This window comes from Streptomyces sp. NPDC002573 (genome assembly GCF_042889625.1).
In the GTDB taxonomy this organism is placed as follows: domain Bacteria; phylum Actinomycetota; class Actinomycetes; order Streptomycetales; family Streptomycetaceae; genus Streptomyces; species Streptomyces gibsoniae.
In genome coordinates this window covers 1-45,273 of sequence record NZ_JBIARC010000061.1, presented here as the reverse complement: position 1 = coordinate 45,273, position 45,273 = coordinate 1, and the positions used below count along the sequence as shown (strand labels likewise).

General features: G+C 69.8%; 43 protein-coding genes and 3 pseudogenes. 24 read left to right on the top strand and 22 right to left on the bottom strand.

Annotated features, from left to right (window positions below):
* Window positions 1–549: pseudogene (locus ACFYX0_RS36915) on the top strand (hypothetical protein); the annotation flags it as partial.
* A 239-nt stretch (window positions 550–788) separates the two neighbouring features.
* Here ACFYX0_RS36915 and ACFYX0_RS36910 read toward each other — a convergent pair.
* Window positions 789–2,216 carry an FtsW/RodA/SpoVE family cell cycle protein gene (locus tag ACFYX0_RS36910; RefSeq protein ID WP_388977425.1) on the bottom strand — a complete coding sequence of 476 codons (1,428 nt, stop codon included), beginning with the start codon at window positions 2,214–2,216 and terminating at the stop codon, window positions 789–791.
* Between the two features lie 126 nt (window positions 2,217–2,342).
* Here ACFYX0_RS36910 and ACFYX0_RS36905 point away from each other — a divergent pair, with 126 nt between their 5' ends.
* Window positions 2,343–3,299: a heavy metal transporter gene (locus tag ACFYX0_RS36905; RefSeq protein WP_388977422.1), complete on the top strand. Its 957-nt coding sequence runs from the start codon at window positions 2,343–2,345 to the stop codon at window positions 3,297–3,299.
* 192 nt (window positions 3,300–3,491) lie between these two features.
* On the opposite strand, the gene ACFYX0_RS36900 is transcribed toward ACFYX0_RS36905, so the two are convergent.
* Window positions 3,492–5,204, bottom strand: coding sequence for an LCP family protein (locus ACFYX0_RS36900; protein ID WP_388977419.1), 1,713 nt, complete (start codon window positions 5,202–5,204; stop codon window positions 3,492–3,494).
* A 447-nt stretch (window positions 5,205–5,651) separates the two neighbouring features.
* Between ACFYX0_RS36900 and ACFYX0_RS36895 the strand changes: the two genes are divergently transcribed.
* On the top strand, window positions 5,652–6,002 hold the full coding sequence (locus ACFYX0_RS36895) for an ArsR/SmtB family transcription factor (RefSeq protein WP_388977416.1): 351 nt from the start codon (window positions 5,652–5,654) through the stop codon (window positions 6,000–6,002).
* A gap of 284 nt (window positions 6,003–6,286) precedes the next feature.
* Here ACFYX0_RS36895 and ACFYX0_RS36890 read toward each other — a convergent pair whose 3' ends face one another.
* Window positions 6,287–7,804 (bottom strand): LCP family protein, encoded by a 1,518-nt coding sequence (locus tag ACFYX0_RS36890; RefSeq protein ID WP_388977413.1) that lies wholly within the window; start codon window positions 7,802–7,804, stop codon window positions 6,287–6,289.
* A 139-nt stretch (window positions 7,805–7,943) separates the two neighbouring features.
* On the opposite strand from ACFYX0_RS36890, the gene ACFYX0_RS36885 reads away from it, so the two are divergent.
* Complete coding sequence (locus tag ACFYX0_RS36885; protein WP_388977410.1) at window positions 7,944–8,234, top strand: twin-arginine translocase TatA/TatE family subunit; 291 nt, start codon at window positions 7,944–7,946, stop codon at window positions 8,232–8,234.
* 170 nt (window positions 8,235–8,404) lie between these two features.
* On the opposite strand, the gene ACFYX0_RS36880 is transcribed toward ACFYX0_RS36885, so the two are convergent.
* Window positions 8,405–8,836, bottom strand: coding sequence for a Sec-independent protein translocase subunit TatB (locus ACFYX0_RS36880; protein ID WP_388977407.1), 432 nt, complete (start codon window positions 8,834–8,836; stop codon window positions 8,405–8,407).
* A 151-nt stretch (window positions 8,837–8,987) separates the two neighbouring features.
* On the opposite strand from ACFYX0_RS36880, the gene ACFYX0_RS36875 reads away from it, so the two are divergent.
* A complete protein-coding gene (locus ACFYX0_RS36875; RefSeq protein ID WP_388977404.1) occupies window positions 8,988–9,563 on the top strand; it encodes a TerD family protein in 576 nt (191 codons plus the stop codon).
* Between the two features lie 355 nt (window positions 9,564–9,918).
* Complete coding sequence (locus tag ACFYX0_RS36870) at window positions 9,919–10,704, top strand: hypothetical protein (protein WP_388977401.1); 786 nt, start codon at window positions 9,919–9,921, stop codon at window positions 10,702–10,704.
* A gap of 30 nt (window positions 10,705–10,734) precedes the next feature.
* Here ACFYX0_RS36870 and ACFYX0_RS36865 read toward each other — a convergent pair.
* The 3 genes and pseudogenes from ACFYX0_RS36865 to ACFYX0_RS36855 form a co-directional block, all read right to left on the bottom strand.
* A pseudogene (locus ACFYX0_RS36865) lies at window positions 10,735–11,082 on the bottom strand (arsenic resistance protein); the annotation flags it as partial.
* A gap of 140 nt (window positions 11,083–11,222) precedes the next feature.
* On the bottom strand, window positions 11,223–11,852 hold the full coding sequence (locus ACFYX0_RS36860; RefSeq protein ID WP_388977399.1) for a recombinase family protein: 630 nt from the start codon (window positions 11,850–11,852) through the stop codon (window positions 11,223–11,225).
* Window positions 11,849–12,202 carry a hypothetical protein gene (locus tag ACFYX0_RS36855; protein ID WP_388977396.1) on the bottom strand — a complete coding sequence of 118 codons (354 nt, stop codon included), beginning with the start codon at window positions 12,200–12,202 and terminating at the stop codon, window positions 11,849–11,851. The genes ACFYX0_RS36860 and ACFYX0_RS36855 overlap by 4 nt, the downstream gene beginning before the upstream one ends.
* Before the next feature lie 80 nt (window positions 12,203–12,282).
* On the opposite strand from ACFYX0_RS36855, the gene ACFYX0_RS36850 reads away from it, so the two are divergent.
* Window positions 12,283–13,152 carry a hypothetical protein gene (locus ACFYX0_RS36850; RefSeq protein ID WP_388977393.1) on the top strand — a complete coding sequence of 290 codons (870 nt, stop codon included), beginning with the start codon at window positions 12,283–12,285 and terminating at the stop codon, window positions 13,150–13,152.
* Window positions 13,153–13,777: 625 nt separating this feature from the next.
* Here the strand turns inward: ACFYX0_RS36850 and ACFYX0_RS36845 are convergent.
* From ACFYX0_RS36845 to arsM, 3 genes are all read right to left on the bottom strand, one after another.
* Window positions 13,778–14,341, bottom strand: coding sequence for a LuxR C-terminal-related transcriptional regulator (locus tag ACFYX0_RS36845; protein ID WP_388977390.1), 564 nt, complete (start codon window positions 14,339–14,341; stop codon window positions 13,778–13,780).
* Between the two features lie 832 nt (window positions 14,342–15,173).
* Window positions 15,174–16,487 (bottom strand): PP2C family protein-serine/threonine phosphatase, encoded by a 1,314-nt coding sequence (locus ACFYX0_RS36840; protein WP_388977387.1) that lies wholly within the window; start codon window positions 16,485–16,487, stop codon window positions 15,174–15,176.
* Between the two features lie 586 nt (window positions 16,488–17,073).
* A complete protein-coding gene (gene arsM, locus ACFYX0_RS36835) occupies window positions 17,074–17,853 on the bottom strand; it encodes an arsenite methyltransferase (RefSeq protein ID WP_388977384.1) in 780 nt (259 codons plus the stop codon).
* Between the two features lie 105 nt (window positions 17,854–17,958).
* On the opposite strand from arsM, the gene ACFYX0_RS36830 reads away from it, so the two are divergent.
* From ACFYX0_RS36830 to ACFYX0_RS36820, 3 genes are read left to right on the top strand one after another with little or no spacing between them, the layout of a single operon-like run.
* Window positions 17,959–18,330 carry an ArsR/SmtB family transcription factor gene (locus ACFYX0_RS36830; protein ID WP_388977381.1) on the top strand — a complete coding sequence of 124 codons (372 nt, stop codon included), beginning with the start codon at window positions 17,959–17,961 and terminating at the stop codon, window positions 18,328–18,330.
* The gene (locus tag ACFYX0_RS36825; protein ID WP_388977378.1) at window positions 18,327–19,064 is read left to right on the top strand and encodes an aquaporin; all 738 of its coding nucleotides are present in this window, start codon (window positions 18,327–18,329) and stop codon (window positions 19,062–19,064) included. Before ACFYX0_RS36830 ends, ACFYX0_RS36825 begins: the two co-directional genes overlap by 4 nt.
* 26 nt (window positions 19,065–19,090) lie before the next feature.
* Complete coding sequence (locus ACFYX0_RS36820; protein WP_355913971.1) at window positions 19,091–19,513, top strand: arsenate reductase ArsC; 423 nt, start codon at window positions 19,091–19,093, stop codon at window positions 19,511–19,513.
* A gap of 110 nt (window positions 19,514–19,623) precedes the next feature.
* Here the strand turns inward: ACFYX0_RS36820 and ACFYX0_RS36815 are convergent, their stop codons facing one another.
* Window positions 19,624–20,298 (bottom strand): DUF2064 domain-containing protein, encoded by a 675-nt coding sequence (locus ACFYX0_RS36815; protein ID WP_388977376.1) that lies wholly within the window; start codon window positions 20,296–20,298, stop codon window positions 19,624–19,626.
* Window positions 20,295–21,017 carry a glycosyltransferase family 2 protein gene (locus ACFYX0_RS36810; protein WP_388977373.1) on the bottom strand — a complete coding sequence of 241 codons (723 nt, stop codon included), beginning with the start codon at window positions 21,015–21,017 and terminating at the stop codon, window positions 20,295–20,297. The genes ACFYX0_RS36815 and ACFYX0_RS36810 overlap by 4 nt, the downstream gene beginning before the upstream one ends.
* Window positions 21,018–21,499: 482 nt before the next feature.
* On the opposite strand from ACFYX0_RS36810, the gene ACFYX0_RS36805 reads away from it, so the two are divergent.
* The gene (locus ACFYX0_RS36805; protein ID WP_388977370.1) at window positions 21,500–22,876 is read left to right on the top strand and encodes a glycosyltransferase 87 family protein; all 1,377 of its coding nucleotides are present in this window, start codon (window positions 21,500–21,502) and stop codon (window positions 22,874–22,876) included.
* Window positions 22,877–22,912: 36 nt separating this feature from the next.
* On the opposite strand, the gene ACFYX0_RS36800 is transcribed toward ACFYX0_RS36805, so the two are convergent.
* A complete protein-coding gene (locus ACFYX0_RS36800) occupies window positions 22,913–23,365 on the bottom strand; it encodes a GtrA family protein (RefSeq protein ID WP_388977367.1) in 453 nt (150 codons plus the stop codon).
* A gap of 373 nt (window positions 23,366–23,738) precedes the next feature.
* On the opposite strand from ACFYX0_RS36800, the gene ACFYX0_RS36795 reads away from it, so the two are divergent.
* The 4 genes from ACFYX0_RS36795 (at window position 23,739) to ACFYX0_RS36780 (ending at window position 28,296) form a co-directional block, all read left to right on the top strand.
* A complete protein-coding gene (locus ACFYX0_RS36795) occupies window positions 23,739–25,013 on the top strand; it encodes a molybdopterin-dependent oxidoreductase (RefSeq protein WP_388977364.1) in 1,275 nt (424 codons plus the stop codon).
* 2 nt (window positions 25,014–25,015) lie between these two features.
* The gene (locus ACFYX0_RS36790) at window positions 25,016–25,519 is read left to right on the top strand and encodes a hypothetical protein (protein ID WP_355913986.1); all 504 of its coding nucleotides are present in this window, start codon (window positions 25,016–25,018) and stop codon (window positions 25,517–25,519) included.
* Complete coding sequence (locus ACFYX0_RS36785; RefSeq protein WP_388977362.1) at window positions 25,516–26,196, top strand: class I SAM-dependent methyltransferase; 681 nt, start codon at window positions 25,516–25,518, stop codon at window positions 26,194–26,196. Before ACFYX0_RS36790 ends, ACFYX0_RS36785 begins: the two co-directional genes overlap by 4 nt.
* A gap of 273 nt (window positions 26,197–26,469) precedes the next feature.
* On the top strand, window positions 26,470–28,296 hold the full coding sequence (locus tag ACFYX0_RS36780; RefSeq protein WP_388977359.1) for a glycoside hydrolase family 15 protein: 1,827 nt from the start codon (window positions 26,470–26,472) through the stop codon (window positions 28,294–28,296).
* Between the two features lie 88 nt (window positions 28,297–28,384).
* Here the strand turns inward: ACFYX0_RS36780 and ACFYX0_RS36775 are convergent, their stop codons facing one another.
* Window positions 28,385–28,777 carry a YbhB/YbcL family Raf kinase inhibitor-like protein gene (locus tag ACFYX0_RS36775; protein WP_388977356.1) on the bottom strand — a complete coding sequence of 131 codons (393 nt, stop codon included), beginning with the start codon at window positions 28,775–28,777 and terminating at the stop codon, window positions 28,385–28,387.
* A 255-nt stretch (window positions 28,778–29,032) separates the two neighbouring features.
* Complete coding sequence (locus ACFYX0_RS36770; RefSeq protein ID WP_388977353.1) at window positions 29,033–29,617, bottom strand: helix-turn-helix domain-containing protein; 585 nt, start codon at window positions 29,615–29,617, stop codon at window positions 29,033–29,035.
* 116 nt (window positions 29,618–29,733) lie between these two features.
* Between ACFYX0_RS36770 and ACFYX0_RS36765 the strand changes: the two genes are divergently transcribed.
* The 4 genes and pseudogenes from ACFYX0_RS36765 to ACFYX0_RS36750 all read left to right on the top strand — a co-directional run.
* Window positions 29,734–30,570 carry an EamA family transporter gene (locus tag ACFYX0_RS36765; RefSeq protein ID WP_388977350.1) on the top strand — a complete coding sequence of 279 codons (837 nt, stop codon included), beginning with the start codon at window positions 29,734–29,736 and terminating at the stop codon, window positions 30,568–30,570.
* 45 nt (window positions 30,571–30,615) lie between these two features.
* Window positions 30,616–31,263 carry an FMN-binding negative transcriptional regulator gene (locus ACFYX0_RS36760; RefSeq protein ID WP_388977347.1) on the top strand — a complete coding sequence of 216 codons (648 nt, stop codon included), beginning with the start codon at window positions 30,616–30,618 and terminating at the stop codon, window positions 31,261–31,263.
* A 35-nt stretch (window positions 31,264–31,298) separates the two neighbouring features.
* Window positions 31,299–32,006 carry a B3/4 domain-containing protein gene (locus tag ACFYX0_RS36755; protein WP_388977344.1) on the top strand — a complete coding sequence of 236 codons (708 nt, stop codon included), beginning with the start codon at window positions 31,299–31,301 and terminating at the stop codon, window positions 32,004–32,006.
* A 186-nt stretch (window positions 32,007–32,192) separates the two neighbouring features.
* A pseudogene (locus ACFYX0_RS36750) lies at window positions 32,193–32,648 on the top strand (IS5 family transposase); the annotation flags it as partial.
* Here the strand turns inward: ACFYX0_RS36750 and ACFYX0_RS36745 are convergent.
* Window positions 32,609–32,935: a hypothetical protein gene (locus tag ACFYX0_RS36745; RefSeq protein WP_388977342.1), complete on the bottom strand. Its 327-nt coding sequence runs from the start codon at window positions 32,933–32,935 to the stop codon at window positions 32,609–32,611. The pseudogene ACFYX0_RS36750 and the gene ACFYX0_RS36745 overlap by 40 nt on opposite strands.
* A 532-nt stretch (window positions 32,936–33,467) precedes the next feature.
* On the opposite strand from ACFYX0_RS36745, the gene ctaD reads away from it, so the two are divergent.
* Together ctaD and ACFYX0_RS36735 are read left to right on the top strand one after the other, a co-directional pair.
* Window positions 33,468–35,141, top strand: coding sequence for a cytochrome c oxidase subunit I (ctaD, locus tag ACFYX0_RS36740; RefSeq protein WP_388977339.1), 1,674 nt, complete (start codon window positions 33,468–33,470; stop codon window positions 35,139–35,141).
* A complete protein-coding gene (locus ACFYX0_RS36735; protein ID WP_388977336.1) occupies window positions 35,138–35,527 on the top strand; it encodes a cytochrome c oxidase subunit 4 in 390 nt (129 codons plus the stop codon). The genes ctaD and ACFYX0_RS36735 overlap by 4 nt, the downstream gene beginning before the upstream one ends.
* On the opposite strand, the gene ACFYX0_RS36730 is transcribed toward ACFYX0_RS36735, so the two are convergent.
* Window positions 35,457–36,995 carry a cytochrome bc complex cytochrome b subunit gene (locus tag ACFYX0_RS36730; protein ID WP_388977333.1) on the bottom strand — a complete coding sequence of 513 codons (1,539 nt, stop codon included), beginning with the start codon at window positions 36,993–36,995 and terminating at the stop codon, window positions 35,457–35,459. The two genes, ACFYX0_RS36735 and ACFYX0_RS36730, sit on opposite strands and share 71 nt — an antisense overlap.
* 208 nt (window positions 36,996–37,203) lie before the next feature.
* Window positions 37,204–37,974, bottom strand: a complete 771-nt coding sequence (locus tag ACFYX0_RS36725; RefSeq protein WP_388977330.1) for a maleylpyruvate isomerase N-terminal domain-containing protein — start codon at window positions 37,972–37,974, stop codon at window positions 37,204–37,206.
* A 157-nt stretch (window positions 37,975–38,131) separates the two neighbouring features.
* On the opposite strand from ACFYX0_RS36725, the gene ACFYX0_RS36720 reads away from it, so the two are divergent.
* Complete coding sequence (locus ACFYX0_RS36720; protein WP_388977328.1) at window positions 38,132–38,503, top strand: ABC transporter permease; 372 nt, start codon at window positions 38,132–38,134, stop codon at window positions 38,501–38,503.
* 110 nt (window positions 38,504–38,613) lie between these two features.
* Here ACFYX0_RS36720 and ACFYX0_RS36715 read toward each other — a convergent pair whose 3' ends face one another.
* Both ACFYX0_RS36715 and ACFYX0_RS36710 read right to left on the bottom strand, forming a co-directional pair.
* Window positions 38,614–39,774 (bottom strand): MFS transporter, encoded by a 1,161-nt coding sequence (locus ACFYX0_RS36715; RefSeq protein WP_388977428.1) that lies wholly within the window; start codon window positions 39,772–39,774, stop codon window positions 38,614–38,616.
* Between the two features lie 38 nt (window positions 39,775–39,812).
* Window positions 39,813–40,379 carry a Chromate resistance protein ChrB gene (locus ACFYX0_RS36710; RefSeq protein ID WP_388977325.1) on the bottom strand — a complete coding sequence of 189 codons (567 nt, stop codon included), beginning with the start codon at window positions 40,377–40,379 and terminating at the stop codon, window positions 39,813–39,815.
* Window positions 40,380–40,619: 240 nt separating this feature from the next.
* Here ACFYX0_RS36710 and ACFYX0_RS36705 point away from each other — a divergent pair, with 240 nt between their 5' ends.
* Both ACFYX0_RS36705 and ACFYX0_RS36700 read left to right on the top strand, forming a co-directional pair.
* The gene (locus ACFYX0_RS36705) at window positions 40,620–40,850 is read left to right on the top strand and encodes a hypothetical protein (protein WP_388977321.1); all 231 of its coding nucleotides are present in this window, start codon (window positions 40,620–40,622) and stop codon (window positions 40,848–40,850) included.
* 37 nt (window positions 40,851–40,887) lie between these two features.
* On the top strand, window positions 40,888–41,145 hold the full coding sequence (locus ACFYX0_RS36700; protein ID WP_388977318.1) for an acetyl-CoA synthetase: 258 nt from the start codon (window positions 40,888–40,890) through the stop codon (window positions 41,143–41,145).
* Between the two features lie 41 nt (window positions 41,146–41,186).
* Here the strand turns inward: ACFYX0_RS36700 and ACFYX0_RS36695 are convergent, their stop codons facing one another.
* The gene (locus ACFYX0_RS36695; protein ID WP_388977315.1) at window positions 41,187–43,832 is read right to left on the bottom strand and encodes a glycosyl hydrolase; all 2,646 of its coding nucleotides are present in this window, start codon (window positions 43,830–43,832) and stop codon (window positions 41,187–41,189) included.
* A 123-nt stretch (window positions 43,833–43,955) separates the two neighbouring features.
* A complete protein-coding gene (locus ACFYX0_RS36690; RefSeq protein WP_388977312.1) occupies window positions 43,956–44,705 on the bottom strand; it encodes a dienelactone hydrolase family protein in 750 nt (249 codons plus the stop codon).
* Window positions 44,706–45,273: the final 568 nt, after the last annotated feature.

Sequence of the window (45,273 nt, the reverse complement as noted above, 5' to 3'; positions counted from 1 at the left end):
TCTTCACCACCAAGCCAACCGAACCTGAACCGCAGATCACCCCACAACCGGAACCGAAACAGCTGCCGTGACTACACCACCCCGCGGGACATGACCAGGAACTGCTGGACGCACTGCGGGAGGGCCGGCCCGGACCGCGGTTGCTGGACGTGGTGGGGCAAGTCGCAGTCGCCGCAGACCTGCGGTGCCGTCGCCCGCCACCAACTCCAGGAGATCGCGGTGTACACCTACGATGCCCAGCTCACCGTGGGCGCTCCTCAGCCGTTGCCGGACGAGGTGGCACTCGACGGTGCCGAGGAGTTCCTGTCCACCATCTGCACGACGACGGTCGCCTGGCCGCACGAGCCCTCCGCTGTCGATTACCACGCCACCGAGGGCCGCTCCTGGCGCAACTGGCTCTCCGACGACGGCGCGCGGCTGGACCGCCTGCCCGAACCCGGCACAGGGCCGCCGCCGCCGAGGAGCCGCACGCGGCCGACGCCTCCGCCCGAGGCACGGCCAATGAGCTGGTCCTCGGCTTCCACGGCCGTATTCCTTTCGACTCCCTGAAGCTCGGCGACAACCGTCGTATCTTCGATCAGCTGGTGGCCTGGGACCCGGAGCAGTAGTCCTCGCCACCACCGCCCCCGACAGCACAACCACCCGTGCCCCGGCCGGGTACCCGGCCGGGGCACTGCCCGTTCGATCGCAGGAGGCTCATCCGGGCCTGACGTGCCGGCCGCGCGCCCGCCGTGTCGCACCGATGCGACCCGTCGCCGAAGCCCAGTTGGCCCGTGCAGCAAGCGGGTTCACGGCCGCACTAGCTGGGTGTCGGCCGCGCTGAGGTCAGCGGCCGGGAGGGGCGGGGGACGGCGGGCCGTATCGCTGACCTTGATCAGGACGGCGACCAGCAGCCAGTTGGCGACCATGGACGAGCCGCCTTGGGCGAGGAACGGCAGGGCCTTTCCGGTGAGCGGGATGAGCCCGGTGACCCCGCCCACGACGACGAAGACCTGGAGAACGAGCGCCGAGGCCAAGCCGCCGGCGAGCAGCTTGCCGAACGGGTCGGTGACGGTCATGGCCGTGCGCAGGCCGCGCTCGGCGAGCAGCGCGTAGAACAGGATGACGAGCGTCACCCCGACCAAGCCGAGTTCCTCGCCGACCGTGGTGAGGATGAAGTCGCTGCGCCCGGCGAAGCCGATGAGTTCCGGGTGACCCCCGCCGAGGCCGGCGCCGAGGATGCCGCCCGAGCCGAAGCTGAACAGGGCCTGGGCGGCCTGGTCCGAGACCAGGCCCGGCGGTCGCTGGTCGGGCGGGAGGAAGATGTCCATGGGGTGCAGCCAGGCAACGACACGACCGTGGACGTGCGGTTCGAAGGAACCGACGACGAAGGCGCCGACGGCGAACATGACGACGCCGAACACCACCCAGCTGGTCCGCTCGGTGGCGACGTACAACATGATCACGAACAGGCCGAAGAAGATCAGCGAGGTGCCGAGGTCCCGCTCGAAGATCAGGACGAGCAGGCTGAGCATCCACACGGCCGCGACCGGGCCGAGCTGCCGCCCGCGCGGAAGGTACATACCCATCAGACGCCGTCCGGCGAGCGCGAGGGCGTCCCTGCGCATCGTCAGATACCCGGCGAAGAAGACCACGATGACGATCTTCACGAACTCGCCCGGCTGGAAGGACAGCGGTCCTATGAAGATCCACCGCTTGGCGCCGTAGACGTCGCCGGGATAGAAAGCCGGCGCCATCAGCAGAACCAGGCCCACTGTGATCGTGACATACGGATAGCGCTGGAGCCTGCGGTGGTGCTTGACAAGCGCCACCGTCGCGGCGAACACCGCCACCGCGATGCCGCACCACATCAACTGCCCCGGTGCCGCGGCCGTCGCGTGGTGGTAGTGCGTCGCGTAGGCGATGTCCAGACGGTGGATGAGGACGAGACCGAGACCGCTGAGCAGGGTGGCCAGCGGCAGGATCAGCGGATCGGCGTGCGGCGCGAACCGGCGTACGCAGACGTGGCACACCAGGGGCAGTACGCCCGCGGCTGCGCATGTCGCCGCTATGCCGGACGGCAGCTTGCCGGTGAGAGTGAGAGCCGTGTCGGCATAGCCGAACACGCAGATGAGGATGGCGCCGAGCAGCAGGACCAGCTCCAGTCCCCGGTCGCTCAGGCGTCCTGGCCGGTTTGGCCGCACCGCCGGCTTCACCGCCCCCCGTCGACCAGTCATGCCTTCCCCTTTCCTTCGATCGGGTCCACCACCGAAATCCCGCTCCGGACCACAGCCAGCACAGTTATATAGTTGCGCAACAACGCAAGTGAACTGTAGCCGAGGGCGGGTAAGAGGAGGGTCGGCGTGGGGGCAGCACGCAGGTGGGGGCGCCGCAGGCTGTGGCCGATGGCGATCGGCGTGGGCGTGGTCCTCGCGCTCGTGGGCTATCTCGCCGTCCGGTTCATCCGCTCGGCGCCGTCCGACGGATGCACGGCGCACGGCACGGACGGTACGACCGTCACGCTCGATCTGGGCCAGGCATCCCACGCCGCGACCATCGCGGCCGTGGCCCACGCGCGCGGTCTGCCGGAACGGGCCGTCACCATCGCCCTGGCGACCGCGATCCAGGAGTCCAAACTCCGCGATCTCTCCTACGGGGACCGGGATTCCCTCGGCCTGTTCCAACAGCGCCCGTCCCAGGGCTGGGGCAGCCCCGCCCAGATCCGCGACCCCGTCTACGCGTCGGGCAAGTTCTTCGACGCGCTCGTCAAGGTGCCGGACTACGTCGACCTGCCGGTCACCGTCGCCGCGCAGAATGTCCAGCACAGTGGCTACCCGGAGGCATACGCGTCACATGAGGCCATGGCGGCGACGCTGGCCGACGTGCTGACGGGACGGGAGGGGCCCGCACTGACGTGCACGGTGAGCGCGGTGGACTCGAGCGAGGCGGATGCCGCCGGGGCCGAAGGGGGAAGCGGTACGGACGACGCCGGGGCGGGCCGGGGCAGCGGTACGGCGGGTGTCGTACACGAAGGCGACAACGAAGGTGGTGGCGGTGTCGTTGCAGCGGTCCGGCGGGAGTTCGGCAGAGTGCCGACCGCCGTCCCCGCGACCGGCGACAGCGTCAGCTACCCGGTCGCTGAGCCGGCCACCGGTTGGTCCCTCGCCCTGTGGCTGGTCTGTCACGCCGGCGCGCTGCACGCCACGTCGGTCACCTTCGACAACCGCCGGTGGAGCAGCGATGCCTCGGACCAAGGCTGGACGCACATCTCGCCTGCGTCGGCGGAGTCCTCGACGGTGGCCGTGAGAGTAACTGCATAATTCCAGACTCGCGCCGCGGAAAGGCCCACACCCAAGCTCTTCTCCGCCTGGGCCGCCGCCCTCGCCACATACGACGCCACCACGGCGCCTGCCCCCTTTCCCTCCCTGAGGGAAAGGGGGCAGGCGCTGAACGATCGCCTACTGGCGGATGCCCCGGGAGCGGCGATATGAACACTCGCCGCGATGTGTGGTTCAGGAGTCGGAGTCGGGCTGATCTCGGGCGGCGGCGTATGCCTGGGTGGGGGTCATGCTGACGCCGTCGAGGGATACGGTCTTGTAGGGGCTGACCTGGGCGCAGCCCTTTGACTGGTCGGCTGTCTGGGCGTGGGCGTTGGAGACCGCGGCGTGGGTGTCGGCGGGGGCCGGAGAGGAGGCGCTGGCACTGCCGTTGTTGCTGGGGTAGCTGGTGCCGCTGGGCCAGTCGCCGGCGATGACCAGGGTCAGGCCGCTGCCACTGCCCTGCGTGAGGTGCGACGAGGGCAGGCCAAGGGCGCCGGCCACAGCCTGGGCTTCGGCTTTCTGCCCGGTGCCGTAGGTGAGCGTGGTGGTCGTGGAGGTGGGGGCGTTGGCCGTGGTGGTGCCCTGACTGAAGCCCTTGTCGGTCAGAGCGGTGGCCAGTTGGGAGGCGCGACCGCTGACGGTGGTGCCGTTCTCGATGGTCACGGCGATCCGGGAGGGGTCGACGGCTTGGGCGGTGGCGGGGGCCGTTGCGGACTTCTTGCCTGAACCGGTGGTCAGCGACTGGTCGTTGGCGATGCTCGCGAACAGCGACTTCGCTCCGGCAGCCGGCAGGACGTGGTCGCTGTTGTGGGGATCGGGGGCGGTCTGCATGGTGGTGAAGGTGATCCGCTTGGAGGGGACCTTGTCCAGGTCGGAGGCCAGGCCCACAAGCTTGCTGACGCTGCCCAGCCCGTCGTCGACGGTGAGCGCCTTGGTGGCCGCGTCGGCGAGGTCGTAGACCTTCGTGGGGTCCGTGAGGGTGCCCGCGCTCTTGAACTTGCGGATCATCGCGCCGAGGAAGAGGTGCTGGGAGATGGTACGGCCGAGGTCGCTGCCGTCGCCGAAGCCGTGCCGGGAGCGGACGAACTCCAGGGCCCCGACGCCCTTGAGGGTGTGGGTGCCCTTGGACAGTTTCAGGTGCGAGTAGGTGTCGTAGACGTTGTCGCTGACACACACGTCCACGCCGCCGACCGCGTCGGACACGCTGACCACGCCGGAGAAGTCGAGCTTGACGAAGTGGTCGATGGGGATGCCGGTGAGCTGGTGGATGGTGGCCACCTGGCAGGCCGGGCCGTAGGAGAGAGCGCTGTTGATCTGTCCGTAGTAGCCGGACGTGGACTCCTTCGATGTGGGGTCGGTGCAGGCCGGCACGTTGGTCATGGTGTCCCGGGGGATGCTCATCACGGTGGCGTTGGAGCGGTCGGCGGCTATGTGCACGACCATCTCCACGTCCGCGTTCCCGTTGCCGGACTGCACACCCGTCTTCGCGCAGCCGCCGCCCAGCTTGCAGTCGGCCGCGCTGGTGCGCCCGTCCGAGCCCATCACCAGGATGTTGATCGGCGTGCGGCCGAAGGCGTCCGCCTTCTCGCTGCCGCCCTTCCCGTCGAGCGCGATGCTGCTGATGTTGCCGTTCAGGTGCTCGTAGAACCACCAGCCCGCGCCGGCCGTCACCAGGACCAGGACAGCCAGGCATGCCCCGGCGATCCGCAGTGCCCTCCTCCCCCGGGGCGCCGGCCGGACGCGGCGCCGCGAGTTCCCGCGGCCGGAGGACCGGGACGCGGCCCGTGCCGCAGCCCGGCCGCCTGGCGGGCGCCCGTCGACAGGTCGGTCCGTGCGCTGATTGGGCACCTTGGCGGTGCGGCGGCGCGTGGCCCGGTCGGCGGAGCCGTCCCGAAGGTCACTCATCTCCCACTCCCACGAATGGTCGGTCCCAGCAGACCCTCGGGTGTGTGGCCAGTGCTCTGCGGCCGGTCCGTCGGGAGAAGTGGGGCAGCACATCGCTTGCTTGATTGCGCAATCTAGCAAGTATGCGCGTCGCCGCTCACTCGGCCGGCCTCGATTCACAGGTGACAGATCCTCCGTGCCGCTGCGTAGCCGCACGGCCCCAATGGCAACGGTGACCTGGTCGCCGCAGTGGGCCCCCCGGCCCGGTCAGGCGTGCGGCGGGCCTGGTCGGCGGCGCGCTGCTGAACGAGGCATTCGATGACGATGAACCGGACACGGTCGTCACCAACTATTACGAGGGCCGACCCCGGCTACAGCTTGGTATCGCAAGGCGTCCAGTGAGCCCCTGACGCCTACACTGGGCATGCGCGAGTGCGGTGGCTGTGACGTGGCGGACGGGAGAGGATCGTGGCGCAGATCATCGATGGCTTCGAGGATCTGTCCGCCGAGGTGTTCGTGGAAGCGGCCACCACGTTCGGGCTGCTGGCCTCGGCGCTTCGCCTGCACATCATGTGGGCGCTGGCCCAGGGCGAGAGTGACGTGAGCCAGCTCGCGGACCGCGTGGGCGGGGCGCTGCCCGCGGTCAGCCAGCACCTGTCGAAGCTGAAGCTCGCGGGTCTGGTCCGCTCTCGCCGCGAGGGCCGGCGGCAGGTTTACCACATCGATGACCCCGACGTCGTCCTCGTCGTCCAGCTGATGGTCGACCAGCTCGCGCAGCGTGCCGGGGCATCGCCTGCGCTGGTGGGGCAGTTGCTCTGAAGCAGCACTCAGGGACTACCCCGGCCCGGGGAGGGGACCCCAGACGGAGATTCCTGATTCGGCCTCGGCTGCGGCACGGGACACAGGCGCGCCGGAGGCCTCCCAGCGCATCCCGCGTGGTCATCCGGGTGATCCGTACGTCCGACACCTCGTCCGGGCTCGGGTGCGCTTCCTCCCCCGTGAGCTCCACCATCAGCGCGGGCATCTTCACGCCATCCATAGCTCCGTCGCCGGCCTCGGCAGGCCGGCCTACTTCGCCATCGGGGTGAGCGCGCAGCACCTCGTCAGCCACCTGATCCGAAGGTGAGGTCGGAGCACGGGTCGTCGTCCGCCGAGCGGGCGTCGTCCGTCACCGAGCTGGGCACCGCGGTCGGGGTTGCCGAGGTGGAGGAACCGCCCGTCGCGTATGAGGCGCCCAGGACCACGTTGATGCCCGACCCGCCGATGAATTCGAGTTGGGCGCCGGGGAAGAGCTGGGCCACCGTCTCGGCTTGTGGCTTCAGGCCGGGGCCGTACTCGATGACAGTGGTGGTGTCGCCCTGGCTGCTCGCCCTGGCCGTGCCGGTGACGGTGAAGCCGTGCTCCGTGAGTGCCGAGACAGCCTTGGACGTGAGGCCGCTCATGGTGGTGCCGTTGTGGACGGCGACGTTGATACCGGCGCCCGAGACGCTCTGGGTGGGGCTGGGCGATACGGACGCGTCGGCCTGGGGCTGCTTCTTTCCGCTGGCGTCCGTGCCGTCGATGGTGCGGTCCGCCTTGAGCGCCGCCCACAGGCGGGAGGCATCCGGCTCGACGACGGCGACGCGTTCGCCCACGTACCGCCAAGGGAGGGTCACGAACTTGGTGTTGTGCAGGTCGATGTCCTTCAGTGACATGGCGAAGGAGATCAGCTTGTTCGCCGTACTCAGTCCGGGGTCGACAGTGAGCGACTTCGTGGCGGCGTCGGCCAGCGGTAGCAGGTGGGTAGGGGTGATCCCGTCGCTCTTGACCTTCTTGATGAGGCTCGAGAGGAAGGCTTGCTGCCGTTTGATCCGCCCTATGTCGGAGCCGTCACCGAGACCGTGCCGTATGCGGACGTAGTCAAGGGCCTGTTGTCCGGACACTGCCTGCTCGCCCTTCTTGAAGAGCAGGTTGCCCCTGGTGGCGCGGTTGGGGTCGAGGTCCTTCTCGTAGACGTCCTGCGGCAGGCAGACCTGCACCCCGCCGACCACGCCGGTCAGCGCCGCGAAGCCCTTGAAGTCCACGACCACGGTGTGGTCCACACGCAGGCCGGTGAGCTGTTCGACGGTGTTCTGGGTGCAGGCCGGATTGCCCTTGTCCGTCTGCCCGACGGAGAACGCCGAGTTGAACATGGCGCTGGTCTGCGTCGTCGTCCAGGAGCCGTCCGGAAGTCTGCACGGCGGGACGGTCACCAGGGTGTCACGGGGAATGGAGACGGCGAGGGCGTGCTTGTGGTCGGCGTAGATGTGGAGCACGAACGCGGTGTCGGAACGGCCGATGTCGTTCGTGTCGCCGCCGCCCAGTGCACTGTTGCCGTCGTTGCGCGCGTCGGATCCGATGACCAGGACGTTCTCGCTCTGGGACGGGCCTGCCGTGGGGCGTCGCTTGGACAGGCCGCCCGCGTCGAAGGTGTGGATGCTGTTGTTCAGCTTCAGGTAGATCCAGCCGAGGCCCACCGCGCCGAGCAGCACGACGATCAGCGCGATGAGCAGCATTATTCGCCACGGGCTGCGCCCGCGGCCCCGTGCTGTTCTGCCGTCCCTGGTGGTGGTCATCCGGGTGTCCTCGTCCATCCGCGTCATACAGAAGGGACGACTGGCCTCACCTAATGGTTGTACAGTTGCGCAATGTAGCAACTGTGCCAGGGGTGCGCCGCCCTGCCTGCTCTGAGCCGCCGCCCCAAGAAGACGCTGTTCGGCGAAGAGATGGGGTGTGAGCCGGATGCCCCGAAACGGGCTGGACCCCTGGCAGCTGCTGATCGTGGCGATCGTCATCATCCTGTTGTTCGGCACCAAGGAGCTGCCCGGCCCGACCCGAGCGCCGGGCAGATCGATGCGCATCCTCAAGAGCGAGGCCATGGCCATGAAAGACGGGGGCACGGCGCGGTCCACCACTGCTTCGATCCAGGACGCGACGCCCGCCTCGACCGAGCCCGCCAGCCGCCTCCTTCGGGCCGTTCCCAGCGACGACACCGCGGCGCAGCCGACCCGCCGAGGACGCAGGACACGCTGATTCTCCCGACTCGTCAGGCGCCGGCCGTGTCGGAGGCGTCACCCCGTAGCGGCTCGCCCGGCACCCCGAAGCCGCGACGGCAGACGAGCACCGTCCGACATGCGCGTTGCTGGACAGGTGCACCGCTGGACAGGTGCACCGCCGGACAGGAGCCGCCAGACAGTCGCTGCTCAGGTGGCGTCGGGGTCGAACGCGGCGTGCGCGTCCGGTCCGTCGACCGTCTCCTCCGGCAAGGGTGTCCGCCTCTCGGCCGGTGCCGCGTCCCGGCGGTCGTCCGCCGCACCGAGCACCGCGTCGCTGACTTCCGACAGCTCCGCCCTCGGGTCCAGTGCGCGACGGATCTCGTCGATCCCGAGGCCGTCGCCGTCGAGGACGTGCTTGCGGATGAGCGTCTTGGGGTGCAGGTCCTCGAACTCGAAGTCCTCGAACTCCGGCCCCAGTTCGGATCGGACCTCCTGCTTGGCGCTCTCGGAGAACTCCCGCACCCTGCGCAGGAACCCGACAACGTTCTGGATGACCTCGGGAAGCTTGTCCGGTCCGAAGAGCACTACCGCGAGGATCGCCAGCGTCAGGAGATCCATAAAGCTGATGTTGGGGAACATCCGATGCCCTCGCCTTCACCTCGGCCGGCCCGCTCGGCGCGATACCCGTGCCAGACACACTTTAGAGGTTGCGCAAGTATCGAAACTATCGCGGGCGGTCTTCGTTGGACCCGGAGACCGTAAAGGCAGTTCAGAACTGAGAGGACGAGTCGTGGGCATTTCGCTCGCCAAGGGCGGCAACGTGTCACTGAGCAAGGAAGCGCCGGGCCTGACCGCGGTGGAGATCGGTCTGGGGTGGGACGTACGTACGACCACGGGTGCGGACTACGACCTGGACGCGTCCGCGCTGCTGCTCAACGCGTCCGGCAAGGTGATCTCCGACCTGCACTTCGTCTTCTACAACAACCTCCACAGCCCGGACGGCTCGGTCGAGCACACCGGCGACAACCTCACCGGTGAGGGCGAGGGCGACGACGAGGTGATCAAGGTCAACCTCGCCGTCGTACCCGCCGACGTTGACAGGATCGTCTTCCCGGTCTCCATCCACGAGGCGGACGTGCGCGGGCAGAGCTTCGGCCAGGTGGGCAACGCCTACATCCGGGTGGTCAACCAAGCGGGCGGCCAGGAGATCGCTCGCTACGACCTGTCCGAGGATGCCTCCACCGAAACCGCGATGGTCTTCGGTGAGCTGTACCGGTACGACGGCGAATGGAAGTTCCGCGCGGTCGGCCAGGGCTACGCCTCCGGCCTGCGCGGGATCGCGACCGACTTCGGAGTCAACGTCTGAGGGGAAGCAACTGCCAGGGATGCCCTGAGCATCCTGCTCCGATGGCTACTGCCGAGAAGTTCGTCACGGTGCGGCGGCCGGTCGTTGTGTCTCCGGCCGATCCGCCCACTTGGTCGGCCTGCGGCGGGACAGGCAGGCAGTGCCCCACAGGACGGCCGACGCACCCCGGCGCGAGTATCGGGTGGATGTGGTGAACGGCGACCCCGCCAGTGTGGTGCTGCTGACTGCGACGGCGCAGAGAACCCTGCCTGCTGCCAGGCAACTGACACGAGCGTGCGTGCCGCTTCTGGTTCCCGGGCGGTGAAAATGGCTGCAAAGTTGCGCAATGCGGCAAGCATCTGTCGAGAATGGGCCCATGACTGCCCATGACACCCCGACCCCGCAGCGTCCCGGCCCCGAGCACTGGACTGAGCTGTTGCATGTCCGCCTGGAACGGATCGAGGGCCTGCTCGTGCCGGTCGATCAGGCGGCCGAGTCCGAGCGTCCCGCGTGGCAGCGACGCACCCGAGGCGAGCAACGCTGGGCCGTAATGGCAGCGCTGCTGGTCGCCGTCTGGGTGCAGTGGGCGCTGCCGGAACGGCTCAGCATCCACCCGCACTGGCTGCTGCCCGCCCTGGAACTGGTCATGATGGCGGCGCTGTGGGTGGCCCATCCGCACCGGCGGATCGAGTACCGCTCGCGTCCACTACGCGTACTGGGCCTACTGCTTGCCGCCGCGGTCAGCCTCGCCAACGGCTGGTCGGCCGTCATATTGGTACGGGATCTGCTGCACGGCACCGAGGGCTCCAACGCGGCGGCCCTGCTGACGACCGGCGGCGGCATCTGGCTGACCAATGTGATCGCATTCAGCCTCTGGTACTGGGAGTGGGACCGGGGCGGCCCGGTGGCCCGGGCCCTGGGCACGCACCAGCACCCGGACTTCCTCTTTCCCCAGATGCAACAGGAGGGCATCGCGCCCGAGGACTGGGAGCCGCAATACATGGACTACCTCTATGTCGCCCTCACGAACGCCACCGCCTTCAGTCCCACCGACACGATGCCGCTGTCCCGCTGGGCGAAGTTGCTGATGTCCATACAGTCCACGATCTCGCTGCTGACCCTGGCACTGATCATCTCACGCGCGGTCGGGGTCCTCCAGTGACCCCGGCAGGTTGAGCTACAGCACGTCCCGAGCAGCGCCGGCGGCCTTCTGATCAGCTTGGTGGCTCACGGCCCACGCCTGTACGGCCGAAGCCGGCACGAAGGGGATGAGGATCAGGAAGGCGAGGACTTCCACGGCCTGGCCGATCTCGACGAATTCGGTCAGGTCGGAGCCCATGAACAGGTGCAGGAAACCCGGCAGCAGCATCTGCGCCACCAGCAGGAGCGGGGTACCGCCAGCAGGCGATGGTTTGCGCCGCCAGCCAGCGAGCGAAGACGATCACGTAGTCCACGCACGGGCACAGCAAGACCAGCAGGACTCCGACCGGACGACCTGGTCCGCTGTCAGAAACGTGAACATCGCCGCGACAACCCTCGGCCGCATCGGCGCCCACCCGGGCCGGTCAGATCCGGCCCAGCTTGCACAGGGCGGTGCTCCAGTTGGTGACGATGGCCTGGTGGGACACCGCATCGCCCAGCTCAGCCATGCTCAGGAAGTCTGCGACCTTGCCCGGCATGTCAAGGGTGACCGGCAGCTCCGGGGCCGGGATGTCTCCGGCGTCGGCAGCGTGCTCGGGCATCAGGCCGGCAACGCCCGTGCGTACGGCGCCACGACTGACGCCGTGCTCGCTGGGCCGGGGCAGCGACGGACCGGCCGTCCAGGTAGGCGGTGCGAACGGCATCGGTGTTCTCGGCTTTGACGGCTGGGCGGCGGCCACCCTTGCTGCCCTTGACCTCGGTGGCCCGCAGCCCGTCGTACGTCAGCTCGCGCTGGAGTTCGCCGGCGGTCGCGAGGGTCTGCCCCATGAACTTCAGCGTGGACAGCAGCTCTCCGATGCGCGGGTGGCAGGCGGTGAGGTCCATCGCGACGAACGCGCCGTCGTGGGTACGCAGGGCAAGGCGGGCGGCCTGTGCGGAGGACGTCGAGTACGTCGAGGATGTGCTGGTGGCGCGCACGAGGCGGAACAGCTCAAAGATGCGCACGGTGTCGCTCCGCTGTGTGTATGCCAGCAGCTCGCCGAACTCCGGGCGCTGGAACGGGCGAAGTCGGCTGGAGGTGCCGGCCTGCTCCTCGAAGACGACCGGGTCCTCGATCCCGGCCTCGTCCAGGACGAGGTTCTGCCAGGCGGTCGGCTGCTGGTCGGTCAAGACACCGTCGAGTCCTCACGCTCTACCCCTCCCGCAGCTCCCCCTGCCGACGGCCGCCCTGCCGACCCCACGGGCCTGCGGGGCGGCCGTCGCACCCTGACCGTCAGCTGTCGGAGCGGAAACGCGCCGTGGACCCTCAAGTTGCCTTGGATCGCCACCTGGTCGTCGTTTACGTGCACAAGCCAGTCAGTCCCGTTTCGGACCGACAAGTGCCCGTTGGCGTTCACCTTCCCTGAGAACACGGATTCCCCGTTGACGTCGAGGTCACCACCGACGACGGTCTTCCCCGCGGCATGCAGCTCACCCCCAGCATCCACCCTGCCGTTGATGGTGAGATCGTCACCGACCACGGTCCTTCCGGCGGAGTGCAGTGCCAAAGAGGCCGAAACACGGCTCTCCGCGCTGCGGAGCCGCACGGTAGGTCTTCGGCATGCGAATACCGAAGCTGTCATGGCAGCGCCTCCTCGCCCTGAGCGCCACCCTCGCCTGTACCGTCCTCGCGGTGAGCCCACAACCGGCCGCCGCCGCGGACACCTGGACGGCGGTCGGCTCCGACAGAGCCCGGCCCCTGACGGAAAGTCAGGGGCTCACCAGCATCTACACCCCCGCGGGAAGTCCCAACCGGTACACCGGCGTGGGCACCATTTCCCTCGGCACGAGCAGCCGGGGATGGAACCATGTCGGAGACCCGGACGCCTCCCCGGAGGGCTATTACATCGAGCCCTACCAGTCGGACTCCGGGACCGCCAAGATGTTCCGGGTGCAGCGGCCCGACGGCACCCGGGCGGAGTACACCCATCAACTCGCCAACGGCGAGACCTCCAACAACTCCTTCGACGCGATCGCCCCGGGCGGCCAGTGGATGGTTTCCGGGGAATGGGGCACGATGACCCGCCTCCTGGTCTTCCCCACTCCCGGGCAGAACCCGGTCACCTCCCCCTCCCAGAACCTCCCACTGGCCGCGACGATCAACCTCGACCACGCGGTGGCGGACATCCAGGGCTGTGACTTCTCCAGCTGGACGACCCTCTTGTGCGCCTCGGACGACTCCGCGGGCGTCCTGTCCGGGATGACCAAACCCCTGGTGCAGATCGATCTCTCGGGCCCGCTGACCGGAACCGACGTCACCGGCCATGTCACGGCCCTGCGTCAGCTACCGCTGGAGAGCTGGTGCACGGGAAACTATGAGGTGGAGGGCATTGACTACGACACCCGCACCGGCATCCTGCGCACGATCGTGATGTCCCCGAGCGTATGCGTCGCCCTCGACAGCAAGACCTGGCGGTTCGTCAGGGGCTAGCGCAGACCGACGGACCTAATACCTACGCAGCATCGGACACCATGATCTAGGCGTAACGCCCGAGTGCCTGGTCATGTGGCCTATGCGCAGGTGAGGTCCATCCGGCGAGACTTGCAACGCGTTCCGGCCTGCATGTCAAAGAAACTCCCCGTGCAGACCGGTCCACCGGTGCCGCGGCCGCAGGGTGGCAGGGACGGCGACCTTGCGGCCGCGGCACCCACTCCTGACCGAAGGCGAGAGGCCCCCACCTCTCGGCGATCACTCATCGTCCCGTCCAGCGTCAGGGGACGGGTCGGCACCGTGCCACCCGTGCGCGGCGGTCGGCTCGGCCGCTTGGACGCAGTAGCCCCAATGAAGTCCAGTGGACACAAGCCTCAGGCCACCCCCTCGCGAGCCAGACCCGGTGTCTGCCGCGTCGCTACAACCGCGACGCTTCACCGCGATCAGGCCCCGCGCGCCGTACCGTGCCGGCCATCACTCGACACGGCTCCAGGCTGGAAACCGCCCCACTGCTTCACCGGCTCGGCTTCCCGAGCGTCCGCGTGACGGAGACACCGCAGGTATCGCTCATGTACCCCATGGCAAAGGTGAGCGACTTTGTCCGTCCAGTCTCCTACTCCTGCCCTCACAGGGCGAGCAGGGAGTCGCGCAGCATCACCCGTGAGGTGATGCCGAGTTTCGGAAAGATTTTGTACAGGTGGGCGCCGATGGTGCGTGGTGACGCGTGCAGCAGTTGCCCAATCTGCTTGTTCGTCATGCCCTGCGCCGCCAGTTCCGCGATGCGCGGTTCTTGCGGGCTCAAGGAAGCCAAGCCTGGGACCGTGGCTGCTGTTTGCGGCGTGCCAGCGGTGCGCAGCTCCTCGCAGGCGCGCTTGGCCCATGGTTCAGCTTGCAGACGGCGGAAGATCTCCTGAGCCTGCTCCAGGTGAACCCGTGCGGCCGTCCAGTCCGAGCGGCGGCGCAGCCATTGACCGTAGGCGAGTTGGATGCGGCCCAGTTCGAAGGGCCACTGGTCGGCGTCGGGCACCGCCAATGCGGCCTGGAAGAGCGTGTCGGCTTGCTCGTCGTCGGCTGCCAGTGGCGCCGATCCGGCCAGGATGACCGCGTGGTGCGAGGAGATGGCATCGATACGGGCCGCTTGGCCTGCGGCCACGTGGGCGCGTGCCTGATCGATGCGTCCGGTGCGCACGCACGTCTCGACCAGGTCCAGGAAGACGTGGTGGAAGTCGGGGACGGCGGGCCGGGTCGGCAGCCGCGTCGTAAGCCAATCGAGCCAGAGGCGACACCCGGTCCAGAAACTGGCGCACGGGCTCCCACTGTTCCGGTCCTCCTCCCAACCAGAAGCAGGCCCGTATCAGGACATCGACCGCGTCCTCCACTGCCGGATCGTGTCGCTCGTCGGGCCCGATGGCCTCCACCACGGGGAGAATGGCATGGTAGGCGCCCTCGGCATCGCCGTAGCGATGCAACATCAACAGCGCGGCCGTCGTGGTCCGGCGCACCGCCAGCTCGATGGGCAACTCCTCTTGTTCGGTTGCCTTCAGCAGACGCTCGGCTGTCTGCAGTTGTCCGCCGGTGACGGCCACGAACGCGGCCTCGACCAGTCGACAGGCCCGGTTGTGCGGGTCGGGACTCAACACCGCCGCACGGGCCAGTGCGGCCGTCGGTGCGCGCCCCCTGGCGGCGGGCGTCCGGCAGGATCCACTCCAGCTTGCGGATCTTGTTGCCGCCCCAGCCGCCCGCTCCGTATCCGCTCTCGTCCTTGCACCACACCGGGACCGTGGAAGTCAGACCGGTCAACTCCCGGACCGGTGCGGGCGGTCGGCCGAGCCGGAGGTGGGGCAGCGAGTCGGCCAACGCTGTGAAGCGTCTGTGCAGCAGCGGCGGACGGCTCATGCTGACGCCCTTTCAACTCGCGTGCTGTGGCCGCGGTCGCGTGGACAACGCGTGAATGCCCCTTCGAGTCTAGGCCGGGAGACGGTCCGCCACACGCCCTCGACAGACGGAACTACGGCAGTAGTTCAGGTCTCGCGGTGAGGGGCGGGTCGGCCGGTCCAGGTGGTGATCACGGGCTCGTCGCGGAGGGTGGAGGGGGGAAGACCGACTCGGGTCTCCAGGATTTCGGGGCGGTAGGGGGTGGGCCCGTGCCACTCCAGCAGCACGATCGTGGCGTCGTCGTTGAGCCGTCCGTGGTGGTAGTCGAGGTGGTGGTGGATCAGACGGCGCAGGGTCTCCGGGACGGGCAGGTCGTCCGTGTGGTGGCGGATGAGGAAGTCGGTCAGGCGTTGAAGGCCGAATTCCTGGCCGGTCGGATTGCGGGCTTCGGTGATGCCGTCGGTGTAGAGCAGTAGCCGGTCACCGGGTTCCAGCTGCTCTCTGCAGACGGTGGCGGGCAGGTCCAGGCCCGTGCCCAAGGGGGGTGAAGGCGGGCAGGTCAGGTGCACGACCGTGCGGCGACCGCGGACGATGACCGGCGGGTAGTGGCCGTGGCTGATCCAGGTGAACAGGCCGGTGGCCAGTTGCAGGTGCGCCAGGATGCCGGTGGCGTAGCGGGCGCCGCGGAACTGCTCTGTGAGCACCTCTTCGATGCCGGCCCCGGTCCGGAGAAGGTCGGCGCCCTGGCGCCGGTAGTTACGGCAGCCGGCCACCGCCAGGTTCGCGGTCAGTCCTGCGGCCGTGTCATGACCCATGGCGTCGAAGAGTGCCATGTGCACGGTCTCATCGGCCAGAGCGTAGTCGAACGCGTCGCCGCTGACCTCGTAGGCCGGTTCCATCACCGCGCTGATCAGGACCCGGTCGGTGGCGAAGGTTCGCGGCGGCATCAGACGCCACTCCATCTCGGCCACCACCTTCATCCGGCGGCGCCGGACCAGCCGGGCGTAGGAGTCACTCGTTCCGCGCTTGCTGGCCAGCAGCAGTGCGACCAGTGCCGCCAGCTTGCCCACGTCCTCGTCCGGCTCCTGCCCATCCGGCAGGCTGATCCGCAGCACTCCCATGCGCTCGGTTCCGTCCAGCACGGGAACCCACCACTGCCCACTGCAGGACGCCGACGCCGGGAAGACCTCGCCCAGCTGGAAGGCCCGGCCCGCCACCGTGCCCTCGACCGACATCTCGGCCGGTGGGTCGGTGCTGCCCTGTCCGGCGTCCGCGCCCTCCCCCGGGAGCAGGTGCAGCCGGTCCTGCTGCAGATCGGCCAGGTAGATCAACGTTTCGGACCAGCCGGCCCGCGCGGCGTGCGCCGCCACCACCGCGGGCACCTGTTCGAAGGTCATCAGATGGCTGGCCGCGATCAAGTCTCCGAGCGCCCGCGCACGCGCAGCCGTCATGTCGCTCATCGGGGGCACACCTTCCTCACCGGCCGGGACAGGCGCACTCGACCCCTAGGCCCTGTCGTCAAACTCCCGCCTGCCCCGCGACGCCATGCACGCTCCCCCACGCTCGACTTCGCTCGCGCGGGCGGTGCCCCCACCGCCGCACCGGGCGAAACCCCACGTACATCCAGTACGAGGGCTTCCGCCCGGCACTCCCCAAGCTCTTCGAGCAGGGGTACCCCCAGAGCACGCTCCCCCACTCTCGGCTTCGCTCGAGCGGGAGGGGCCCCCACGTCGCCGCAGAGCCCGCCCTCCGGGCGGACGACGGCAGTTTGACGACAGGACCTAGGGTCTGCTTACTCCTCCCACGCTAACCCCATCCAGATCCGGCGCGCTCGCTCCCGGGCGTGGCCGACGGCGGCGCGGCGGCCGGATCGCTGTGGGGACTGTGGAGGGGGCGCGCCTTCAAGCGCGTAGCGTGCAGCACGCCGACGGCGTCAGTCCCGGCAGCCGCATTCCGATGCGGTCTTGGCCTCGGTCACGGTGAGGGCGGGGTCGACGGAAGTCTCGGCGGGCGTACAGCAGGCGTTGACGCCGCAGCACGCGTCGCTCACTCCGCTGCCCGGTGGGTACTTTCGGCGGTCGACGGCTTGGTGGCGCGCACGATCGCGGAGTGCATGCCGTCGGCGACCGGGTGGGTCGGGGTGATCTCGACGTCGGTGAACCCGGCGGCTTCCAGGCCCGCGCGGTATTCGGCGAAGGAGAGCGCGCCCGCGATGCAGCCGACGTAGTCGCCGCGCTCGGCGCGCTGTTCAGGGGTGAGCGTGTCGTCGGCGACGACGTCGGAGACGCCGATGCGGCCGCCGGGCTTGAGCACACGGAAGGTCTCGGCGAACACGGCCGACTTGTCCGTGGACAGGTTGATCACGCAGTTGGAGATCACCACGTCGACCGTGTGCGCGGGCAGCGGGATCGCCTCGATCGTGCCCTTGAGGAACTCCACGTTCGTCGCGCCCGCCTTCGCCGCGTTGGCCAGCGCGAGGGCGAGCATCTCCTCGGTCATGTCCAGCCCGTACGCCTTGCCCGTCGGTCCGACGCGGCGGGCGGAGAGCAGGACGTCGATGCCGCCGCCGGAGCCGAGGTCCAGAACGCGCTCGCCCTCGCGCAGCTCGGCGACCGCGGTGGGGTTGCCGCAGCCGAGCGAGGCGGCGACGGCCTCGACGGGCAGCGTGTCGCGATCCTCGGCGGCGTACAGGGTCGAGCCGAAGTTCTCGTCGACCTCGACCGGCTCGGGTCCGCAGCAGGCGGTGCTGCCCTCGGAGACCTTCACGGCCGCCGTCGCGTACCGCTGACGGACGGTCTCGCGCAGGTCGGTGGACTGCTCGTTCATGACTCACTCCCAGGTGGCGGGGCACAGGACGGCCCCGGAACGGCCTGCATCGACATGTATCGATGCAACCTTGCGCCTTGATTCGAAAAACGTCAACATAGAGGCATGTCGAAACAAGAGCTTGAGGTGATCGGCCAGGACGGCGCCTGCTGCCCGGGCCTGTCCGCCGCGCCGCTGGACGAGGACCACGCGGCCGAGCTGGCCAAGGTGTTCAAGGCCCTGGGTGACCCGGTCCGGCTGCGCCTGATGTCGATGATCGCCTCGCGCGAGGGTGGCGAGGTCTGTGTGTGCGAGCTGACCCCGGCGTTCGACCAGTCCCAGCCGACGATCTCCCACCACCTCAAGCTCCTGCGGCAGGCCGGTCTCATCGACTGCGAGCGACGCGGGACCTGGGTCTACTACTGGGTACTGCCGGGCGTCCTGGACCGGCTAGCCGCATTTCTGACCACCCCGCAGACCGCCGGAGCCCGCGCATGAAGGCGCCGCTCGGTCGCCGCGCCACCGCCGAGGCGATCGGAACCGGGCTGCTGGTTGCGGTGGTGGTCGGCTCCGGCATCCAGGCCAGCGTGCTGTCACAGGACGCCGGCGTGCAGTTGCTCGCCAACTCACTCGCCACCGTTTTCGGTCTGGGTGTGCTGATCACCCTGCTCGGGCCGGTCTCCGGCGCGCACTTCAACCCGGCCGTCACCCTGGCCGCCTGGTTCACCGGCCGCCGCGCTCCGGACGGCCTCACCCTGCGGGACGTCGCCGTGTACGTGCCGGCCCAGATCGCCGGCGCGATCGGTGGGGCGATCCTGGCGGACGCGATGTTCGCCAAGCCGCTGGTGAGGTTCTCCACCCACGACCGGTCCGCTGGCCATGTGTGGATGGGCGAGGTCGTCGCCACGGCCGGGCTCATCCTGTTGATCTTCGGACTCGACCGGATCGGCCGCGCCTCACTCGCTCCGGCCGCGGTGGCCTCCTACATCGGGGCGGCCTACTGGTTCACGTCGTCGACGTCCTTCGCGAACCCGGCGGTGACCATCGGCCGGGCCTTCACCGACACCTTCGCCGGGATCGCGCCGGCCTCCGTCACCCCGTTCATCACCGCCCAACTGGTCGGCGCCGCGCTCGGGCTCGGCATCGTGGCCGTGGTCCACGGCACGAACGCCGTCCCCGCCCGCCGCGAGGCCGGCGCCCCGCGCAGCGCACCCGAACCCGCCTCCTCCTGACCGCACCCCCGAGAAAGACACCCGCCATGAGCACTTCCGTCCCGCGTCCGTCCGTGCTGTTCGTCTGTGTGCACAACGCCGGCCGCTCCCAGATGGGCGCCGCCTTCCTCACCCGTCTCGCCGGCGACCGGGTCGAGGTCCGCTCGGCGGGCTCCGCGCCTGCCGACTCCGTCAATCCCGCGGTCGTGGAGGCGATGAAGGAGGTCGGCATCGACATCTCCGCCCAGACGCCGAAGGTCCTCACCACACAGGCCGTGCAGTCCTCGGACGTGGTGATCACCATGGGCTGCGGCGACGCGTGCCCGGTCTTCCCCGGCAAGCGGTACCTGGACTGGCAGCTGGACGACCCGGCGGGCCAGGGTGTCGAGGCCGTCCGGCCGATCCGCGACGCCGTCGAACAGCGGGTGCGCGGACTCCTCGCCGAGCTCGGGATCCCGGCCTCCGTGTGACCGCCGGCAGTACGAGTTGCCGCGCACGTCCTCGACGGCTCCACCGACTCAGCTTCGTGGCCAGGGAGTCTGAGGTTGCCGGTATCGGCGGTCTGCTCGGAAGCGGGAGGCTACTGACGCTCACTGGCGTGCCATGAGACAAGATCGCGAGAGTAGTGCTTCAAGAGGGTGGCGAACCTTGATCCCGGCGCTGCGGCTGCCACCGCGGCGGCGTCGGGCGCTGTGTCCACATCGCGCAGCAGCGGCAGGTCGCGCACTCGAAGGCCCGCCCCGGTGAGTCGGTCGCGCTGGGCGGCGCCGGTGTATGCGGTGGACATCGGAACGCCTCGCAGCAGCGCCGGGTCAGGCGCGGCCAGGCCGAGCGCCCAGAACCCGCCGTCCTCCGCCGGGCCGAACCACGCGTCGCACTCTCGCCACGCGCCGGGATGCAGTACGGGGGCGAGGAGCTTCGAGGTGAGTTGTGGGGTGTCCATGCCGACCAGCAGGGCGGGGCCGTCCGCTACGGCGGCGAAGGCGGCGGCCAGCCGCTCGTCCAGGCCGCCGTACGCCTGCGGGATCACCTCGATGCCAGGCGGCAGCCAGTGTCCGGGCGCGCCGTCCAGGAAGAGCATCCGGCGGCGGGCCGGGCAGTGCAGCACGGTCTCCAGGGTGTCGGCGAGCGCCGCCTCCGCGAGGGCAGCGGCTTGGGCAGGGGTGAACGGCGGGGTAAGCCGGGTCTTGACGTGTCCAGGCCGCGGCTCCTTGGCTATCACCAGCAGCGCGGTCGGCCCGACGGGGCCGCTCACCGGGGGGCTCCGGCCAGGCGCCGGGCCGGCTCGTTGAGGACCGCGCGCATATCGCGTACCGCGTGCCAGGTGCCACGCCAGGTGCCCGTGACCTTGGAACGGCCGGCGCGCGGGTAGTAGGGCACGTCGACCTCGCGCACCCGCCATCCGGCGTCGGCGGCGCGGATGACCATCTGCAACGGGTAGCCCGACCGGCGGTCGGTCAGGTCCAGGTCGAGCAGGGCCTCCCGGCGGGCCGCCCGCATCGGGCCTAGGTCGTGCAGGCGCAGGCCGGTGCGACGGCGGATCAGCCGGGCCAGCTCGCGGTTGGCGAGCCGGGCGTGCACCGGCCAGGCGCGGCGTGTCGTCGGCCTGCGCCGTCCGAGTACCAGGTCCGCCTCGTTGTCCAGGACGGCGTGGGCCAGTGACGGCAGCAGCCCCGGGTCGAGGGAGGCGTCGCAGTCGCAGAGACAGACTACGGGCGCCGTGGCGGCGCGCAGCCCGGCCGCGCAGGCGGCGCCGAAGCCGCGCTCCGGTTCGGCCACGACATGCGCGCCCAGCGACGCGGCTAGCTCGGCGGAGCCGTCTGTCGAGCCGTTGTCGACGACCACGGCGCGCCAACCGGGCGGTATCCGCTCCAGCACCCAGGGAAGGGCGGCTGCTTCGTCAAGGCATGGCAGCACGACGTCCACCAGGGGCCGACGCCTCTCGGTCACGCTTTTCAGCGTACGGACTTCCATATATGGAGGGAAACCGGGTGATACACCCGGGTCACCTGACGCGCTCCACCATTGCCGTGTGACATGGGCGGGTGGCGTCGCCGTCTTCAATGGCGGCGCGGGGTTCGGGCGGCGGGCGCTTCGAACCGGTGCGGGCCGCAACGGTTCCGGCGGCCGCAGGTTCGAGGCCATCTTCCGCGCGCGCCTTACCGAGGCACCGATCCCCGGTCTCGCAGGGGGTTTTCGCGAACTCCCGCATGCCGTCAGCGAACGCGATGTCAGGGCCCGTGAGGGTGGGAAGGCCGCCGCGCCGTGCGCCGCAGGCCGGAGCGCGTCCAGCACGCGCACCTCATGTCCGGCCTCGACCAGCGCACCGACGGCGTGTGGGCCGACGGACCCAGCCCCTCCTGTGACAAGGACCAGCAAACCTTCGGCTACGGCCGGATCCGACACGCGGCGCCGCGAGGCCGTCCGGCGTGTTCGCGGCTGCCACTGTGGCGGGTGTGGGAGTACGCACGCTCTGCGCCACGGCGCTGCTCGCCGCCCTCGTCGCCGTCGTCGCCGCGACGGTCCGGCTAGGCGGTGATCTCGGCCATCCGGCTGCGCTGCTGTACTGGTATGCCGCCGCGTGGATGCTGTTCGCCGGAGCGGCGTGGACCGTGCGCCGCGTGCCGGTGGGCACCGCCGTGGCACTGATCCTGGCCGGTGGGATCGCCCTGTGCGCGGCGGCGCTCTCGGCTCCGCCGCGCACCAGCGACGACATGTACCGCTACGTGTGGGACGGTCGCGTGCAGGCCGCGGGAGTCTCCCCGTACGCCTACCCGCCGGTCGCGCCGCAGCTTGCCCGGCTGCGTGATCCGTGGCTCTTCCCCGCCGGGACCGCGTGCCGCAGGTGGGACCTCCACTCAGCGGCGGGTGTGTTCACGCACATCAACAGGCCGTCCGAACGCACCATCTATCCGCCCGTGGCCGAGGGGTGGTTCCTGCTGGTGCACGCCGTCTCCCCGGCAGACGGGCGGCACAAGCCACTGCAACTCGCCGGTGCGGTGCTCGCCGTCGTCACGACGGTGGCGCTGCTGCTGGTGCAGCGGCGTACGGGTGGTGACTTGCGGCGGGTGGCGCTGTGGGCATGGTGTCCGGCGGTGCCGTTCGCCGCGGTCGACGACGCCCATGTGGACACTCTCGGAGTGCTGTTCACGGTGGCCGCGCTCGGCACGGCTGCGGGAGCACGCCGTGGAGCGCTGCTCGGGGCGGCGATCGCCGTCAAGCTGCTGCCGGTGCTCGCCCTCCCCGGTGCGCTGTCGGGGGTGCTGGCCCCCGGACGTGGCCCGCGTGCCCGGGGGCGAGAGACAGCGAGCGTGCCGCTCGCCGCCGTCGGTGTCGTGGCGCTCGTCTATCTCCCGTATCTGCTGGCGTCCCGTTCCGCGGTCCTGGGTTATCTCCCCGGCTATCTGAGAGAGGAGGGGTACGAGCCAGGTGACGTCGGCCGGTTCGCGCTGCTGCGGCTGGTGCTACCGGACGCGTCGGCCGGTCCGGCCGCTGTCGCACTGGTGGCGCTCAGCGCCTGGTACGTCCTGCGGCGCGGCGATCCTGAGCGGCCGTGGCACGGATCGCTGCTGGTAACGGGCACTGCGCTGCTGCTCGCCTCGCCCGCGTACTACTGGTATGCGCTGCTCGTCGTGGCCCTCGTGGCGATGGGTGGCCCATGGGAGTGGCTCGCCGTCGCTGCCGCGAGCACCGTGCTGTATGTCGCGGACGCACTGCGGTGGCATGGCGTTGAGGCTGCCGCGTACGGGACGGCCGCCGTGACGGTGCTCGCCGGTGTACTCGTCCGGGCACGGGCGCGTGGCGGCGGAGACGGGCGGCGGGACGGTGCGTGAGGGCAGGCGTCTGGGCCACATCGGGCGCCAAGAGAATCACCGGCAGCGCCTGAAGACGACCATCCGCAAGACGGTGAAGCGCACCACGGTCACCAGGGCGAAGCTCGGTACGAGCACCAGGGTCTCCGCCGCTGGTGAGGCGGTGGGCCGGTAGTGACGGAAGAGCAGCACAGCTCCTGAGGTGACCAGATACGCCAGGACGAACAAGCCACCCGCGGCCAGATGCGCCTCGAGGACCCGGACCGCGGACCCGCGAAAGGTCAGCCGGCGGTTGGCCTCCGTGTTGAGGACGGTGACGACGAGAAGGGAGGCAAAATTGGCCAGGACGGGCGGCGACCAGTGGCGCAGAACCCAGTACAGCAAGGCCTGGGCCACCATGGAGGCGACGCCGATCGCGACGAACGAGAACGCCTCCCTGGTCAGCGCGGTGCGGCCGGGCCGGATGGAGGCGCCGCGCCGTGCTTTGTGCCGTGCGCCGAGGCGTCGCACCTCACCATCATGAGGCCACCGTGCGACCCGAAGAGCCGTACGGAGTGCCGATTCAACCGTTCGGCTGTCGACGGACACCCGCATGCACGCCAGACACGGAAAGCCGATCCGATCTGTGCCAGTTTGTAGCTGACGACTTGACAGGCAACGACGGCGCCGTGGGGTTCGATCCACCACCCCTTTGAGAGTTGGCCCGGGACAGAGGAGGCGGCCGATGGGCAGTGGCGGACGGCCGCCGGCCCCGGGGTCCGGCGGGCCGCAACGGCCGACATCGGACGAGGAACATGCGCCGGGACGCCTCGAACGCGTTCGCGCTGCCGCGGCGGCGCGAGTGGCCAAGGGGGCCGCTCGTACCCGGGCCCTCGTGCGGCGGGTGGAGCAGACTCCTCCGCCCCCGGGGCCGTTCCGTCCCGGCTTCTGGCGCAGTCCCATCCGCGGACCCTGGCTGACGTCCGTGTTCGGCCTGGTGCTGCTGATCGGCATCCCGCTGCTCTTCGTCACCGGAATGCTCTCCTACGCCTCCTACAACCCGGGACTCGGCCGCATCAACGACCAGACCCCGGACAAGGGCCTGCTGGGTTTCTACCTCTTCGACTGGCCCACACATCCGTACTGGCTGTACCGGCTGACCCAGGGCGTGCACGTGACGCTCGGCGTCGTCCTGGTGCCCGTACTGCTGGCCAAGTTGTGGTCAGTGATCCCGAAGCTGTTCGAGTGGCTGCCGGTCCGCTCCGTCGCCCACGGACTGGAGCGGTTGTCCCTGCTCATGCTGGTCGGCGGGGTGATCTTCGAATTCGTCACCGGCATCATCAACATCCAGCTTTTCTACGTCTTTCCCGGCTCCTTCTACACCCTGCACTTCTACGGCGCCTGGGTGTTCATCGCCGCGTTCGTCGTCCATGTGAGCCTCAGACTCGGCCGGATGACCCGCGCCCTGCGCTCCCGGAGCCTGGCCACGGAACTGCGCACCGACCTCGCTCACACCCGGCCCGAGCCCCCCGATCCCGACGGCCTGGTCCCGGTCGCTCCCGCGCCGCCGACGATGACCCGGCGTGGCGCACTCGCCCTGGTGGGGAGCGGATCGCTGCTCCTCCTGATGGTCACCGCGGGACAGAGCATCGGCGGGTGGCTGCGCAACACCGCTCTTCTCGCGCCGCACAACCGTACTCCGGGCAGCGGCCCGAACGCCTTCCAGATCAACAAGACGGCCGCTTCCGTCGGCGTCACCCCCGCGCACGTCGGCCCCGACTGGCGGCTGGAGATCCACGGCTCCGGTCCGACGCTCGTGTTCACCCGCGCACAGCTTCTCGCGATGCCCCAGCATTCCGCCGCACTGCCGATCGCCTGCGTGGAGGGATGGTCCACCCCCGACCAGCACTGGAGCGGTCTTCGGCTGACCGACCTCGCCGCCGCGGCAGGCATCCCAGGGGCCGGAAGCGTCCTGGTGGAGTCCGTCCAACCACCCGGCCCCTACAGCTCGGTGCTGCTGCGGGGCAACCAGATCCACGACCCCAGATCGCTGCTCGCGCTGCACGTCAACGGCGCGGACCTCTCGCTCGACCACGGCTATCCGGCCCGCGTCATCGTCCCGGCCAACCCCGGCGTGAACAACACCAAGTGGGTACACCGGCTCACCTTCAGGACGTGACCATGGCACGCTTCGTCCGCTGGTACGGCTCCGGCCCCCTCCACCTTCTGGTCCTGATCGCCTCGTTCGCCATCACCGGCTACGCCCTGGTGCGCCTGTTCGCCGTCCGCCCCCTCGAGGTAGCGATCTGGTTCGTCGGCGCGGCGATCCTCCACGACCTGATCCTGCTGCCCCTGTACTCGCTCGCCGACCTGTCGGCGCACGCTGTTCTGCGGCATCGCGCCGCCCGCGTACCGCAGGTGCCGTGGATCAACTACCTGCGCGTGCCCACCTTTCTTTCCGGTGTGCTCCTGCTCGTCTGGTTCCCGCTCATCTTCGCCTTGCCGACCCCCTACCCGGGTGCCACCCGGTTGTCCATGGACGTCTACCTCGGCCGGTGGCTGGCCATCACCGCCGTGCTCTTCGCCGCCTCCGCACTGGCCTTCGCTCTCAAGCTCCGCGGCGTCCGGCGGGCCGCCCGCACCGGCGAGGAACGACCCGCACCGGGTCACGACGCCGCACCGTGACAACAGACGAGGACAAATCATCCTGCGCCGGGGAAGACCCCTATGCGCTCGCCCTGCGCAACGGCCACGGACCGGTGTACCTGCGCTTGGGGGGCGGGCGCCGGATCCGGATGCCGGTGCATCGCTGGTACGCGCAGCCCACGGTGGCCGACGAATCCGTGCTCAGTCGCTGCGTCGGCCCCGTTCTCGACGCCGGCTGCGGACCGGGCCGGCTGTGCAGGGCACTCCTGAGTCGCGGGGTCTTCGCGCTCGGCGTCGATGTGGCTCCCCGCGCGGTGGCCCATACCATCGCTCTCGGCGGAGTCGCACTGTGCCGATCGGTGTTCGAACGGCTACCGGCCGAGGGAGACTGGCAGACCGTCCTGCTCACGGACGGCAACATCGGCATCGGCGGTGACCCGCACGCCCTGCTGTACCGCTGCATCCAGCTCACCGCCCCGACGGGTTCCCTCCTCGTCGAGGTCGACCACGACGACGTCGACGAGCGCTGCACCGCCCGGTTCGAAGACACCCATGGCCACGAAGGTCCACCGTTTCCCTGGGCATGTCTGGGAGCACCAGCGCTCCACAGGATCGCCGCGGACTTGGTTCTCAGCGTCACCGACCAGTGGACATGCGGCCACCGATGCTTCCTCGCCCTCGGCCGCCATGACTCAGCCTCGGGACGTCGTCGCTGAGGCGGGGGCTCACCACGCGGTGGCAAGGAGGCACAACGTACGCCGACCGGACGCCGAGCGCGGCAGCAGGTCGTACCACCCGCTCGGGGCAACCAGCGGCGGCCGGGGGGTGCGAACTGCCGATCGTGCTGATTGGGTGGGGGTGAATCCGCTGTGCAGGGAGGCCGGGATCAATGACACTCGTCAGGCACCTGCAGAGACCTGCGGCACAGGCAACTGCTCACGTCGTCCCGGCCGGGCCGCGTTCGGCCCCAGATGGACCGGCTGCCACGCATGAGTACGCGACCGATCGGTGACCACGCCCTGCTGTCCGACTGCCGCTCGGCCGCGCTGGTGACCTCCGACGGCTCGGTGGACTGGCTGTGCCTGCCCCGGTTCGACAGCCCGGCGATCTTCGCCCGGCTCCTCGACGAGGACGCCGGCCACTGGTCCATCCGCCCTGTCACCGGCCCGGTCGACATCAGCCGCCGTTACATCGAGGACACCCTGGTTCTGGAGACGGTCTTCCGCACGACCGGGGGTACGGCGGTCCTGCGGGATGCTCTTGCCCTGGGGCGGCGCGAACGCGAGCACGCGCTCGGCACCGCGTCCCCCGGAACGCTCCTGCGGCAGATCACCTGCACCGAAGGGCGGGTGACCGTCGAGATCACGTACGCGCCGCGCCCTGAATTCGGACTCGTCCACCCACTCCTGTCAGCTGTGCGGGGCGGGCTCGCGGCGTACGGGGGCGCCCATGTGCTGCTGCTGTCGAGCCCCGTCGACCTGCGAGTGAGCGGCTCCACAGCGCACGGCCGAATCCCGCTCTCGGCGGGGCACCGCCTCGGATTCGCCCTGCACGTCGGGCCCGCGTGGGAAAGAGAGCCGGTGGGCTGGCGGGCAGGGCGGATCCGGCGCCGCATGTCCGACACCATCAAAGGCTGGCGCTCCTGGTCGAAGCTCCACCGCGGCTACGTCGGCCCCTGGCAGGACGAGGTGGGCCACAGCGGACGCGTGCTGCGAGCCCTGACTTTCGCTCCCACCGGGGCCATCGTCGCCGCGGCCACCACATCCCTGCCCGAGAAAGCGGGCGGGACGCGCAACTGGGACTACCGCTACACCTGGGTCCGCGACGCGAGCTTCACCCTGCAAGCGCTCGCCACGGCCGCCTGCGAGAAGGAGAAGGACCGATTCTTCGGCTTCCTCGCCCGGGCTGCGGCAACCCAACTCGGCCGCGACGTCGACCTGCAGATCATGTACGGCATCGGCGGCGAACGCGATCTGAGCGAGCGGTTCCTACCTCACCTGACCGGCTGGCGCAACAGCGGCCCCGTACGGATCGGCAACGACGCCTGGCGCCAACGCCAACTCGACGTCTACGGCGAACTCCTCGACGCCGCTCTCCAGACCCTTCCGCCCGGTGAGCCGCTCGACCCGGCCACCCGCACCTTCCTGCTCCAGGCAGCCGAGACAGCCGCCCAACGGTGGACCCAACCGGATCAGGGCATCTGGGAAAGACGCGGACCCGGCAGACACTTCCTCCACTCGAAACTGATGTGCTGGGTCGCCCTGGACCGCGCCATCGCCCTGGCCCCCGCTCTCCAGGCCGGCGAACGCCTGCCCCACTGGCAGCACGAGCGCGACCGGATCCGCCAAGCCATCGAACAACGCGGCTGGAACCCCCGCCTGGGCGCCTTCACCCAGGCATTCGACAGTGACGACCTCGACGCCTCCGCGCTGATGCTGCCGATCGTCGGCTTCCTGCCACCGCACGACCCTCGCGTCCAGTCCACCGTGCTGGCCGTCGCCACCCAACTGACCGACCGCAACGGCCTGGTCCGCCGCTACCTCACCGACGAGTTGCAGGAAGAAGAAGGCGCCTTCCTGCTATGCACCTTCTGGCTTGCCCAAGCCCTCGCCCTCACCGGCCACACCCCCCGTGCACGACACGTCTTCCAAGCCGCCCTCGCCCGCGCCAACGACCTCGGCCTGCTGGCCGAGGAGACCGACTCCACCACAGCAGAGGCCCTCGGCAACTTCCCCCAAGCCTTCAGCCACATCGGGCTCATCAACGCCGCCCGCGCCATCCGCGATGCCGAGCGACAAGAAACACAGACCCCGTAGGCGAACAACCCGTGCGCGCCGACTGCCCCACCGATCCACGTACTCACGCAGGCGCACAGTGCACGGCCGCCGCCCCTGGGGGAAGTGGTCAGCGCCGCGTGTAGGGGGCTACCAGCACCGCGGTGGCGTCGGCCCGACTTCGTAGTTCTTTGAGGCTCTGGCTCGGTGAGGTGTTCTGGCCGAAGGACGCCGGCAGGGGGTTGCGAAGCGCGTACAGCGTCAGTTGGTATCTGTGCGTGTGGCCGGTGGGCGGGCAGGGGCCGTCGTACGTCGCCTCGCCGAAGTCGTTCAGGAGTTCCCGGGCACCGCGCGTCAGGGTGTGCGCCTGCGTTCCCGACGCCGTCGCGGGAAGGCCGACCTGCAGCCAGTGGATCTTCTGGTTCTCCAGGTCGACCATGGACAGGGCGAGTTCGGCGGTCCCGGCGGGGACGTTCTCGAACTTGAGCTCGGGTGAGTAGTCGTGGGGGCTGTCACAAGTCATCAGGGGGACGAACGCGCCCGATGCGTCGAAACCCCGGCCTCGACCGAGGGTGATGCGACCACCAGGCACCGCCGTCGTCCGGGAGACCGCAGTGGATGGGGTCGACGTCGCCTGGGGGTGCCCGGAGGATGACGAGCACGCGGCGGTTGCCATCAGGCCGACTGCGGCAATCGCGCCTGATACAAGGAATCGACGCTTCATGATGGAACCGTATGCCAGGCGGACGCCGACCGCCCGTACGGGGTCGGGCGCGGGTCAGGTCGTGGACGCAGGACCCGGGGGCAGGTGGACCGTCATGATCAGGTGGCAGATCCCGGTGCCCGCACCGCGGTAGCCGTGAGGGGCGTCACCGTCGAAGGCGGCGGTCTGACCTGCTTCGACGGAATGCTCGATGCCGTCGACGATGAGGGTCATCCGGCCGGACGTGACACTGACGGTCTCCACGACGCCGGCCTGGTGGGGGTGGCTGGGGTACTCCTCGCCCGGCGCCAGTTTCCAGCGCCAGACCTCGACCGGAGCCGGTCCCGAGGTCGTCAGCATGAGCCGGGCCTCGCTGCCCTGCGCACCCGTCCACAGCGGGACCAGGGCGTCGGCGGACACTACCCGGACGCGCCCTTCGGCCTTTCCCTCCATCAGGGCGGAGACCGAGACACCGAGGGTGTCGGCCAGCCGTACCAGGGTGGCGAAGTTCGGGTTGCCCTGGGCCTTCTCCAGCCCCACCAGGGCACCCTTGCTGACCTGGGCGCGCCGGCCGAGTTCATCGAGGGACAGGCCCGCGCGGGTGCGGGCCGCCCGGACGTTGTGCGCGAGCGTCCGCAGGGCTGCCTCGGTCTCGGCCATCCGGTCACCATCCTCGTCAATGGATCAATGGAATACACCGCTCGGTCGTTTGGTTGACGCGACTCGGTCGGTCCGTTGTACGGTTCAGTCGTTCCATTGATAGTAAGGGATGTACCGTGATCGCTCTGCTGCTGGCCCTGGGCAGCTCTCTCGCCTACGGCTGCGCCGACTTCCTCGGTGGCCTCGGCGCCCGTAAAGCCCATGTCCTGCGCACCGTGATGATCGCCGCCCCGGCCTCTCTCACGGTCGAGCTCGTGCTGTGGCCGTTCCTCGGCGCCTCGTTCAGCACGGGTGCCCTGGCCTGGGGAGCCGCCTCCGGAGTCGCCTCGGCAGCCGCGTTCGCGCTGCTCTACCGCACCCTGGCGATCGGTCCGATGAACGTGCTCTCCCCCGTGACCGCCCTGGTGTCCGCCATGCTGCCGGTCGGTGTGGGGCTCCTGCAGGGCGAGCACCTGGGCGCGGCCGGACTGGTGGGGCTGCCACTCGCGCTGGTCGCGGTGGTGCTGGTGAGCGCCGGACACGGCGCGGGGTCCGTACGCCCGTCGCGTACCGCGCTGCTGCCGGCCTTCGGCGCGGGCGCTGCCATCGCCTTCCAACTGGTCTTCCTGCACCAGACGCCCGCCGACAGCGGCGTGGCCCCGCTGATCATCGGCCGGGCGGTCTCCTCCGCCGTCATTCTCACCGCGGCCGCGCTGATGCGCCGCCGACTCGGCTCCGAGCGACCCGCCTACGCCGTGTCGGCCACGGCCGGCGTGTTGGACTCCCTGGCGAACCTGCTGTTCCTGCTCGCCGCCCGCAGCGGAGACCTCGCCGTCGTCGCCGTGATCACCGCTCTCTACCCGGCCGGTACGGTTCTGCTCGCCCGCAGTGTGCTCGCCGAACGCATCCACCGCGGCCAGCTCATCGGGCTCGGCACCGCTGCCGTCGCCGTCAGTCTCCTCGCACTGACCTGAACGCCCGCCACCACCCCGTACCCGCCGACTGCGCAGGGAGCACCCATGTTCATCCAGCCCTGGGACGCCGCCCTGGACGAAGCCGAATGGGCGACCTGGATCGCCGACGGCCACGACTTCGGCCTCCTGAGCGTCAACGGCCTGCCCGGCCAGGCGCCCGTCGCCGTTCCCACGCACTTCACCCGTGACGTCGGCCACCTCCTGGTCCACCTCGCCCGCCCCAATCCGGTCTGGCGGGCGATCGAGAACGACCCCGACGTCCTGTTCACCGTCTTCGGCGACTACGCCTTCGTCCCCGGCCCCTGGCGTGCCACGGCCGGCACCCCGTCCGCCGACGGCGTGCCCACCAACTACTACTCAGCCGTTCAGTTCACCTGCCGCGCCCACATCGTCGACGACCCCGAGGCCAACGCCGAACTGCCACGCCGTCAGCTCGCCCACTTCCAGCCCGACGGTGACCACGCCCCCGTCGACGTCGACCAGCCGCCCTACGGCCGGATGCTGCCGGGCATCCGCGGTCTGCGCCTGGAAGTGACCGATGTGCGGGCCAAGTTCAAGTACGACGACCACAAGTCCGTCGAGCACCGCACCGCCGTCGCCGACCAACTCACCGAGCGCCGCCAGGGACTCGACGTGCCTACCGCGCGCCAGCAGCGCTGCCGACTGGACCGTATCGGTTCCTGGAAGCCCTGATCACCGCACACACACGCAGGAACGGAACCCGCCCGATGACCGTCTTCCGCATCAGCCCCGCCGTCGCGGACGCCTTCCCCGACACCCTCATCGCCCTGGTCACCGCCGCCGGTCTGCGCGGGCACGAGCCCTGGCCCGACACCACCACCGCCGTGGAGGAACTGGAGCAGCAGCTCACCTACGGCACCTGGCAGCCCGCCGACGAGACCGACCCCCGCATCGAGGCCTGGCACACCGCCTACCGCTCCTTCGGCACCAACCCCCGCCGCATCCGCCCGAGCGTTGACGCCCTCGGCCGCCGCCTCGCCAAGAAGGGGGCCCTGCCGCGCATCAATCCGGCGGTCGACTCCTACAACGCCGTCTCCGTCCGCCACGGCCTGCCCGCCGGCGCCTTCGACCTCGACCACGTCAGTGGCGACGTCGAGATCCGCCACGCGGACGGCACCGAGACCTTCACCCCACTCGGCGAAGCCGACACCATCGAGAACCCCAGGCCCGGCGAGATCATCTACGCCGACGCCACCGGCGTCCTGACCCGCCACTGGAACCACCGCGACGCCCACCGCACCCGCGTCACCGAGGACTCCACCCACGTCGCCTTCATCCTCGAAACCCTCCACAGGGCCCGGGACGGCGCCCTCCTCAAGATCGCAGCGGAGGAACTGCAGAGCCTGCTGATCCCCCACGCCGCACGGACCACCGTGCACTACCTGAGCCCGGCGCAGCCCCCGGCCACCGTCTGAGCTCCCGCCCCGGCGGCTCGGCTCAGCCGTGGTGACCGGCAACGCGCACAGTGGAACCGAGAGGGGGCTGCCTGACGGGAACGGAGGGCGTCCGTGACCACGCCGCCGATCGACTACCAGGCGTCGTTCACCGCCACGGTCAGTCCGCATCTGGTGCCGAGCCCCGATCTGGTGATCCTCGACGTCAACGACGCGAGTCGCGGCAGGCTGGGGTCGAAGATCCACGTCATCTGCGACCGCAACGGGCTGCCGAAATCGGTACGCATCTCCGGCGCTAACCTGTACGACAGTCGGGCCCTCAGCCCTCTCATGCGTGGCATCCCGCCGATCCGCTCCCACTACGGACCAAGGCGACGCCGACCAGCCAAGCTCCATGCGGACAAGGGCTACGACTTCGATCATCGCAACTGGTTGCGGCGCAGGCAGATCGTCCCAGGCATTGCTCGCCGCGGCATCGAGCCGTCCGGCCGCCTGGGCCGGCACCGCTGAGTGATCGAACGCACCATGTCCTGGCTCAACGGCTGCCGCCGTCTGCATCGCCGCTGCGAACGCACAGCCGACCGCTCCCTCGCCTTCGTCGGCATCGCCTGCACTCTCATCTGCTACCGCGGAGCAGTGCAGGTCTGGAACTTGGCCCAATAGATCATGCGCTCGTGAGGTTCCCTGACGGCCGCCTCCGGCGTACCCACCGTGACCCGCGATTCGATCAGCGGGGCGTCTGGGGAGAGAAATGCCTCCAGGTCACCGATCGCATCGGCGATGTCTTCGTCGATCTCAGCGGTACGGCGCCGTACCCAGAAGGAGAGCAGCACTCGTTCCTCCTCGACCGCAACCTCTACCGCGACTACATCGGAGGAGATCAGCCCGAGCAGGGCCTGCACCGCCGTGAGGGCAATGCCATTGACACGCTCAAGCTCAGGGTCTGCCATGCCGGTGCATCTTGCCTGATGATCGAGTAGTCGCGCCAACTGAGGCATCGTCTTAGTACTGCAACCGCACCTGTCGCGTCACCGCAGGTCAGGCGCAGTGCGGCGGTTTTTGGGCGGTGGTGATCCGACGGCGCACGGTGATAGTCGCCGCGCCGGGCCGATCGCGAACTGGCAGGTCAACGGCTCTCTATATCTGATGGCCTGTCAGCTTCGAAGTGTCCAGATGCCTAAACTGACCTGCGCTGATTCCATGAGTGCGGTTGCAGTATTAGACCGCCCCGGTGAACACTCGCGCCTCGGGCGTGGCGTGACCGTCGCCCCTCGGGCCTCGGCACTATGGTCGCGACGGACGGTCATGGTCCGCGTCGGCGATCTCCCACCGGCCGGCCCGGCGGCGGGCCCCCATCGCTCGTTCCTCGACGGGTCGGTCTCCCCCCCCGGTGCGACCTGGGCACCCGCGCCGCGCCCGTGTGCCGCCCGGCCCTCGTGGCGGGGCGTGACGCCGTGGGGCAACGGCCCGTGGAGGAGAACGATGCCGCAGCTGTCGGAACGCATCGCCGCCGACCGGCGCCGGACCACCGCCCCGTCGTCTCTCGGCCGAGCGCTGCTGCGCTGGACCACGACGACCGATCACAAGGTGATCGGCAGGCTGTACATGGTCACGTCATTCTGCTTCTTTCTCTTCGCCGGCCTGCTGGCCCTGGGCATGCGGGCGGAACTCGCCCGTCCAGGACTGCAGTTCCTGTCCGAGGACGGCTACAACCAGTTCTTCACGGTGCATGGCACGGTCATGATGCTGCTCTTCGCGACCCCCATGTTCGCCGGGTTCGCCAACGCGGTGATGCCGCTGCAGATCGGTGCGCCGGACGTGGCCTTCCCCCGGCTCAACGCCCTGTCGTACTGGATGTACCTCTTCGGCGGGCTGATGGTCGTGTCGGGGTTCCTGGTACCCAGCGGTGCCGCGTCGTTCGGCTGGTTCGCCTACGCCCCCCTGAACAGCGCCTACCACTCCCCCGGCGCCGGCGGCGACCTGTGGGTGATGGGCCTTGTGGTGACGGGCGTGTCGACGACGCTCGGCGCGGTCAACTTCATCGCCACCATCCTGTGTCTGCGCGCCCCCGGCATGACGATGTTCAGGATGCCGATCTTCACGTGGAACATCCTGTTCACATCGATCCTCGTCCTGCCGGCGTTCCCCGTGCTCACCGCCGCTCTGCTGGCCCTGGAGGCGGACCGGAAGTTCGGGGCGCACATCTTCGACGCGACGAACGGCGGCGCCATTCTGTGGCAGCACCTGTTCTGGTTCTTCGGCCATCCTGAGGTCTACATCGTCGCGCTGCCGTTCTTCGGGATCATCTCGGAGATCATTCCGGTGTTCTCGCGCAAGCCGATGTTTGGCTATCTGCCGATGATCGGCGCGACGATCGCGATCACGATGCTCTCCGCAGTCGTCTGGGCCCACCACATGTTCGCCACCGGTGCGGTGCTGCTGCCGTTCTTCTCCCTGATGTCGTTCCTGATCGCGGTGCCCACGGGGATCAAGTTCTTCGCCTGGATCGGCACGATGCACCGGGGGTCGCTCTCGTTCGAGACGCCGATGCTGTGGTCGCTGGGGTTCCTGGTGTCGTTCCTGCTGGGCGGGCTCAGCGGCGTGCTCATCGCCTCTCCGCCGATCGACTTCCACGTCACCGACTCGTACTTCATCGTGGCCCATCTGCACTACGTCCTGTTCGGGACGGTCGTCTTCGCGATGTTCGGCGGGTTCTACTTCTGGTGGCCCAAGTTCACCGGGAAGCTCCTCGACGAGCGGCTCGGAAAGCTGCACTTCTGGCTGCTGTTTCCGGGGTTCCAGCTGACCTTCCTGGTGCAGCACTGGCTCGGTGCGGAGGGCATGCCGCGCCGCTACGCCGACTACCTTCCCACCGATGGGTTCACCCTGCTCAACACCCTGTCGTCCGCGGGGGCGTTGCTGCTCGGCATCTCCACACTGCCGTTCCTGTACAACGTCTGGCGCACCGCGCAGCACGGGGAGAAGGTCTCCGAGGACGACCCCTGGGGGTACGGCCGGGCGCTCGAGTGGGCGACGTCCTGTCCTCCTCCGCGGCACAACTTCCTCGCCCTGCCGAGGGTGCGCTCGGAGTCGCCCGCCTTCGACCTGCATCATCCCGAGGCCGATCTGCGGCCGGTGAAGAAGGAGCTGCGATGAAGATCGAGGCTCTGCTCTTCGGCGGTGTCGCCCTGTTCTTCGCGGCTTCCGCCGCGCTGTACGCGGCCTGGTCGGGCGATCCGGCCGGTACCGCCGTGCTGATCGTCGCCTTCGGCATGGCCGGCGTGATCTCCTTCTTCTGCGCAGTGCAGTACCGGCGTCGTGGACGCCGTCCCCAGGACCGTACGGACGCCGAAGTGGCGGACGCGGTCGGCCATCTGGAGTTCTTCCCGCCCCACAGCCCCTGGCCCGTGATCACGGCACTGGGCTCCGCCGTCACCGCTCTGGGCGTGGTCTACGGGCTGTGGCTGTTCCTCATCGGTGCCGGGGTGCTGGCGCGGGGGGTTCTCGGTCTGGTTTTCCAGTACGCGGTTCGGGGCGACTGACCAGCCTCCTCGGTGCCCCCGGCCGGAACCGGGTCAGGGGCCGGTGATCGCTCTCGTAGCCGCCTTCCAGGGTCTGGCGCACCTCCCCGGTCTCCTCGCCCTCGGCCAGACGCTGCCGCTCCGCCTCCAGCAGTGCATGGCACAGCCGCCGGGTGAGCAGGAACGCGACGACCGGCGCCACCACCAACGAGATGCGCAGGATCCACGTCAGGGCGTTGAGCGAGATACGGAAGGTCTCCGCCACGATGTCGTTGCCGCCCGCCAGCAGCAGGACACCGTAGAAGGTGATCCCGGCGACGCCGAGTCCGGTGCGTACGGGGCGTTCCCGCGGCCGGTCGCACAGATGCTGTTCCTCGCGCCCCTCGACCGTCAGACGCTGTTCGACGAAAGGGTAGGCGTACAGGACGAGAAAGAGCAGCGCCGGCAGGACGACCGCCGGCAGCAGCACGTTCCACATGATCGTGTGGCCGGCGATGTTCGTCTCCCAGTCCGGTACGAGCCGCAGCCCGCCCTCCAGGAAGCCGACGTACCAGTCGGGCTGGGAGCCGGTCGTCGCCACGTCGGGGCGGTAGGGCCCGTAGACCCACACCGGATTGATCTGGGCGACCCCGCCCAGCAGTGCCGTCACCCCGAACACCATGAAGGACAGCCCCATCGAGGCCGCCATGAACTGCGGGAACAGCGGCTTGCCGACGGCGTTCCGGTTGGTCCTGCCGGGGCCGCGCCACTGTGTGTGCTTCAAGTAGAAGACCAGCATCAGATGGACGGTGACCAGCGCCAGCAACACCCCGGGCAGCAGCAGAATGTGCAGACCGTACAACCGGGGGATCAAGTCCACACCGGGGTACTCGGAACCGAACGCGAACATGCTCACGTAGGTCCCCACCACCGGCAGGGACAGCATGATGCCCTGAGCGATTCGCAGTCCGGTACCGGACAGCAGGTCGCCGGGGAGCGAGTACCCCGCGAAGCCCTCTGCCAGGGCGAGCACGAGCAGCGTGACGCCGATGGCCCAGTTCATCTCCCGGGGCCTGCGGAAGGCACCCGTGAAGAAGATCCGCAGCAGGTGCACACCGATGGCCGCCACGAACACCAGGGCCGCCCAGTGGTGCATCTGGCGGATGAGGAGTCCGCCGCGTACGTCGAAGCTGATGTGCAGGGTCGAGTCGAACGCCTGCGTCATGCGGACGCCATGCATCGGCACATACCGCCCCTGGTACACCACCTCCCCCATCCCGGGCTGGAAGAAGAACGTGAGCCACACACCCGTCACGACGAGCACGATCAAGCTGTAGAGGGCGATCTCGCCCAGGAGGAACGACCAGTGCTCGGGAAAGGCCTTGCGCAGCAGTTGCCCGCCGCCGTCCCACACGGGCAGCCGCCCGTCCGCGGCGTCGACCAGCCGCTCTCCCGGACGGACAGCTCCCGATGTCCGCGACGCCGGCAGCGGCCGACGCCCGCCATTCACGGTGTTTCCCGCTCGTCACACCGGTCCCGGTCCACGGAACCCTCTCCTTCTGCCGCTTCTTGGCCGGCCGTTCCACGCCATGCCTTACCGCCCGGGCGCGCGGCGAGCACCGCGTCGCCGCGAAACACCCGCGCGCCCCGGGCGGTACACCCGTTCGGATGTGGGCCGGCCGGGCTCCGCCGAGGTCCCGTCCCCGGACTTCGCGAGCTCAGTAGCCGCTGAGGAGGGCCCGTACTCTGCACAGGGTCTCCACTCCGGCGGAGCTGTGCCAGCGGGACGGGTCGGCGGGGCGGCGTCCCCACAGCAGGAGCACTCGTACGGCAGCATCGCTCTCGATCGTGGCGGGGCCCTCGGGAGCGGCGAGCCGGATGCTGCTGCCGTCGGCGTCGGCGACCACCACGATGTCGTCCGTACCCGGTGTGCGCAGGCGGCCCTCGACCCGTCCGCCGGGTCCCAGATCCAGATCGGTGCGGCCTCGGGCCAGCAGGGGCCGGCCGACCGACACCACGCTGTGCTCCGTCATCCATGGCTCGCCGAGCGCTTGCACCGCAGTCCGGTCGTCGCCGGTGAGGTCCCAGCGATGCAGGATCAGCTCCTCCCGCATATGTTCCGCGAAGAACGGGACCGTCACGGGCCGGCCGGTCCACATCACCTCCCGGTCCGGTGGCAGGTCCTGCGCGGCGGCCGTGGTGATCTCGGCGAGCTGTTCACAGCGGCTCATGAACGCCGCCCACAGGTCGGGGTCGGACATCCGCGGGTAGGGGGCCTCACGCTCGAAGCCCCTGGTCTCCACCGGCGCTCCTTCGAGGAACGCCCGAAGAACCCGGGCCAGTTCCTCGGCGTTGCCCGTCTGGTGGACCAGGACGTCACGCACCGTCCACGCCTCGCACCACGTGCCGTCGTCGGGCCGCCGCGCCTGCACGGCGTGGACGAAGGGGGCCAGCTCGGGCAGAGTCTCGTCGACCTGAGACGGAATCATGCACCATGGCTATCCTCGCCCAGCCGACAGCCAAACCAGCCGCTGTCAGACGGGCCCCGGTCGGCTGAGCGCGCTTCTGCGGTGCCGGTCGCGGTGGAGGTCCGGCCGTCTCCTAGATCTGTGGGCCGAGGCCCTGGCGGGGGTGCTCGCCCGTCCGATGCGCTCCGCCCTGACCACACTGAGCACCGTTCTGGGCATCATCGGCATCGCCAACGTGACGCTGGTGACGGTCATCGAGCGGACGGGGGAGATCGGGCTGCGCCGCGCCCTCGGTGCCTCGAGACGGCAGGTCGCCGGCCAGTTCCTGGTGGAGTCGACGACCATCGGACTCCTCGGCGGCGTCGTCGGTGCCGCCCTGGGCATGGTCGTCGTGGTGGCCGTCTCCGCCGTCAGGGAGTGGACCCCGGTCCTGGACGTCCGTCTCGCTCTCGGAGCCCCGGTCGCCGGAGCCCTCGTCGGACTCCTGGCGGGCCTCTACCCGTCGCTGCGGGCCGCCCGCATGGAGCCTGTCGACGCTCTGCGCTCCTGAAGGCGCCGTAGCAGCATCCGGCTGCCGCGAGCGCAGGTCTCGGTGAGTTCGGACGCCTCCGGTCGCGGGTTCTGAGTGCCGTCGGCGAGGGCGGCGGCGCGCTGTCGTGCTCAGCGCCGTCCGCCGTGCGGGTCTCCCCCGCCAGCGGGACGGCGCCGTACGACAGCGAGGGCCGGGCCGAGGGCGAGCAGGGCACCCAGGGTCGCGTAGCCGTGGGTGAGGGTGGTGAGGGAGGCGACCGTCGCGACGAGCAACGGGCCGCCCGCGTCGCCGAGTTCGCGGCCGAGTTCGGCGGCGCCCATGGTCTGGCCGAGGCGCTCCTTGGGGGTGCTCGCGGCCAGGGCGGCAAAGCCGAGCGGGGTGATCAGTCCGGTTCCGGTGCCGATCAGCGCGGCGCCCAGGAGCACCCCGGTGAGCCCCGGCAGCATGGCGCACCCCAGTCCCGCAGCGGCGAACAGCAAGCCTGTCGCGATGCCCGTACGGGTCGTGAGCCGTCCGTGGTCCAGTGCCCGCCCGGCCCGCGGCTGGACCACGGCCGCGCAGGCCGCCAGCACCGACACCGCGGCGCCGGTGGCCACCGTGCCCAGACCGGCCGCCCGGCCCGAGACCGGCAGGAAGCCCACTCCGACCGACAGGGCGGCGGTCGCCGCGGCCAGTGCCGAGGTCGGGGCGAGGAACGCCGGATCGGCCAGCCGCCGGGCCAGATCCAGCACCGTCTGCCGGGCCTTGGGCAGGAGCGGTACGACCGGGACGGCGAGCGCGGCCCACACGGCGACCGCCGCGCCGAGCACCGCCAGGACGGCGAACAGCAGCTGCAGGCCCCCGGCCCACACCAGGACCCCGCCCAGCAGCGGGCCGAGGGTGTAGCCGATCGACTTGTAGAAGCCGTAACTGCCGAAGGCCCGACCGTGCTTGGCCGCCGGGTTGAGCCGGGCGACCAACGCGGAAGCGGACGGCGAGAAGGCGGACGCCGCGGCGCCCTGGCCCAGGCGGGCCGCCCACAGCAGGCCGGGGCTGTCCGCGACGACGTAGAGCGCGGAGGCGGCGGCGAAGGCTATGAGTCCGCCGAGCAGCACCGGGCGCGCGCCGATCCGGTCGGCGAGCGTGCCGAACAGCGGCTTGAGGAGCACCTCGGCGCCGTCGTACAGGGCCAGCAGGCCGCCGAGCACCAGCAGCGAGGTGACCGCGCCCGCGGCGTGACCGCCAAGGTTGGCGGCGATCCCGTGCGCGCCGAACGCGGTGGTGAACCCCGCGGCGTACAGCGGCCACATCTGCCGGGCCGGAGCCGTTCGCGCCGCCGATGCCGTGCTCACTGCTCCCCCTCCGGCGCCTGGTGCAGGGCGGCGAAGACCCGCTCGGCGTAGTCCTCGCAGACAGCCACGCACTGCTTGAGCCGCTTGCCGGCCTCGGCCGCCTCAGGGGTCCCGAACACGTCGCGTGCCATGAGGTCCCGATGCCAGCGCCGCAGCCGCTCCAGCGACTGCTCCTCTTCCTCCAGTTCGGCCAGCGTGAACTTGGCGATACGGATCTCCTTGGCGATCTCCGCCTCGAACTTGCCGCAGTCGGCCAGGAACTCCGCCCAGTCCGCGGACCTGGCTTCACCGAACATCTCCCGAAGACGGGCGCCGTCCTGAGGGCCGCGCCCGGAGGCGTTCAACGTGACGGCCTGGCCGTCGGCCCGTTCGGTCAGCACGATCGCCCGCGCGATGCCGTCGGCGAAGACCGGCACGTCCGGCACGGCCCAGATCCCCTGCCCGAGCGAGAGCGCCCCGATCCTGCGCAGCTCCCGCCAGACCCCGACCCGGTGCCGCGACGGCTGGGCGGGCAGTTTGATCACAAGGACGAGCCAGTGGCCCGCCGGTTCAGCCCTTGCCACATCATGGAATGTAGCATCTGTTACATCCAGCGTCGTACGAGTGAGTGATGGCGCTGACCATGGCGCGCTACGCGGGGCGCGGAGGCCGGCGTAGGTCAAGGGAAGGTGAAGGTGCTCTGCCCATCGCCCGTACGGCCGCACGTAGGAGCATCCTGGTGGTCGTCCGAGTGGGCGGGGAGGTGTCGGCATGCGCGGATGGAGCGCGGGGTGGGCGGTCGCCGGGGTGGTCGTGCTGGCGGCTTGCAGTGCGTCCACCGGGGGCGGATCGAGTGCAGGGCCGTCAACGGGCCGCTCGGCACAACCGTCGAGCGGCGCACCGACGCACAGCTCTACGACACCGGTCCCGGCTCCGTCCTCGACCGCGCCCACGAGCGCCGGTTCGCCGAGTGCGTCCGCGTCGGCCCCTTCGCCCACCGCGTCGGCCGGGAGCTGTGTCGCCGGGCATGCGCAGGTCACCGTCGCCCCCGGTGACGCACCCGTGCGGCGGTTGTGCGTGCATCCCGGGACGGTGGTGTCGCTCGTTCTGAAGCCCCGGGTCGACGACCGGCGGTGGACGGCCGTGCAGAGCGCCGCCCCGGTCTTCGTCGTGGCATCGGGTTGGCGCGTGGAGGCGGACGGCACCGCCCGTGCCTCGCTACGGTGTGCGGGCACCCGGGGCGGCACGGCCAAGGTCACCGCGCTGGCGAAGGCACCGGATGTGGCGGGGGCGGCGCGCGCCGCCTTCACGCTCGACGTGAGCGTGGTGCCGTATCCGACGGAGGGGTGACCCCCGAAGCCGGGAATCACCCCTCGTCCATCGATCGTGCGTCAGTCGCAGTCGCGCACCCTGATCGTGTAGATGCCGCGGCCGTGCGTGGCCGCATACAGGGTGCTGCCGTCAGGGCTCAGCTTCAGCTGGAGCACGGCGGCGGCCGGGAGGGACCCTACGCGCTGCCACTTCGTGTGGCCCGGCGCCCGGTAGACGACGCCGAGGTCGGTGGCGACGACGAGGCCGCCGTTCGGCGTGACGACGGCGGAGTCGGTCGGCACGTCGGGCAGGTTCGCCGAGATGTCCTTCCAGGTGGTGCCGCCGTCGGTGGACTCGAAGACATGGCCGGCACCCGCGCCGGGGCCCTCGGTCCAGTGCCGGGAGAAGCCGTTGACCGAGAGGAAGACGTGGTCGGCGTTCTTCGGGTCGACGGCGAAGCCGCTGAGGTACCGGTTGGGCACCGTGCCGTCCGCCCCGGTGGCCGGGAGGGTGATGTCGTGCCAGCCGGTGCCGTCCGCGTTGCCGACGGCGATGCCGCGAGCGAAGCCCTGCTCGTTGCACGGGCCGCACCAGGCCGCGTAGACCTTGCCGCCGGAGGCCGCGACAGCGGTCGCGGTGCGGCCGGCGCCGAGGTCGTACAGGCTCTTCCACTCCGAGCCGCTGCGGATGGCGTAGCCGTGCGTCTGCACCCAGATGTGGCGGCCGCCCGCGACCCAGGTGGAGCTGTTCTTCATGTCCGCCGCCAGCGGGGCGATGAAGCGGGCCTCGCTGGTGGCGTTGTCGGCCGGGGCGACGTTGTACGAGGTCGCCTTGCTGGAATCGGTGACCCAGGAACCGTCGTTGACGGCGCAGTTCTGGGTGACCTGGACCGCGAGGTAGACGTACTCCTGGGCGAGGTTGCAGCCGTTGGCCGGGTCGGTGAGGGTGTCGCCGCCGTCACCGCCGAAGTTGGAGCCCATGACCTTGTCGTTGCTGCGACGGATGGACTGGCCGTTGTCCTGCAGGCCGCCGGTGACGGAGATCCCGCCCTGGTCCGGGTCCTTGCCGATGCCCACCGAGTAGTACTGGAGGGTGTCGATGGTGCCGTCGTTGAGCGAGGTCCAGTCCGTGGCGTGGCCGGAGGAGTCCTGGGAGCCGTCGACCGGGCGCCGGTAGGCGCCGCCGTCGTTGCCGACATACACATAGCTCTTGCCGTGGTAGCGGCCGATCGCCACACCGTGCTGGTCGGAGTGCGTGGTCGGGCTGCAGTTGCCGGTCTGCTTGGCGGGGTCGATGCTCCAGCAGGCGAAGGCGAAGTTCCAGTACGGGCCGACGGTGGACCAGGTGGCGCCGCCGTCCTTGGTCTCGTAGACCTCCTCGAGACCCGCGTACACATGCCGGGGGTCGGCCGGGTCGACGGTCAGGAACTGGTTGTACCAAGCCTGCACCCCGGGCATGTAGCCGGCGGTGGTCAGCGCGGAGCCGTCGGTGGCCAGCTGCTTGTAGTCGGCGATCTTCGTCCAGGGTCCGAACGGCGAGGAGGCGCTGTAGATGCCCTCAAGCCCGCTGTCCGGGTTGGTCGCCATCTGCTCGGGCGACTGGTCGATGGTGTAGTAGTGCGAGCCGTCGGCGGAGTGGGCGAAGGTGACCGTGCCCACGTTGTCCGCGTCGGTCGGCAGGTCACCGAAGCCGCTGGTGATCCGCTTCCAGGCGCCGCCGGTCCTGGTGTAGAAGCCGTTGTAGTCGTCGCCGCTGCGCCAGCCGACCGCGAGGATCACCTTCGAGGGATCCTTCGGGTCGAGGGCGATGTCGTTGGTGATGTTCTTGTACGCGGCGCCGTCCTCGGTCGCCTTCGAACCGCCGGGCAGGTAGTCGGGGTTGGGCGCGAACTCCAGCTTCCAGGCGCCGTGCAGGTTCTTCGTGGAGTGGCTCCACACGCCTTCGCTGGTCGCCGCCCACACCTTGCCCCCGCCGAACCGCAGTTGGCGGATGGTGGTGCTCTCCAGCTCGTCGCCGCCGACCCGGCTGCGCGTGGAGAAGCTGCCGTGATGGGGGTGCGAGAGGACGTAGACGCCGCTGCCGATGTAGGCGTCCGCGTTGGTGTTCGCCTCACCCGTGCCCAGCCACAGCCGTCCGCCGCCGTCGACTGCCAGCGTGCCCGTCGACTGCGAGGGCAGCCCGTCGCTGATGGGCTCCCAGTGCCCACCGCCGGTCCGCGAGCGCCATACGCCGCCGCCGGCGCTGCCCGCGTAGACGTAGCCGTCGTCGTCCGCGGCCATCGCCGCCATGCGACCGGTGACGTTCCCGGATCCGCCGCTGGAGTTGGAGTCGATGTCGCGGTAGCGCGGGTCGTCGGAGTTGTACGGCAGGTCGGTGATGTTGCGCCAACTGCCGCCCGTGCCGGGCAGGTTCTTCAAACCCTGCCAGGCGGCGCCGTACGCGCCCGGCGCGACGATGCCCGGCGAGGTGCGGGCCTCGGCGTACTGGTCCGCGCCCTCGGCGATCTCGTCGGCCTCGTTGCCGTTGTCGCCGTCGTCCGCCTTCGCCTTGGGACTGATCGCGCCCACCGAGTGCGCGCGTTGAGCGGCGAGTTGAGCGAGTGTACGAGCCCCGAAGGGGCTGCTGTGCCGACCTGACGAGGCGCTCGCGGGTATCGCGACGAGCCCGGCGGTGGCGGTGATGGCACAGATCGCGAGCCATCGTCTTCTGCGGGGTTGCGCTGGCACCAAATCCTCCCGAACGGGTGTGGTTACAGCCGTCGCGGAAGACCTGATCACGAGCGGCCGCAAACGTCGGGGACTTGGCCAATTCTTTGTCCTGCACCTGCCACCCCGTCCCGAAGCCTGGCCTCAGCCGCTGGTCAGGGTGCGGTCGAGGAGGGGCAGCAGGCGGTTCCAGTGGCGCTGCACTGCGGAGGGGTTGAAGGCATCGGTGTCGGACATGGTGAAGCCGTGGACGGTGCCGGGGTAGGTCTCGGAGGTGTGGCCGACGCCTGCGGCGCCCAAGGCCTGGTGGAGCTCGCTGATGCCCTCGGGCGTCATGTCGTTCTCGGCGTGGCCGTGGTGGACTTGGGCGGTGAGCCTCGAGACCAGTCGGTGCGGGCTGTCAGGCGCGTCGGTGACCAAGTTGCCGGGGTGGAATCCTGCGACGGCGGCCACCTGGTCGGGGTGGGCCGCTGCGGTGCGCATCGCCAGAACGGCGCCCATGCAGTAGCCGATCGCGGCGACCGGTCCGGCGCTCACCTCGGGCTGGGTGGTGAGGAACCTGAGGTAGGCGTCGGCGTCGCGCAGGGCACGTTCGGTGGTGTGCGCCTCGACCAAGGGCATCAACTGGGCCACGACCGCGGGGCGGATCTCTTCTCCGATGTGCTCGGGAAGTTCGGTCAGCGGTGCCGGGCCGTGCCGGTGGTAGACGTTGGGAACGAGCACGTAGTACCCGTGCTCGGCCAGTTCGCAGGCCCTCTCCTCCAACACGGGCCGCAGGCCGGAGACGTCCATGTACAGCAGCACCCCAGGGTGCCGCTCGCCGCGGTCGGGGAAGGCGGCGAAGGCGTCGGCCTGGCCGTCCGTGGTGGGAATCTGCAGAGTCTTGCTGGGCATGAGTTCTCCTGTCGTGGTTGATGTGTCGAGCCTGTGATCAACACGACGGAGGCGGAGCCCGCCCAGCAGGGCCAGATCCTCGATCGAACAGCGGGCACGCACCGGCCCGTACGGCGCTCAGAGGAGCACCGGGTCACCAATCCGTGCGTGGCGCAATGCCGTCCCGGTAGTCATCGCCGCACAACGTAGCCCACCCGATACTCCTGAACCAGCGGAGGTCGTCGGCCGTGCTCACGGCCGGTCCGGAAGGCACAAGCTGGTGCGCAGCCCCCGCGCCGCCGAGACTGTCCTACGCGCCCTGCTCGTGCACTGTGCCGCCCTACCGGCGACCGAGGCGATCCCGTCTGTCATGGCTGAGCGGCGCACCTCGGTCCCGCGGACCCGCTACACCCGCGGGGAGCGGGGGCTGCGCGTGCTGCTGGGCGCTGTCGTGCTGAACGTCCTGGCTGGGGCTCGGCCAGAGCGTGTTGCGTCCTAGAAGAGTCATGAAGATCTTGGGGTTCTGGCCCCGCCGCGTGAGCGGTGGGGCCAGACTCTTTGTTGTGGTGATGGGGGAATGGGCCGGGGA

Excerpts from the sequence above, each read along its gene's own strand:
- ACFYX0_RS36755 (WP_388977344.1), top strand. The coding sequence starts at position 31,299 with ATGACCGTCTTCCGCATCAGCCCCGCCGTCGCGGACGCCTTCCCCGAC.
- ACFYX0_RS36745 (WP_388977342.1), bottom strand. The coding sequence starts at position 32,935 with ATGGCAGACCCTGAGCTTGAGCGTGTCAATGGCATTGCCCTCACGGCG.
- ACFYX0_RS36690 (WP_388977312.1), bottom strand. The coding sequence starts at position 44,705 with ATGCCCAGCAAGACTCTGCAGATTCCCACCACGGACGGCCAGGCCGAC.
- ACFYX0_RS36780 (WP_388977359.1), top strand. The coding sequence starts at position 26,470 with ATGAGTACGCGACCGATCGGTGACCACGCCCTGCTGTCCGACTGCCGC.
- ACFYX0_RS36850 (WP_388977393.1), top strand. The coding sequence starts at position 12,283 with ATGCGAATACCGAAGCTGTCATGGCAGCGCCTCCTCGCCCTGAGCGCC.
- ACFYX0_RS36725 (WP_388977330.1), bottom strand. The coding sequence starts at position 37,974 with ATGATTCCGTCTCAGGTCGACGAGACTCTGCCCGAGCTGGCCCCCTTC.
- ACFYX0_RS36715 (WP_388977428.1), bottom strand. The coding sequence starts at position 39,774 with ATGTGGCCGCTGTACGCCGCGGGGTTCACCACCGCGTTCGGCGCGCAC.
- ACFYX0_RS36900 (WP_388977419.1), bottom strand. The coding sequence starts at position 5,204 with ATGAGTGACCTTCGGGACGGCTCCGCCGACCGGGCCACGCGCCGCCGC.
- arsM (WP_388977384.1), bottom strand. The coding sequence starts at position 17,853 with ATGAACGAGCAGTCCACCGACCTGCGCGAGACCGTCCGTCAGCGGTAC.
- ACFYX0_RS36880 (WP_388977407.1), bottom strand. The coding sequence starts at position 8,836 with ATGTTCCCCAACATCAGCTTTATGGATCTCCTGACGCTGGCGATCCTC.
- ACFYX0_RS36890 (WP_388977413.1), bottom strand. The coding sequence starts at position 7,804 with ATGACGCGGATGGACGAGGACACCCGGATGACCACCACCAGGGACGGC.
- ACFYX0_RS36720 (WP_388977328.1), top strand. The coding sequence starts at position 38,132 with ATGCGCTCCGCCCTGACCACACTGAGCACCGTTCTGGGCATCATCGGC.
- ACFYX0_RS36810 (WP_388977373.1), bottom strand. The coding sequence starts at position 21,017 with ATGGAAGTCCGTACGCTGAAAAGCGTGACCGAGAGGCGTCGGCCCCTG.
- ACFYX0_RS36840 (WP_388977387.1), bottom strand. The coding sequence starts at position 16,487 with ATGAGCGACATGACGGCTGCGCGTGCGCGGGCGCTCGGAGACTTGATC.
- ACFYX0_RS36760 (WP_388977347.1), top strand. The coding sequence starts at position 30,616 with ATGTTCATCCAGCCCTGGGACGCCGCCCTGGACGAAGCCGAATGGGCG.
- ACFYX0_RS36870 (WP_388977401.1), top strand. The coding sequence starts at position 9,919 with ATGACTGCCCATGACACCCCGACCCCGCAGCGTCCCGGCCCCGAGCAC.
- ACFYX0_RS36820 (WP_355913971.1), top strand. The coding sequence starts at position 19,091 with ATGAGCACTTCCGTCCCGCGTCCGTCCGTGCTGTTCGTCTGTGTGCAC.
- ACFYX0_RS36910 (WP_388977425.1), bottom strand. The coding sequence starts at position 2,216 with ATGACTGGTCGACGGGGGGCGGTGAAGCCGGCGGTGCGGCCAAACCGG.
- ACFYX0_RS36770 (WP_388977353.1), bottom strand. The coding sequence starts at position 29,617 with ATGGCCGAGACCGAGGCAGCCCTGCGGACGCTCGCGCACAACGTCCGG.
- ACFYX0_RS36885 (WP_388977410.1), top strand. The coding sequence starts at position 7,944 with ATGCCCCGAAACGGGCTGGACCCCTGGCAGCTGCTGATCGTGGCGATC.
- ACFYX0_RS36775 (WP_388977356.1), bottom strand. The coding sequence starts at position 28,777 with ATGACTTGTGACAGCCCCCACGACTACTCACCCGAGCTCAAGTTCGAG.
- ACFYX0_RS36735 (WP_388977336.1), top strand. The coding sequence starts at position 35,138 with ATGAAGATCGAGGCTCTGCTCTTCGGCGGTGTCGCCCTGTTCTTCGCG.
- ACFYX0_RS36825 (WP_388977378.1), top strand. The coding sequence starts at position 18,327 with ATGAAGGCGCCGCTCGGTCGCCGCGCCACCGCCGAGGCGATCGGAACC.
- ACFYX0_RS36790 (WP_355913986.1), top strand. The coding sequence starts at position 25,016 with ATGGCACGCTTCGTCCGCTGGTACGGCTCCGGCCCCCTCCACCTTCTG.
- ACFYX0_RS36830 (WP_388977381.1), top strand. The coding sequence starts at position 17,959 with ATGTCGAAACAAGAGCTTGAGGTGATCGGCCAGGACGGCGCCTGCTGC.
- ctaD (WP_388977339.1), top strand. The coding sequence starts at position 33,468 with ATGCCGCAGCTGTCGGAACGCATCGCCGCCGACCGGCGCCGGACCACC.